The following is a 57,671-nucleotide window of genomic DNA, read 5'->3' on the forward strand; positions in this document are numbered from 1 at the left end:
TCAATTCTTTCTGATTTTTCAAGCGGCTTCATAATAGCATATACGCCAGTAAGACGATTTTGAACAAAAATAGGAACTAGTTTTGTCACAACATCTAATAAGAATCCATTTTTATGATAAATAGATAAGATATACTCTTGTTGATTATCCGCTTCAGTATTCTTTATATTTTGTAATACTTGCTCAGAAATATGGGCTTCTAAAATAGAGGTAATATTTTTCTGTTCTAATTCTAAAGAAGTGTAACCTAATATTCTTTCGGCAGAAGGATTTATATGTAGAATAACTCCTTCTAAATTTAATGAAATAATACTATCAGGATTGTGTTCGAACAGAGATGCGTACATTTCTGTTAATGAACGATCTTGTATATGGTTTCGCAAACGTCTAGAAATGTTCGGATGACGTTTTTTTTGAGTTGGTGAATATTTTTTACGACTCATAATAGTTCCTCCGTACAAATAGCATCTAAAAAGATTTGTCTATTCATAACTATAATATAGATGTAATGTGTATTTCTATAAAAAATGGAAGTTATAGAATAAATTTTGTTTTTTTTATTTTTTGCAAGGTGAATGCAGGATGGTAATAAGGGGAGCTTATATTGTTTTATAAACCTTTTGTAAGTTACAGACGGTTGTTTTCCGTATAACATTAGGGTAGAGGAGGGGGAGAGAAAATGAAAAATTATATTCAAGGGATTGATCACGTGCAAGTAGCTGCACCTGTAGGGTGTGAAGAAGAGGCGCGTGATTTTTATGGGAATACGATTGGTATGGAAGAAATTCCAAAGCCAGAAGAGTTGAAAAAACGAGGTGGATGTTGGTTTAAATGCGGAAATCAAGAAATCCATATTGGTGTCGAGCGGAACTTTACACCAGCTAAAAAGGCTCATCCAGCTTTTTATGTGAATGAAATTAATGAATTTAAGCAAACACTTATAGAGCAAGGTGTTAAAGTGATTGATGATTATGCAAGGCCAGATGTAATTCGATTTTACGTGTCAGATCCATTTGGAAACCGAATTGAATTTATGCAAAATAAAGACTAGGTGGATTCCCACCTAGTCTTTAACTTCTTCTGAAAAGTCCTAACACTTCTACAGTTTCTGTAATATTAACGAATGCATTCGGGTCGATTTCAGAAATTGTTAGTTTCATACTTGCTAATTCTTCACGAGAAACGACGGTCATAAGTACACGCTTTTTCTCGCTTGAATAAGCACCTTCGCCATCAAGTAACGTTATTCCACGTACAACAGTTGAAAGAAGTTGTTTTTTCATTTTTTCTGCTTCATTTGTTACAATCATAAGTGTAACTTTACGATGTTTTGTATGAACAGCATCAATTACTTTACCAGTTACATAAATTGAAAGTAAGCTTGTAAGTGCAACATCCCAGGTGAAGAAGAATCCTGCGATTATTACAACGACTGCATTTAAAATAATAAGGAATCCGCCAAGTTTAATGTCTCGCTTGCGGGATAAAAGCATACCGATAATATCAAATCCACCAGTGGATCCATTACAGTTAAAAACAAGACCAATACCAGCTCCGGCGATTACACCTCCGAAGATAGAAGATAACAATGGATCTGTTGCTACGACTTTTACTGGAACGTAGTATAATGCAACAGATAATACAACTACAGAGACAACTGTGTTAAAAATTACTTTTTTTCCAAGACCTATGTACCCTAAAATAAGGATAGGTAAGTTTAATACAAAGTTAATAATGCCTGTGTTTACAGGGGTTACAATCCCTAAAATAATAGCAATTCCGCCAATTCCACTACTTAAAATTTTGTGGGGGATAAGGAAAAGATTAAAGGCAACCGCAATAATAATAGAACCGATAATAACACCAAGGAATCTGACCATTTCTTTCCCGTCCTTCACTGAAAAATTCATATTATTTCAAGATTATATATGATATTGAAAGTTTTGGGTAAAAACAGTTTATTTAGGTAAATTAGATTAATCAAAAGAATTTGAGTATTTTATCATTTGAAAGGGGATACAGTTGTGAAGATAAAAACATATCAACAGAAAAGCCCGTTGAAGCAAGAATGTGAGGATTCTTATTTTTGTAATAAAGAAAAAAAGATTTATGGTGTATGTGACGGTGCAACACCACTTGTCCCGTTTCGTGATGAAAAGGGACATAATGGAGCATACATCGCTTCGCATTTATTTGCAAGTTATTTTACTGCATTACGAGAGAATCATAGTTTACAATTTGCAGTTGCCAAAGCAAATGAAGTATTGCAAAGCAAAATGTTAGAATATGAAGTAGACACGAGAAAAAAAGAGCATTTGTGGTGCACATGTATCGCGGCAGTCCAAATAGTTGGTGAGAAAATTGAATATGCGCAGCTTGGGGACTGTATGATTGTCGCAACTTTTCAAAATGGAACGATGCAAGTATTAACGAAAGACACAGTTGAAGGAATTAGTAAAAGAGCAAAAAAGAAGAGGGAAGAAGATCGTAAAAAAGGGTTATCTGTACCAGAAGAATATGTTTTTCAAGATGTTCGAGAACAGTTAAAATACAATCGTTATCTTGCAAATATGCCAAATGGTTATTCAGTTGCAAATGGAATGAAAGAAGCGATACATTATTTACAACATGGTGAATTACATACAGATGAAGTGAGTGGGATTTTTATTTGTTCAGACGGGTTATTTCACCCAGATTGGTCATTAGAACAAACTGTTGCATATATAAGAAAGAATAGTATAAACGAATATATAGCAATTATTGAAGAGCTAGAAGCGGAAAAGAGAATAAGGCCAGATGATAAAACGATTATTATGATTGATTTTTAAGAGGAGGCAGTTCAAATGGAAATTAAACGTGTCAATCTAACATTTCAAGATGAATTAGTTCCTTTAGAAAAAGTAAACAAACTGATTATTCACCATACAGCTGAAGATGGATGGGACGTGTATAAAACGCATGAATTTCATCAAACTGTAAGGGGGTGGAGCGGAATTGGTTACAACTATTTTATCGAAAAGGATGGAACTGTAGTGGAAGGGCGAGGTTTACATATTGGAGCGCACGCGAAAGACCATAACTGTCATACAATTGGAATATGTATGACGGGAAATTTCGATAAATACGATCCCACTCCCCCGCAAGTGAATGCATTATATTCTTTATGCAAAATGTTTATGAAGCAATTTGCTATAAAGAAAGAAAATATACTAGGTCATAGGGAGTTAGAAGGAGTTACAAAAAGCTGTCCTGGTAATCGTTTTTCTATGGTAGAGTTAAGGAAGATATTATCTTAAATATAGAGGAGTAACAACGATGATGAATATAAAAATACCAAATGATAAAAAAGAAGAGCTTGTAGCGCAAATTCAGCAATTTTTCATGGAAGAAGATCTAGATGAAATTGGGCGTTTCCAAGCAGAGCGTTTAATAGAAGAAATGATTAAATTAGTTGGACCATTTGCATACAATCAAGCAATTGGAGATGCAAGAAAGCTTGTAAGTGAGAAATTAACGAATATGGAAGAAGATTTATACGTGTTAGAGAAAAATGAAGGGAAATAAAAAAAGAGCCGATGGGCTCTTTTTTATTTTTCTTTCTTATGTTCCTTATATTCATGTACTTTTTCTTTCACATTACCAACTGTATCTTTAGCAGTGCCTTTCACCTTATCCCATTTTCCTTCAGCTTGTAATTTTTTATTGTCAGTTACTTTCCCAACAACTTCTTTTACTTCACCTTTTACCTTATCAATGGCACCTTCTACTTTTTCTTTTAAACCATGATCATGTTTAGTCATACATTTCTCCTCCTTGTAGTTTGATTAGAATTCTCTTTTCATATTGCAAGTTGAATGATGTATCTAGTAATAGCGTAACAAATCTAGTTTGAATATTCAAATGATTAATAGGATAGAAAAGGAATTGTCATAAAATGTTTAAAAATGTAACGGAAGGAGAAATAAAGTAAATTATAATATGTCTTTTGCGGTCCATATTGATTTTGTATAAGCGATTTTCATGTGAGCACGTTCCATGTTATTTTGACTGCCGCTACCGAACCTTGCTTGTCCAACTATTAAAGTACAATTGGATTCAATAGCTTTCTTAATTCGTTTTTGAATTAATGCAGTATGACAGCCTTTACGCTGAAATTCTGGCAAAGTAGCAGAAGCAGCTAATGATGCGACACCCTTATTTATATACAGGACACCAATACCAGCAGGGATATTTTGAACTTCAGCTATGAAAAAATGCCACCCTGGTTCATTGTAAAGAATTTCATTATTTTGGCGCACACTATCTTTTGTAAAGGATGGCATATTAAATCCACGTACATAAATGTCTGCAAAAATATCAAACTCATTTTCTTTTAGTTTTCGTATTGTAATATTAGAAGGAAGAAGTGATGAACCCTCTCTCGGTATACTATACAAAGCAGTATGGAAGCTAGATTGATAAAACCCTTTTTGAGATAAGTATTGAAATAATTCAGTTGTACCTTGTGCTGGGGTAATTTCAAAACGACAAGGGATTTGTAGTGATTCATAATAAGAAATGATTGCATCAATCGCATCTGCATTTGTAATACCTTTTACCGTATTAAAAGCTGGACCAGCAATTATTTTTGATGAAAAGGCAGTGGCGCTACCGAATTTTTTCATTTGCACTTGCATTGGGTTTCCGTTTATTGTTTGTAGTCTCTCTAATCTAGAAGAGAGCATATCAATTTCTGCATTTTCAATTTCTGTTGCTATATCGAGTGTCATAACAGTAGTCATAAAATTCCTCCGTTAATAAATATATTTCATAGTACATATACGATTTTTGTTTTGAGATTCCTGTTGAAATGTGAGAGAATAAGAGGTTTTTTGGAAGGGAAATGGAAGTGAGCTGTCGAAGGGAGTGGAAACAGATTAAAGGTGGTGCTCTCATGAAACAAAAAACCGTGCAGACATGCTCTAATTGTGGTTCTCAAAACATAGGAGAAGGTGAGTTTGTCGGATATGCACAAATACGGAAAAAGGAAACGATGTTCACATCTTCACCGGTGGATGCTTATATTTGTACAGATTGCGGGAATATCCTTCTATTAAAAGTACGACATTATGAAAAGTTTAAGCAGAAGCCGTTATGATCATTGAGAAATGGTCATATCCAACGTTGTATACGAAACGACTTATGTTAAGGAAAATGAATATGAGTGATAGTTTACATATATATGAGTATGCTACAGATAAAGAGATGACAACTTTTACTGTATGGGATGCTCATCGATCGTTATGTGACACATATAACTATGTAGAAGAGATTGTGGGGCAATATAATGAAGGGCAAGTAGCACCTCTTGGAATTGTATTAAAAGAGGAGAAAAAACTTATAGGTACGTGTGGATTTATAAAATATGATTTGGTCACACATACAGCAGAAATTGCATACGCCTTATCTCGAAAATATTGGGGAAGAGGATTAGCCACGGAGGCTGCATTAGCTTTTTTCTACTATGGTTTTCATGAGTTGCATCTTAATAGTATTGAAGCGGGATGTGATTCAGAAAATGAAGCATCTGAAAAATTAATGAAACGTTTGAATATGGAGTACAAATATACAATTCAGAAGGATATGTTTATTAAAGGTAAGAATCGCGATACAAAAAGATATTGTATATCTAGAGAAGGATATATGAATCAATGAAATATCTTACATTGAAAAACTCCTTTAAATGAATCAAGGAGTTTTTTTATTTTGATAACAACAAATCGGAGTTTATCTTTTTGTTCGTGTGTTAGGAGTATGGGAGATATATCGAATTTTAGTAGAAAATAAGGAATACAGTAATCGTTTTATTTTTAAACTGAAAAAGAAAGTAAGAAAAAAGGTAGATAGTTTATCGTTCTGAATTATTTCCAAAGAAATAATTCAGAAAATACAGAAAAATGTCGTAATCATTTGCGGAAGTCTGTTATAATAAACGAAAAAATGAAAACGCTTTAAAGGGGGATGTAACCAATATGATGATGAATGTACCGCTAACAATTAGTTCTATGATGGAAAGAGCAGAAAAGTTATTCTCAAAGAAAGAAATTGTTTCTCGTACACATGATACCATTACGACATTAACGTATAAGCAGCTAGGAGAAAGGACGAGAAGACTTTCTAGTGCGTTAAAAAAGCTTGGGATTAAGGAAGGCGAACGTGTAGGAACGTTAGCGTGGAATCATCATCGACATGTGGAGGCGTATTTTGCTATTCCTGGTATTGCTTCCGTTTTACACACAATTAATATTCGTTTATCTCCTCAACATATTTCATACATTATTCAGCACGCAGAAGACCGAATTCTACTTATAGATGAAGATCTCGTACCGCTTGTTGAAAATATTCAATCACAATTATCAACTGTACAAGCTTACATTATTATGACTGATAAAGATGAACTCCCAAACACTACGCTGAAGCCTGTATATCATTATGAAAAGCTATTAGAAGAAGGCGATCCCAATTTCCAATTTGTAAAAGATATTGATGAAAATACACCAGCTGGTATGTGTTATACGTCAGCGACTACAGGAAATCCGAAAGGTGTTGTATATACGCATCGTAGTACTGTACTGCATTGCATGGCACTCGGTTTAGCGGATACAGCTGCTTTATCGGAAAGTGACGCGGCGATGGCAATTGTACCGATGTTCCATGTGAATGCTTGGGGACTTCCTTTCGCTGCTACTTGGTTTGGATCAAAACAAGTTCTTCCAGGACCGATGTTTACGCCGAAAATTTTATTAGAAATGATCCAATCTGAAAAAGTGACGTTAGCTGCCGGTGTGCCGACAATTTGGCTTGGTGTATTACAAGAGTTAGAAAATAATAGTTATGATTTATCTAGTATGACGAGAATACTATGTGGTGGTGCAGCCGCACCGAAAAGTGTTATTAAAGCATTTGAACAGAAACACAATGTTCCTTTCATCCATGCATATGGTATGACCGAAACAAGCCCACTCGTAACACTTGCACGTTTAAAAAGTTATGAAACAGAATTATCGTATGAAGAGCAATTAGAAATTAGATCAAAGCAAGGGTATCTTGTCCCTGGTGTAGAGATGAAAGTAGTCGGTACAAATGGTGAAGTGAAGTGGGACGGTACGGAGATGGGAGAACTATGTTTACGAGCACCTTGGATCGCTGAAAGCTATTATAACGATGATCGTACTGTCGAAGGTTTTCGCGATGGATGGTTATATACTGGTGATGTTGTCACAGTGGATGAGGAAGGTTGCGTGAAAATTGTTGACCGTACGAAGGATGTTATTAAAAGCGGGGGAGAATGGATTTCTTCGGTCGATCTTGAAAATGCTTTAATGGCACATGATGCTATATTTGAAGCGGCTGTCGTTGCAGTTCCTCACCCTCAGTGGCAAGAGCGACCAATTGCCTGCGTTGTTCAAAAGAAAAATAGTACGGTTACAAAAGAAGAAATATATGAGTTTTTAAAACCACAGTTTGCGAAGTGGTGGTTGCCAGACGATATTGTCTTTATGGAAGAAATACCGAAAACATCTGTTGGGAAGTTTTTAAAACAGGCGCTTCGGAAAGAACTGGAGCATTTGCATAGAGAGAAATAAGTGAACTTCTATTTGTAAACTCTAATACATTAATGGTTGACAAAAGAAGAATGGAAAGATAATATGATTTTTGTGATATGTTACCTAAAATAAATTTTAAGTTTACAAATAGGAGAAGCAAATATGAATACAAAAAACTTAGTTTTTGTCGCTTTATTTAGTTCTATTATGGGAGTGTTAGGGTTAATACCTCCGATTGCTCTTTCTATTACACCAGTTCCAATTACATTGCAATCACTCGGTGTTATGCTTGCGGGTGGGTTGTTAGGATCACGTCTAGGTGCGTTAAGTCAGCTTATTTTCTTACTTATTGTAGGAGTTGGAGCACCATTGCTTGCTGGTGGACGCGGTGGCCCTGGTGTATTTGTTGGACCAAGTGCAGGATATTTACTTGGTTACATCATTGGGGCGTTTGTTATTGGTTATTTAATTGAGCGTTTACGTGAAGTTTCTATTATAAAAGTATTATGTATTAATATAATTGGTGGTATTTTCGTAGTTTATGTATTTGGTATTACTGTACAAGCGTTCTTAATGGATGTTTCTGTATGGGAGACAATGAAAGTGAGTGCTGTGTTTTTACCAGGGGATTGTATAAAAGCAATTATTGCGGCAGTTCTCGTAACAAAATTACATCGTTCATTGAAACATATTATTACGCCCGCTTTAAAGAATGGAAAATATACAAATGCGGGATGATAAAGGGAAGAAACACGTTAATTGCGTGTTTCTTTTTATTATTATTGTAAAGAAAGGACGTCTCATATGGGGATTACAAAAGAATATAAAAAGCATGCCTCTTTACAACCAAATAAAATAGCGATAAAGGAAAATGATAGAGTTTTAACATATAAAGAGTGGTTTGAATCAGTTTGTAAAGTAGCAAGCTGGTTAAATGAAAAAAAATCGAAGAATAAAACGATAGCAATCCTATTAGAAAATCATATAGAGTTTTTACAACTATTTTCTGGTGCCGCTATGGCCGGGTGGGTTTGTGTTCCGTTAGATATAAAGTGGAAACAAGATGAGCTCAGAGAAAGAATTGAAATTAGTAATCCGGATATGATTGTGACAGAACGATATAAGGTGAATGATCTATTGGATGAAGAAGGAAGAGTAATTGAAATTGATGAGTGGAAAAGAATGATAGAGAAATATCTTCCTACATATTCCACTGTAGAAAGTGTACAACATGCTCCTTTTTATATGGGATTTACATCAGGATCAACAGGAACAGCAAAAGCATTTTTACGTGCACAGCAATCGTGGGTTCATAGTTTTGATTGTAATGTACATGACTTTCATATGAAAAGGGAGGATTCAATTTTAATAGCTGGGACGCTCGTTCATTCTCTTTTCTTATACGGGGCAATAAGTGCATTATATGTAGGACAAACAGTGCACATTATGAGAAAGTTCTTTCCAAATCAAGTATTAGATAAGTTAGAAACTGAAAATATATCAGTTATGTATACAGTTCCGACAATGCTTGAATCTTTATATAAAGAAAGTAGATTAATAGAAAATAAAGTGAAAATTATTTCGTCAGGAGCGAAATGGGAAGCTGAAGCGAAAGAAAAAATAAAGAATATATTTCCTTATGCGAAAAGATATGAATTTTATGGTGCATCAGAGTTAAGTTTTGTAACAGCACTAGTCGATGCAGAAAGCGAAAGAAGGCCAAATTCAGTAGGAAAACCTTGTCATAATGTGCAAGTTCGAATATGTAATGAAGCAGGCGAAGAAGTACAAAAAGGTGAAATAGGAACTGTTTATGTGAAAAGTGATCAGTTTTTTATGGGATACATAATAGATGGGGTTTTAACACGGGAGTTGAATGCAGAAGGTTGGATGACAGTGCGAGATGTAGGCTATGAAGATGAAGAAGGCTTTATATATATTGTTGGTAGAGAGAAGAATATGATTTTATTTGGAGGAATCAATATTTATCCAGAAGAAATAGAAAGTGTATTACATGAACACCCAGCTGTTGATGAAATAGTTGTAATTGGTGTGAAAGATAGTTACTGGGGTGAAAAGCCCGTCGCGATCGTAAAAGGAAGTGCTACGAAACAACAATTAAAGAGTTTTTGCTTACAGAGATTATCCTCTTTTAAAATACCGAAAGAATGGCATTTTGTAGATGGAATACCTTATACAAATAGTGGGAAAATCGCTCGTATGGAAGCAAAAAGTATGATTGAAAACCGGGAGAAAATATATGAATAGAGCAGTCATTGTAGAGGCGAAAAGAACACCTATTGGTAAGAAGAATGGGATGTTAAAAGAGTATGAAGTTCAGCAATTAACAACGCCGCTTCTTACGTTTTTAAGTAAAGGGATTGAGAGGGAAATAGATGATGTCATATTAGGTAATGTTGTTGGGCCAGGAGGGAATGTTGCGAGACTATCTGCTTTAGAGGCGGGACTTGGCTATCATATTCCTGGTGTAACGATTGATCGGCAATGTGGTGCTGGTTTAGAAGCAATTCGAACTGCGTGTCATCTCATTCAAGGCGGGGCAGGTAAGTGTTATATCGCCGGGGGAGTAGAGAGTACAAGTACGTCACCTTTTCAAAAAAGAGCACGATTTTCACCTGAAACAATTGGTGATCCTGACATGGGAGTAGCGGCTGAATATGTTGCAGAACGTTATAACATCACGAGAGAAATGCAAGACGAGTATGCTTGCCTCAGTTACAGACGAACACTGCAAGCATTAGAAAAAGGATTTATATATGATGAAATATTGTCTTTTAATGGAGTATTAGATGAATCTATAAAGCTAGAAATGAATTATGAACGAATGATTAAAAGAACAAAACCTGCATTTTTACAAAATGGTACAGTAACGGCGGGGAATTCATGTGGTGTAAATGATGGAGCATGTGCCGTTCTTGTAATGGAAGAGGGGCAAGCCCGAAAATTAGGATACAAGCCTGTACTTCGTTTCGTTCGTAGTGCTGTAGTGGGAGTGGATCCCAAGCTTCCAGGGACTGGTCCGATATTTGCGGTGAACAAATTATTAAACGAAATGAATGTAAAAGTAGAGGACATCGATTATTTTGAAATAAATGAAGCATTCGCCTCAAAAGTTATTGCTTGCGCAAAAGAGTTACAAATTCCGTACGAAAAAGTAAATGTAAATGGTGGAGCAATTGCGCTCGGTCATCCGTACGGTGCATCTGGTGCTATGCTGGTAACACGTTTGTTTTATCAGGCTCAAAGAGAGTCTATGAAATATGGAATTGCTACATTAGGAATTGGAGGCGGGATAGGGATGGCGCTATTATTTGAGAAAATAGAAGACTAGCGAGGTAACTAGTTTTCTACTTTTTGAGGAACATAAACATTACTACCAGGCTTCGCTTTCATTTCGTTCCAAGCAGCAATCGCATCAGCTTTTGCTTTCCCTTTATTATTTGGATCTTCGAAAAAGTCACGAGTAAAGCGATTGTATTCAAATTGTGCACCGATAGTTGTTTTGTATGTAGGGTCTTTTTTTCGTTCGTTTTCTTCATGCCAAAAAGCTATCGCGTCTTCATATGTTTTTCCAACATTCTCTTTGAAAAGTTTTTGAAGAGCTACTGTAAAGCTGAAGTTTGTTCCGATTTTTTCTTTGAAAAAAGCACGAACATCTTCGCTACAGCGGTGATTGTTAGTAATAATCGTTTGAAGAGAAAGGTCTTTATAGGATAGGGAAGCTTTACTCACCTTTTGAACAGAGCTGTTTTTTAATATTTTACCAGTAGTTAAATAATGTGAGATACAATCGGTTATTTCGATCTTAGAGCCACTAGCTGGCAACCCATTCTCACGACAAAATGTTTGGAGTTCTGCTTTTAGCCAATAATAGTTTTGGAAATCTTCAATTGATATAGACTTTGTTAAAGGTGGACGCATGAATGTAACAACTACTTTCTTCCATAATTTTCTTCAATTATAAAACATATGTTCTTTTTATGGAAGGGTTAATTTGTAAATATAATGGGAAGAGGAGATTGCATATGGAAAATGTAATGCAAGTTCGTGTTACAGGAATTTTAATTGAAGATGAAAAGGTATTGCTAGTAAAGCAAAAAGTGGCTAATCAAAATTGGTCTTTACCTGGAGGAAGAGCAGAGAATGGCGAAACGTTAGAGGAAGCAATGATTCGAGAAATGAGAGAAGAGACAGGGTTAGAAGTTAACATTCAGAAGCTACTCTATGTTTGTGATAAACCAGATGCTCGCCCGTCTTTATTACATATAACGTTTTTGCTTAAAAGGATTGAAGGTGAAATTATGCTACCTTCTAACGAGTTTGATCATAATCCAATTCATGATGTGCAAATGGTGCCGATTAAAGATTTAAGTCATTATGGTTTTTCGGAAACTTTTATCAATCTTATAAGTGAAGGTTTTGTAAATGCAGGGAGTTATCAAGGTTTGAAACAAAATATAGGTCTGTAAATATAGGGGAAGGATAGCCGTTCGCTATCCTTCATAACATGTTTTAAACTGCTGACTGTAAAGAAGAAACAAGCTGATTTAAAAATTCATCTCCGCTCATAATTGCTTTCCCGCCACCGCGAGCACTCTTCTTATTTCCGCCACCTTTTCCTTCGATTGTAGGAAGAGCGTCTTTTAAAAGAGCATTCATATCGAGTGATACTGATTTTCCGCAAGCGAGAATACATTGTAGTTTGTCATCATTTTCGATGACGAAATACGTAATTGCATGCTCTTGTTGTTCTGTAATAATAGCGGAAAGCTTTGCGATTTCTTGCATAGAACGATTTGTAAATACTTTAGAAATAAGTATGCCGGCATGTATTTCCGTAGGGTGTTGAAGTAGTTCATTTGCCTCTGCAAATAATAATTTTTCATTCATTGTTTGTATTGCTTTTTCGTTTTCTTTTTGAGAAGTAAGCAGTTGCGCCACTTTTGTTGGAATATCAGTTTCGCTACTGTTTAATTGTTTGGAAACATTCTTCATAATTTGTTGTTGCTGCCCTATTAATTTAAGTGTGCGCCAGCCAGCGATAAACGTTAGTCGTATGCCACCTTTATTGCGTTCCCAGCTAAGAACTTGAATAGGACCTACTTCACCAGTACGTTTCGGGTGTGTTCCGCCACAGCCGTTATAATCAAAGTTTTCGATCATAACAACGCGTATATTTTCTGTCATAGTCGGTTCTTTACGAAGGGGCAACGTTTTCGCTTCTTCTAAGTTCATCCACTGGATGCGGATTGGATGGTTTTGAAAAACAATTTTGTTTGCAATTTGTATTGCTTTTTCAACCGTTTCTGCATGAAGATTTTCTGTTTCTAAATCAATTGTTACTGTTTCTTTACCAAGATGGAATCCAATTGTAGGCATGTTAAAATGGTCCCAAAAGGCAGCAGATAAAATGTGCTGAGCCGCATGTTGCTGCATATGATCAAAACGGCGCTCCCAATTGATTTTACCTTCTATGTCTTCTGTATGTAATTGTTCTGCAATGTAATGACGAATTTCTCCGTTTATCTCTTCTACATTGATTACATTGATATCATTTAATGTACCAGTATCATATGGTTGTCCGCCACCTGTCGGATAAAATGCTGTTTCATTCAAAACAACGTATAAGTTACCGTCTTTATCATAATCTTGCTTTATAATTTTAGTAGTAAAGTCTTGCTTATAAGCGTCAGTGTAATATAATTTGTGCTCCAATTTTCTTTCTCCTCTCGCATTAACTAGTTTCATTGTAAAGCAATTGAAATTAGTTTCCTAATATTTCAGAAGAAAGAAACTATTTTTAGAATTTTCTTGCTATAATAAGAAAAAGAAAATGCGGGGGTGGAATGAATATGTTATATGAAAACGGCGTAGATAAACTGCTTAGTTTAAGTAGAAATATTTCCGAATTATATCGAGAATTAAACGAAATGACCCGGATTTTAACGGATTGTAATCGAGAAAGTGTGAAGTTTGATCGATTATATGTAAAAGAGTTACTTTGGAAGAAAGAAGATGTAATAGAGAAATATGACCAGCTACTTGTACAACTTTGTATTAACGAATGCTTTGATCTAAAAAGTGTCATTACAGGGGAATATAAGTATACATATGAAGAAGTAGAAAACATAGTTTTACAATTTAATGAAAAGTATAATGTCGCAATCTTAATTAAAGATGTGTGTAAAGAATTACAGTTCACATATGGAATTGATATGGACATAACGAGAACAACTCGGGTATCAACAGCTCAAGTATAGAAAAAGGAAAAGAAAGCAGATCCTTTGCTTTCTTTTTTTGTGAAAATAGAGAGAGTAGGTTTAACGATGAAGGGGAAGTTACAGCATATTCATCCGCTTGGAATGAGTATTATTTTAGGGACATTGTTTGCTAGGTTTGCAACTTCAATGAGTATCCCTTTTTTAGCGATTTATTTAACGACTGTTAAAGGTGTATCAGCTGGAATGACTGGTGCTATTATCGGAACGAGTGCACTTGTTGGTGTTTTTGCTAGTTTTATCGGAGGGAATTTATCAGATCGATTTGGCCGGAAAACGATTATGCTCTGGTCCATGATCGTTTGGATTTTTGTGTTTATAGGTTTTTCACTTGCGGATCATGTTTTAAGTTTCTTTTTATTAAACGCTTTAAATGGATTATGTAGGTCGTTTTTTGAGCCAACATCAAGAGCATTATTATCAGATTTAACAAAGCCTGAGTATCGGTTACTTGTCTATAACTTACGATACGGTGCAATAAATGTTGGAGTTGCTATTGGACCAATTGTTGGATTACAGATTGGAAGTGCAAAATCAACAATTCCTTTTTTAGTAGCAGCTGGGGTATATATTCTATATACAGCTATATTAGCGTTCCAATTTAAGAAGTATCCAATGGAAAAAAAGAAAGTGAGTACAGAAAAACCTGTTACAATGTTAAATGCAATGCGTATATTGCGAAAAGATATAGTATTTTTAGTTGCTTTAGTCGGTATTATTTTGAGTAATTGCGGTTTTTCACATTTAACGACGACAGTATCTCAATATTTTGCAAATGCACATATATTTGAGGATGGAGTGAAGCTATTCTCATATATGCTCGCTTTAAATGCAATTGTTGTAGTGATTATCCAATACCCTGTTATTCAAATGTGCAAAAAATACACACCATTAGCATCCATTATGGTTGGAACTTTATTTGTGAGCGGAGGATTGTTTGGATTTGGAGTAGTAGAATCTATGCTAGGTGCTGCCGTCTGTACAATTATTTTTACAATTGGAGAAGTCTTAATGTTTTCAATGACGGATGTATTTATTGATGATATTGCTGTTGCGCATCTAAAAGGAACATACTTCGGTGCGATGGGTTTCTCGGGAATTGGAGCAGTAATAGGTCCGTGGTTTGGAGGAGTACTTCTCGATTACTACGGGTACCAAAATGGGTTTGCAATATTTTCAGCACTAGCTATATTTTCAACTGTGGCATTTCCTGTGCTTTTAGTTACAAAAGGTTTATCGAAAAAAAGATATGATAGAAATTCTAATATAGAAATGCATGCGAAATAACATAAGCCCCAGTAACCAACTGGGGCTTAGTGTGTATTATATTAACTCTTAATTTGAAAAAAGAACTTTCTTTTCATGCTTATCAGCAACTTCATTTTTGGAAATATGAATGGCTAAATATCCATTTTCTAAGCAGGCTAGCATCTTCTTATAAATAATATTATCGGGTAAAGGAATGATCCGCTGTAAAGAAATATTATTATGAAGTATGCAAATGGTTAGGCCTGTCTTCATCTTTTTAATGACTACATTTTGTTCAGTTACATTTGGTACATCTGTTTCCAAAATGTATTCTTGTTCCGTTTCGCAAAGGTCAATATGAATTTGATTTGGGAAACTAAAGTTACTACAAGAGTCAGAACAAAATTGATCCATCCATTCTTCGAAACCATCAACATGAAAAAGACAATCCTTCTTTTTCTTGCCCATGTAAGACACCCTCCGTAAAATCTCAATTCATACTATGTTATGCATGAATGAAGTAGGGGTGAAGAATAAATGGAAAAATATAAACATTGTATGTGGAAAAGATAGCTAGTGTGCACTTTTTGTTTTACATATCATGATGCGCATGATGTTTTTGGCGTGAATGGTTACGGTTTTTTACTTTATGAGATCCGCTTAATGGTTCAGGTTGTCCTTTTTTTTCTTTCGCTTCACGATTGTTTTTTTCCATTGTATGTGACACCTCCTCTTCCTCTTTAGAATGAGAGAAGTTTGCAAATTTATACGAGAATGTTTTTAGAAAAAAAGGTAAAGATAAATGGGACTAACTATTATGGAAAGGGGATTATATAATGCCATATCATAAAGATAAACAACAAGCGTTCCAAGCAGCTCAGCAAGGTGTTACACAAGCAGAAAATGCATTTAACAACATTGTAAAAAATGATCCAAACTACGGTCATGATTTAAAAGAATTACGCCAAGAGGTTCAGGAAGCGTATGAACAAATTCAAAATGCACTAGAAGTAGCTTCAGAAACACAACGCCCACAACTTGAGCAATACGAAAATAACCTTCAAAATATTATGCAGCATGTAGATCAATTAGAAAAGTAAATGAGGTTGTTGTGTATTCGACAACCTCATTACTTTAACGAATATTATGCTAAAACAGAAAATTTTTCTACTCGTTTTTTCTTTATTATGCGCAGTACATATATTTCAAGTTGAAAAAGTGGAAGCGAAAATGTTGCTCAGAAAAGAGCTAGAACCAACTGGCTATGTAACATGGGAAGTACCTAATAATGAAAAGATTATTGCTATTACATTTGATGATGGACCGGATCCAACTTATACACCACAAATTTTAAATTTATTACGTCAATATAAAGCAGAAGCGACATTTTTTATGATTGGATTTCGGGTTCAGCGTAATCCATATTTAGTGAAACAAGTGTTAAAAGAGGGACATGAAATTGGAAATCATACGATGAATCATTTGTATGCGAGTAATTCATCAGATGAAAAATTAGAAAATGATATTTTAGATGGAAAGAAATTTTTCGAAAAATGGGTGAAAGAACCTTTGCTATTCCGTCCACCGGGTGGATATATTAACGATGCTGTATTTAAAACAGCGAAAGAAGCTGGTTATCAAACTGTTCTATGGTCGTGGCATCAAGATCCACGTGATTGGGCAAATCCAGGGGTTGAATCCATTGTAAATCATGTAGTGAAAAATGCAAAAAGTGGTGATATTGTATTGTTACATGATGGGGGAAATAATCGTAGTCAAACAGTAGCAGCGCTAGCAAAAATTTTACCTGAACTGAAAAAGCAGGGCTATCGATTTGTAACGGTTTCGGAATTACTACGTTATAAACATTAGAAAAAATCCCAAAAGGTGAATGCTCCTTTTGGGATTTTTCGTTACTGGTTCTTTTTGCGTTTCTTATTATTTTGTCGTTCTGCAGCAGTTAAGTTTTCATTTGCAAACTCTTCGTTATAACCAGCACCTTGTCCTTGTGCAGATGCCGCATTCATTCCTGAAATAGTATGATTTGCTTTTCTTTTACCCATTTTATTTCACCTCTATAACTTTTTTTGTAAGTTGCATGATGAGCAGTTCATAGTATGTATGAACTGTAAAGAAAGCGCTAATAGAGCACTTTACTTTATGGTAATAGTATTCATAAGGAACATGAACACTATTCAAATTTAGAAACATAAAGAAAACTTATGATAATCTATAAGTTTCTTATTATTTACTTATTTAGAAAGTTGTAATAAGATATTATCGTAAGGTATTGAAAAGTTTGTCTACATTTTATATTCAGACAACTTAGTCACGTTTAACAGGGGGGAAACATAATGGTCAAACATAATCCATTTCAATCACGCGCAACTTTTGACGTAGATGGAAAAACGTATCATTATTATGATTTGAAAGCGCTTGAAAACGCAGGGGTTGGCAACGTATCTCAATTACCATATTCCGTGAAAGTTTTACTTGAATCAGTACTTCGTCAAGTAGACGGACGTGTAATCACAGAAGAGCATGTTACAAATTTAGCGAAATGGGGAACGAAAGATGTGCAAGATATCGATGTTCCATTTAAACCATCTCGTGTAATTTTACAAGATTTCACTGGTGTTCCAGCTGTTGTTGATTTGGCTTCGCTTCGTAAAGCAATGGCAGACATGGGTGGGGATCCTGATAAAATTAATCCGGAAATTACTGTAGACCTTGTAATCGATCACTCTGTACAGGTTGATAGAGCGGGTACGGCAGACGCGCTTGCATTCAACATGGACTTAGAGTTTAAACGTAATGAAGAACGTTATAAATTTTTAAGCTGGGCACAAAAATCATTTGATAACTACCGCGCAGTTCCACCAGCTACAGGTATTGTACACCAAGTAAACCTTGAATATTTAGCACCAGTTGTTCACGCGGTGAAAAATGCTGAAGGTGACTTAGTTGCATACCCAGATTCATTAGTTGGAACAGACTCACATACAACAATGATTAACGGTATCGGCGTTCTTGGTTGGGGCGTTGGTGGTATTGAAGCAGAAGCAGGAATGCTTGGACAGCCTTCATACTTCCCAGTACCTGAAGTAATCGGTGTAAAATTAACTGGTACACTTCCAAGTGGTACTACAGCAACTGACGTTGCATTAAAAGTAACACAAGTATTACGTCAAAAAGGTGTAGTTGGTAAATTCGTTGAGTTCTTCGGTAATGGACTAAAGAGCATGCCTTTAGCTGACCGTGCAACAATTTCAAATATGGCACCAGAATACGGCGCAACTTGTGGATTCTTCCCAATCGATGATATTTCATTAGAATACTTACGTTTAACAGGTAGAGATGAAGAACAAATTCGCGTTGTTGAAGAATACTGTAAAGCGAACGGTTTATTCTATACAGCAGACAGTAAAGATCCAATCTATACTGATCTTGTTGAAATTGATTTAAATACAATTGAATCTAACCTTTCTGGACCGAAACGCCCACAAGATTTAATTCCACTTTCAGATATGAAAGATGCGTTCCACAAAGCTGTTGTAGCACCAGTTGGAACACAAGGACTTGGATTTAATGAGCAAGAGTTCGATAAAGAAGTGAAGGTTACATTAGAAGATAAAGAAGTAACGATGAAAACAGGTGCAATTGCAATCGCAGCAATTACAAGCTGTACAAATACATCAAACCCATACGTATTAATTGGAGCAGGTCTAGTTGCGAAGAAAGCAATTGAAAAAGGACTTGTAGTACCTGAGTATGTAAAAACATCATTAGCACCAGGATCTAAAGTTGTTACAGAGTACTTAGATAAGTCTGGTTTAACAACATATTTAGATCAATTAGGTTTCCAAACAGTTGGTTACGGCTGTACGACTTGTATCGGTAACTCTGGTCCATTAGCGCCAGAATTAGAAGAAGCAATCGCAGCAAACGACTTACTAGTAACATCTGTTTTATCTGGTAACCGTAACTTTGAAGGTCGTATTCATCCACTTGTAAAAGCAAACTACTTAGCATCACCACCACTTGTTGTGGCATATGCACTTGCAGGTACTGTTGATATTGACCTGAAAAATGATGAAATCGGTAAAGATGCAAATGGCAATGCTGTTTACTTCAACGATATTTGGCCATCAGCTAAAGAAATTGAAGATGTAGTTCAAAGCGTTGTTACATCTGAACTGTTCAAGAAAGAATATGCACAAGTATTTAACAGCAATGAGCGCTGGAATGAAATCCAAACTTCAAACGAAGCTTTATATACTTGGGATAATGATTCAACATATATTCAAAACCCACCATTCTTTGAAGGTTTATCTAAAGAGCCAGGTGAAGTTGAAACATTATCAGGCCTACGCGTAGTTGGTAAATTTGGTGACTCTGTAACGACAGACCACATTTCACCAGCAGGTTCAATCGGTAAGCATACACCAGCTGGACGCTACTTATTAGAAAACGGCGTACAACCAGTTGACTTTAACTCTTACGGTTCTCGTCGTGGTAACCATGAAGTTATGATGCGTGGTACATTCGCGAACATCCGTATTAAAAACCAAATCGCACCAGGAACAGAAGGCGGATATACAACATATTGGCCAACTGGTGAAGTAACATCTATCTATAATGCTGCTATGAAATATAAGGAAGATGGAACAGGTCTTCTAGTTGTTGCTGGTAAAGATTACGGTATGGGAAGTTCTCGTGACTGGGCTGCGAAAGGTACTAACTTATTAGGTATTAAAGCAGTAATCGCAGAAAGCTTCGAACGTATTCACCGCAGTAACTTAGTGTTAATGGGTGTACTACCACTTCAATTTAAAGATGGCGAAAGTGCTGAAACGTTAGGTCTTGTTGGTAACGAGTCATTTGAAATTCAAATCGACAAAACAGTTAGACCGCGCGATCTTGTAAAAGTAGTTGCAACTGATGCAGATGGCAACGAAAAACAATTTGAAGTAGTAGCTCGTTTCGATAGTGAAGTTGAAATTGATTACTACCGTCACGGTGGTATTCTGCAAATGGTTCTTCGTGAGAAAATTGAAGAATCAAAAGTGTCGAACTAAATAATTGAAATGAACAATAAGGAAGCTAACAATAGTTAGCTTCCTTATTTTATGGAAAGGGATGAAACCATTTGGTTTCATCCCTTTCTTTTTACTATAAAAATGGAGGAAACGTCATGACAGAGTATAAAAGAATATTGTTGCCGTTACGACAAGAGAAAATATTAGTAATAGCAGCTGTATGTAGTGGGATAATTGCTGCCATTTTAAATTTATCACGCCCAATTTTCATGGGATTAATTGTAGACAATCTTATTCAAAGAGAGCTAAAAGGTGCGTATTTATATATAGCTTTGTTTGCGGGTAGTCGCTTTTTAATGTGGGCGAACAATCTTTTATTTGATTATATAAGTTCAAAAGCGAGTCAACGTATATTACAAACGAAACGTATAGAATTATTGCGTCACTATTTCTCATTACCGTTTGAAGAGAGTGAGAAGATTAAGCAAGGAGAGTTAGAAACTTTGGTCGTGTCTGATATTCCGAACTGGGTCAGGTTATATGGCTCTATATTAATAGAATATATACATGCCATTGCGCAATTTATAGGTGCGTTCATAGCACTACAACATATAGATGTACAGTTCATATTGTGGATAACTCCGTTTTTATTTTTAAGTGCAACGGTTCCGATGTTGTTTGGGGAAAAGGTAAGAAATATCGCAAGCGTTGCTCAAAAAAATCACTCAAGTGTTGTAGAGATGGTGTCACAGTTTGTAAAGGGAATACAAGATTTGCGGAGTTTACAAAAAGAAAAATGGGCAATTCGCTTATTTAAAAGAGTAACGGCACAATCGTATAAATCGGAAGTAAAGAAGACGATGATGCAACATTGTATTGGAGTAGTTGGAACGGTGATTGAAACAGGAGCATATATCCTTGTTCTCATTATAGGTGCACAAAAAATAATGAGGGGAGAAATAGAAGTTGGTTCACTCATTGCAGTGTTAGCGACAATTGAGATGCTCTTTTTCCCTGTCCGTTATGTAGGCGATTTATTAATAATGACACAAGTTGCAGTCGCTTCGGCAAATAGAAATTTTTGCTTTTTAAATAAACGAGCAGCAGATAACAATGTAGAAAGAGCGATGGGTATCAGGATAACAAATGTTTCATTTCAGGAGAATGACGAAGAGAAATGCAGAATTCATAATATTGATTTGCAAATTCGTCCTGGTGAACTCGTTATTATTGTGGGAGAAAGCGGTGCAGGAAAAACAACGCTTTTAAAGTTAATAACGGGCTTGTATAAACCATCTAACGGTAGTGTTGTTTATTATGGTCAAAAGGCTCGAATGACTACAGTGTGGCAAGAACCACGTTTTTTCCGAACGACGGTAACAGAGAATATGTATTTCGGGGAAGAGTGTTTAGAAAATCAGTTAGAAAAAAATAGTGAACTTATAAATGTAACGCCGATTATTAGAGGGTTACCTGAAGGGAGTCAAACTGTGCTACATAAAAGCGGTGAAGAGCTTTCAGGAGGCGAAAGAAAACGTCTCGCATTATTGCGAGCGATTGTATCAAATCCAACTCTTATTATTTTAGATGAACCGACGGCTGGGTTAGATCCAGGCAATCAAGAACTGGTTTGGAATATGATTGAAGGGATAGGAAGAGATGTAACGAGAATTGTGGCAACACATGATGTAGAGAGAGCGATGATAGCAGATTGTGTTGTTGTCATAAAGAATGGGACTATTGTGGAATGTGGGAATCCTAGAGAATTATTAAATTGCAACTCATTGTACAAAGAGTTGCAAACAAAAAGATAAGAGATATGTAATGCCCTTATCTTTATTCCGCTATTTGCCGGGCAGCCCGATTGGTGAGGGCTGATTAAAGTTTCACTTTATTCGTTCTCATTAAGTTGATAAGTATAAGAATTCGGATCACTAGAATTAACTTCTTTGACGAGAGTAAGTTGATTTGTATCTGGATTATATTTGAAAATCTTAATTGTATGTTCGCTACTTAGTAATGGATTATATTCTTGAATAGCGAATGTATTTTCCGCAATTTGTGTCATATTACTGGTGGGAACATTTTCTATGGAATCATGATTTGTAGAAATTTCAACGACTTTTTCACTGTTGAAAAATAAAAGAACGATTACTAAAATAACTAAGCATATTCGTATATAGCGTAGCTCTTTGGTGATAGGGTGTTCTCCCAAAATAATCATCCTTTCTATAACTATTCTATAGTAGTAATGGTAGTCATCGTGAAAAAAGTAATAATGCCGAGGCCTGCCCAAAGGATAAATGAGATTAATGCGATATAGAGACAAATACGTCCAACTTGTTTTTTTTCAGGATCTTTACTAAATAGTGAGATAATCCATGTGATAATTCCGATTGGGGAAAATATAAAACTAAGAATATATAGAAGTATTTTTTCAAATAAATTCATGAGAGCTCCTTTCATTGTAAAATATTATATTTATTTCTAATTATATGATGGAAAGGTAAATATTTCATCATAGTTATAAAAATTCTGATTATTTAGAATGTGAATATTTCCAAGCTTGTCCGTATAAGCTAAAATAAGGTATATAGTATTTTGATGAATGTGTTAAAAGAAGATAATACGTTAGGGTGATATAAAATGTGGCGGAAGCTTACGATTATTGTAGTGTTACTTTGTTTAGCGGGATATGCAGCTTATGAACAGTTTGGTAATAAAGAGCAGGCGGTAAAAGTGAAGCAAGAAAAAAGTGAAGCTGCGATGAAAGAGATTATCGCAAGGAATGGTATTGAAATAGGGAAGAGTGCGCCAGACTTCGAATTAACGAAGTTAGATGGAACGAATGTAAAGCTATCAGATTTAAAAGGAAAGAAAGTGATTTTAAACTTTTGGGCAACGTGGTGTGGACCTTGCCAACAAGAAATGCCTGATATGGAGGCTTTCTATAAAGAACATAAAGAGAACGTAGAAATTTTAGCGGTCAATTATACGCCTTCAGAAAAAGGTGGGGGGGAAGAGAAGGTAAGCAATTTTATTAAAGAAAAAGGAATTACTTTTCCTGTTTTATTGGACAAGAACATTGATGTGACAACAGCGTATAAAGTAATTACGATTCCAACTTCGTATTTTATAGATACAAAAGGTGTCATTCAAGATAAGTTTATTGGGCCGATGACACAAAAAGAGATGGAGAAAAGAGTTGCTAAATTAAAATAATGGTGAAAAGGTAGAGGTGGAGAGTTCCCATTTCTGCCTTTTCTTTTTCAAGTAGTAATCACTTCATGATATGATGTAAGAAATATAACCGTTTAGAGATAAAGGAGTGTATGGAGTGGGGAATGTATCCTTACCGTTAGATTATGTTGTAATTGATTTTGAAACAACAGGATTTAACCCTTATAATGATAAAATTATTCAAGTTGCAGCAGTGAAATATCGTAATCATGAATTAGTAGATCAATTTGTTTCATACGTGAATCCAGAGCGGCCAATTCCGGACCGAATAACGAGTTTAACAGGTATTACTAATTATCGCGTTTCAGATGCTCTGACGATTGAAGAAGTGTTACCTTTATTTTTAGCATTTTTACATACAAATGTTATTGTGGCCCATAATGCTTCTTTTGATATGCGCTTTTTGAAAAGTAATGTAAATATGCTTGGGTTGCCTGAACCTAAAAATAAAGTAATTGATACTGTATTTTTAGCGAAGAAATACATGAAGCATGCGCCTAATCATAAACTTGAAACGTTAAAACGAATGCTTGGAATTCGTTTAAGCTCTCATAATGCATTTGACGATTGCATTACGTGTGCTGCTGTTTATCAAAAGTGTGCAGCTATTGAAGAAGAAGGGAAACGAAAAGTAAATAAGGCTATGCTTGATGAAACTGCGGTATATGAAGCGGTGAAAGAAATACTTGCATGTAATAAACGGAATGTAGAATGGCTACGTTGTATGAACGTAGGAAGTTATTTAGATATAAAAGCTTTTTATCCAGTTATGAGAGTAAAGGTAAAAGGGCGAAAGAAATATGTATTAACAGAGATATTAGAAGAAGATGTGAAAGAAATATGTACAAGCTTAAAATGTGAACCAGCGTTAAAAAGTGAAGTTGGTAATACGAGAATTATGCTTAATAGCTTAGAGGATGTTATGAGATTAGAAAGTTATATTTTAGAACAGTATGATTTTGTATTACAGGCGCTTCATGATTATAAAGAAAATGAAATGAATGCAGATGAAAAGTTGAAAGAGTATTTAAATATTATGGTATGAAAAACTCCGTGTGCAATATATTGTACACGGAGTTTTTTTAGGAGTACTAAAACATAAAATTTTCTTGCAAATCTGATTAAAGAGTTTTTTGTTTGCTCATACTATGTAATAAGAAAGCGAAGGAGAGAGGGTGAACAACATGAGAAGAAGTCGCCGTAAATCGTTTGAAGAACTTGTAAATGAAAATAAACAACAATTATTAAGCGATCGTGAGGCAATTGATCGCATTGAAGAGCGCATTGAAAAACGTTATGAAATGAAACTTTTTAAGCAAGCTGAATAATTCTTAACACTAGTACGATACTAGTGTTAAGGAGGCGATAGTAATGGGTAATCCGAAAAAAAATTCAAAAGACTTTGCACCGAATCATATTGGAACACAATCAAAAAAAGCTGGTGGAAATAAAGGAAAGCAAATGCAAGATCAAACAGGTAAACAACCGATTGTTGATAATGGTTAAAGAAAAGGAGAATATTACATTCTCCTTTTTTATGTATAAATTTGAGGAAAGATAGGTAATTTAAGATGGTGTGTATATACAATATTAGGAGGGAAGTACATGCCAAATCCAGATAATCGAAGTGACAACGCTGAAAAGTTACAAGAAATGGTGCAAAATACAGTTGATAACTTTAATGAAGCAAAAGAAACAGCGGAACTTTCTAATGAAAAAGATCGTGCTGCTATTGAAGCAAAAAATCAAAGACGTTTAGAAAGTATTGACTCATTAAAAAGTGAAATCAAAGATGAATCTTAACAAAATATACAAAAAGGGCTGACTTTTGTCAGCCCTTTTTCGTAATCGTAAAGTTTTCAACAAGTAAACGCCAATTTTGTGGGAATGGTAAACCGATTTTCCAGTAACTAATACCACCTATACCTTGTTCTTTCATTAAATTGAATTTACTTTGAACAGACCGTGAATCTTCAAACCAAACTTCGTGTTGCACGCCGTTTTCATCAAAATAATTAAAATGAGGAGCTTGGGCTGTGAAATCATAACGAATAGGGACATTATATTTACGAGCTAGTGTAACAGCTGCGACAGAGCTAATTGCTTTTGCGGGTGGATTTCCTTGTTTAAATGGAAGCTTCCAATCAAACCCGTATAAATTTTGCCCCATCATAATTTTTTGGGGAGGCATTTGAGATTTTGCATATTGAAGTACTTCTTTCACCGGACCGATAGGAGAAATCGCCATCGGTGGCCCGCCCTGCCATCCCCAGTCATATGTCATAATGACGACGAAATCAACAATTTGCCCTTGCGCTTTATAATCGTGAGCTTCGAAAAATTTTCCCTTTTGATTTGAACTTGTTTTCGGTACGAGAGTTGTGCTCAATGTGTACCCGCTAGGTAAGCGTGTTTTTACATTTCGTAAAAAGCGATTATACGCCTCGCGGTCTTCAGGTGCTACACTCTCGAAATCGAAATGAATGTCTCGCATGCCATATTTTTGAGCTGTTTGCAAAATGTTAGTAATAAATTTGTTTTGAATCGTTGCGTCGCGTAAAATAACCGATGTTAGATCGGCACTGAAATTACCATTTTCAATATTTGTAATAACGAGCATAGGGATTGTTTTACCCTGCGTTGCAATATTAGCGATTTTAGCTGTTTCAGTAGGTTCTTTTAATGTGCCATCTCTTTTTGCCTCAAAACTAAAATAAGCTAAGTATGTTAAAAATGGATTGATGGCACGTGTAGCATTAACTAAACTCTCTTTAATCGGTATAGTGGAAGGCTGTAAATAAGCGATGGATTCTACAGCTCGTTTTGTCCCTTTTGGTACGTATAATTGTTGTCCGACATGGAGAATAGATTTTAAAGATAAATTATTAACTTTAGCTAAACTAGCGAGGGGGACATTATATGTTTGAGAGATTCGATATAGGCTGTCACCAGGCTGTACATAATAATTATTCCCTTTCGTATTAACGATAAGTGCCTGACCAACAACGAGCGTTTCAGCTGGATTTAATCCATTGTCTTTTACTATTTCGTCAGGTGTTGATCCATATTTTGATGCCAAGCTATATACGCTATCACCACTACGAACCGTTACAATTTGAATCATATGCTTGCTCCTTTCGGGAAAAGATTCACTATTTTTATTTTATTTTTGATGTCACTGTATTATGATTAAATGTATGCAAGGTAGCAGAAGTGAAAGAAGGCGAATACATATGTTTGTAGCAGAACATGAAGTTGAAATCCGTTATGCGGAAACAGATCAAATGGGTGTTGTTTACCATTCAAACTACTTAGTGTGGCTTGAGTTAGGTCGCACGAAACTTATACAAGATTTAGGTTTTTCATATGTTGAAATGGAGAAAGAAGGAATTATTTCTCCTGTGTTAGATTTACAAATTTCATACCGTAAAGCGATGCGTTACGGAGAAAAAGCAAGCGTAAAAACATGGGTAGATACTGTGAGCCCACTTCGCGTTGTATATGGATATGAAATATATAATGGTGATGGTGAACTGTGTATTACTGCAAGCACAACGAATATTTGTGCGAAAAAAGAAGGGTTCCGCCCTGTATCATTTAAAAAGTTATATCCTGAGTGGTATGCGAAATATGAGGAAATTAAGAAAAAATAAAAAAGCGTGGCAGAAGCCACGTTTTTTTATTTTTCATAATTAAATTGTGGGAAGTCGTCACCTTCGTTAAGTGTAACAGATAAATTATGTCCATCGAAGAACCATTCATCATCGCCTTCAATAAAGAAATTAATACCTTCTTCTTGAATTTGAACAGCAGGATGTGCAGGATCATCTTTACGAATACCTAAAGAAAGTCCTTTTTGCACAGTACTGCAACCACCGTATTGTACGAAAAAGCGTAGTGTTTCATTTGATTGTAAGTTTAATTCAGTTTTATACCATTGTGCTGCTTCTTTTGTTACGGAAAGATTCATGTATAGTTCCTCCAAATTATGTTGCTTTTTCTTTAGTATAAAAAATAACGCAAAAAGACGCTATTAATATGCTTCACGTTTTCTTTTTGCGTTATGTGGGTTACGATCTTATTTTTGCTTTTTTGAAAAGTTTGCTTTTGGTTCAGTTTTATTTATAATTCGTCCGATATTTGCACGGTGTTTATAAATAACCATACCTGCTAATAAACACATCGCAATAATGAAGATTTTATCCCCGCTAACAATGGATGCAATAACAGCAACAACTGCTGTTACCATAGAAGAAAGTGATACGTATCTTGTTGTAAATAAAAGGGTGAAAAATACAACAGCCAATATTGCAAAAACAACTGGTGAATAGCATAATAGCACCCCAGCAGAAGTTGCAACTGCTTTACCACCGCGGAATTTCGCGAAGATTGGATAGACATGTCCAAGAACAGCCGCTAACCCGAACCATAGTGGATGAATATCTAATCCGAAAATCATTGGTAGACTTGTTGCTAATGTCCCTTTTAAAATGTCAGCAATTGTAACGGTAAAACCTGCTTTTTTCCCTAATGTGCGGAATGTGTTTGTTCCGCCTAGATTACCGCTCCCGTGCTCACGAATATCGATTCCGTAGCCGATTTTTCCAACAACTAGTGCAAATGGAATCGAGCCAAGTAAGTAGGCAACGATAAATAAAAGATATGTAGTAACCATAAGTTCAGTCTCCTTTATTCAAATGTGTTGATAAAGGGTAAAAAGAGTTTTTCCCGTATATTGTACCATACATTTGTAAAGAGCACATTTCTTTTTTGTAAATGAAAAATTCATTATTTCGTGAAAAAAATTTCACAGTAATGTTACATTTCTCACAGAAACAGTAAGACTATATGTAGTAACATTTTAATCAAAAGATAACAACATATTGGTGGAGGGTTATAAATGTTACAAAATAATACACGTGGAGAAGAAGAATTAATGAAAGTGTTTGAGACAATAGTCCACGGCAATGAACAAGATTTGATGCAAGAAAATGCAAATGTAGATGGCCGCTCTCCAATGGGCGTAATGGGAACGTTCGCATCTGAGAGTGCAAAATATTATGCTGTTGAGAATTTATTGTCAGATCAAGTGAAAAAAGCGATAAATGAAAATATATTATATCCACATGATTTAGATTTTTATGCAACAGGAACGACGACTTGTTCACAAATTCCGTTAGCGCAAATGCTTGCTAATGGTTTTCATACTGGACATGGACATATGAGACAACCGCAAGACATTAAAAGTGCATTGGCTCTTTCGTCTATTATTTTTCAAGCGAATCAAAATATGCAGCATGGTGGTCAATCGTTTGCACTCTTTGATATTGATTTAGCACCTTATGTACGAAAAACAATTGAGAGACATAAAAAACGATTACAATCATATCCGCTTACGAAAGAACAAATAGAAGAATTTTCATGGAAAGAAACGGAAAATGATACGTATCAAGCGTGTGAGGCTTTCGTTCATAATTCGAATAGTATGCATAGTAGGGGCGGAGGACAAGTACCGTTTATTTCTATTAATTATGGAACAGATACATCGAAAGAAGGAAGAATGTTAATTAAACAACTTTTAAAAGCGACACAAGCTGGACTTGGTAAAGGAGAGACACCGATTTTTCCGATTCAAATTTTCAAGATGAAAAAAGGTGTGAATTTTGAAGAAAGTGATCCGAACTACGATTTATTTGAATTAGCATTAGAGACAACCGCAGAGCGATTATTCCCTAACTTTTCATTTTTAGATGCTCCGTTTAATGCAGTGCATTATGATGGAAGACCAGAAAGTGAAGTATGTTACATGGGATGTCGTACCCGTGTTATGTCTAATATACATGGAGAAGAAACAGCGATTGGTAGAGGGAATTTATCATTTACGTCTATTAATTTAGTGAAATTAGCGTTAATTAGTGGTTCAAAAGAAGCGTTTTTTGAAGCGCTAAACTATTATTTAGATTTAGGAATTAAGCAGTTATTAGAAAGATTTGCGTATCAATGTACGAAGCGAGCAAGAGATTTTCAGTTTTTATATTCACAAGGTGTATGGCGTGGTGGAGAAACGTTGCATCCTGAAGACTCCGTAGCCTCAATTTTAAAACAAGGGACGTTAAGTATTGGTTTTATCGGTCTTGCGGAATGTTTAGTAGCTTTAACAGGAAAGCATCATGGGGAAGATGAAGAATCATGGAAACTTGGGTATGAAATTATTTCCTTTATGAGAGATAGAATGGATAAAGCGACAAAAGAACATCAACTGAATTTCTCAGTAATTGCAACTCCAGCAGAAGGATTATCAGGGAAGTTTGTGAAAAAAGATAGAAAAGAATTTGGCGTGATTAGCGGTATAACGAACCATAATTACTATACGAATTCATTCCATATTCCAGTTTATTATAACATTCAAGCGATAAATAAAATTCGTTTAGAAGGTCCGTTCCATGCTCTATGTAACGGGGGACATATTACTTATATTGAACTAGACGGAGCAGCAATGCATAACAAAAAGGCATTAAAACAAATTGTACAAGCCATGGCAGAACATGGCGTTGGATACGGTTCAATTAATCATCCTGTTGACCGTTGTAAGTGCTGTAGTTATCACGGGGTTATTGGGAATGAATGTCCAAGTTGCGGGAATGAAGATGAGGCTAATATAGAAAGAATTCGCCGTATAACAGGCTATCTTGTAGGAGATATGTCAAAGTGGAATAGTGCGAAACGTAGTGAAGAGATAGATCGGGTGAAACATAAATGAAAGTGATGAATATTATTCATGATAGTGTAGTAGATGGAGAAGGATTGCGGACAGTCGTGTTTTTTGCGGGCTGTCCGCATCGTTGCGTTGGTTGCCACAATCCGAAATCGTGGAATATTTGCAACGGAACGGAAATGACAGTAGAAGAAATTGTGAAAGAGATTGCAAGTAATCCATTAACTGATGTAACATTTTCAGGTGGAGATCCATTTTTTCAAGCTGCTGAAGTGAAAAAGGTAGCAAAAATCGTGAAAGATTTGAAAAAAAACCTATGGATGTATACAGGTTATACGTTAGAAGAGATACAGAGTTCTCAAAATAATGATATGATAGAGTTGTTACATTATGGGGATGTTTTAGTCGATGGAAGGTTTGAAATTGAGGAAAAAGATTTAACACTTCCATTTCGCGGAAGCTCCAATCAACGTATTATTCGATTGAAAGAGTAAAAAGGCGGGATAGATTATATGAACAAAACGGTATTGCTTGTTGAAGATGAAAGAAGATTACGTGAAATTGTTAGTGATTATTTTCGTAATGAAGGCTTTGAAGTAATCGAAGCAGAAGATGGAAAAAAAGCGCTAGAGTTATTTGCAGAGCATGAAATTGATTTAATTATGTTAGATATTATGTTACCGGAAATAGATGGATGGTCTGTTTGTAGAAGAATTAGAAAAGAATCAGCAGTACCAATTATTATGTTGACAGCACGTTCGGATGAGGATGATACATTGCTAGGTTTCGAATTAGGTGCAGACGAGTATGTAACGAAACCATTTAGCCCGAAAGTATTAGTAGCTCGTGCAAAGACGTTATTGAAACGTGCGGATGGTGCGGTAGGAGTAGCGGAAGAAAATGCTATGTCTTTAGCTGGAATAGAAGTGAATCGTCTATCTAGAACTGTTTTAGTAGATGGAGAAGAAATTATATTGACACATAAAGAATTTGAACTTCTTGTGTATTTAATGGAGAACAAAGGAATTGTGTTATCACGTCAACATTTATTAGACCAGTTATGGGGATATGACTATTACGGTGATGACCGAACGGTTGATACCCATATTAAAAAACTTCGAAATAAGCTAGGAGATAAAGCGAAGCATATCGGTACTGTTATTCGAGTTGGTTATAAATTTGAAGAATAATCTAGAACGATTTGTGTAATTTAGCCTAGGGAAATGGTAATTTTATACTCTCTTTTGAAGGTAAAATGTACAAAAAATACTTTTTTTGTCTACAATGTTAGATAAATGTATTTTTTTAATTGGATTTCACGATGAGTTCACAAGAAGGACACAAAACGTGACTATACTGAAAATACGAATTCACCAGAGAGGGGAAATAAAACATGGGATATTACGACGGACCAAATTTAAATGAAGAGCATAGTGAAACGAGAGAAGTGAGAAAATCAGGTAGTAAAAAAGGCTATTTCTTCACAGGTTTAGTGGGAGCTGTAGTCGGAGCGGTTTCGATTAGTTTTGCAGCACCATATATGCCATGGGCTCAAAATAATGGAGCGCCAGTATCATCATTTAGTTCGGATTCAAAAGTAGAAGGTACTGTAGTTCCTGTTGTAAATAAAGCGAAAAATGAAACTGATTTACCTGGTATGATTGAAGGGGCGAAAGATGTTGTTGTAGGTGTTATTAATATGCAACAAAGTGTTGATCCATTTGCAATGCAACCGACAGGTCAAGAACAACAAGCCGGTTCAGGATCAGGTGTTATTTATAAAAAAGCAGGAAATAAAGCATATATTGTAACAAACAACCACGTAGTAGATGGAGCAAATAAACTTGCTGTGAAGCTGAGCGACGGAAAGCAAGTTGATGCGAAATTAGTTGGTAAGGACCCTTGGTTAGACTTAGCGGTTGTTGAAATTGATGGATCTAATGTAAATAAAGTTGCCACTTTAGGTGATTCAAGTAAACTTCGTGCGGGTGAAAAAGCCATTGCAATCGGTAATCCACTTGGATTTGATGGAAGTGTAACGGAAGGTATAATCAGTAGTAAAGAACGCGAAATTCCGGTTGATATTGATGGGGATAAACGACCAGATTGGCAAGCACAAGTTATTCAAACGGATGCAGCGATTAATCCAGGTAATAGTGGTGGTGCATTATTTAACCAAAATGGTGAAATAATTGGGATTAATTCAAGTAAAATTGCACAACAAGAAGTTGAAGGAATTGGATTTGCTATTCCAATTAACATCGCAAAACCAGTTATTGAATCTCTTGAAAAAGATGGAGTAGTAAAACGTCCAGCTCTTGGAGTAGGTGTTGTTTCACTAGAAGATGTGCAAGCTTATGCAGTCAATCAATTGAAAGTACCGAAAGAAGTAACAAACGGCGTTGTATTAGGTAAAATTTACCCAATATCACCAGCTGAAAAAGCTGGTTTAGAGCAATATGATATTGTAGTAGCATTAGATAATCAAAAAGTAGAGAATGCTCTTCAATTCCGTAAATATTTATATGAAAAGAAAAAAGTAGGCGAGAAAGTAGAAGTTACATTCTACCGTAACGGTCAAAAAATGACGAAATCGGCTACTTTAGCAGATAATTCAGCTACAAAGAATCAATAATCGAAATAAAAGAAAGTCTCTTTCATATTGAAAGAGACTTTCTTTATCGGCTATACTAAAGGAATAGGAGGGATTAATTATGACAATTGAAAACCCAACTCGTACGGAAATTGGTGAAGTGTTAAAGAAAAGCAAAACAATTGCGGTTGTTGGATTATCAGATAAGCCAGAACGTACATCGTATATGGTTTCAAAAGCAATGCAAGATGCTGGATACCGCATTATTCCAGTTAATCCAACAGTAGATGAGGTGCTCGGAGAAAAGGCAGTTTCTTCACTAAAGGATATTAAGGAACACGTTGACATTGTAAATGTATTTCGTCGCTCAGAGTTTTTAATGGATGTTGCAAAAGAATTTGTAGAGATTGATGCAGATGTTTTTTGGGCACAATTAGGAGTACAAGATGAGGATACATATAAACTTTTAAAAGAAAAAGACTATACTGTAATAATGGATCGTTGTATTAAAGTAGAACATGCGATGACAAAATAGTATAGATTTAAAGGTAGAAAGATTGATTCAGCCCTCATTATAGATAAGTAGGGCCGATGAACGAGGTGTTCATCATGAGATTTTTTAAAGGCTGTTTTTGGGGATTGTTATTTGTAATCCCATTTTGGATCTTGATCATTTGGATCATAATAAAGGTTTGGAATGTGTAATCTTGGAATACATATCCATTTCTCGTTGACAAACGATTATTTTTCTGAAATAGTAGCCTAGAGGAATCCTTGTGAGAAAACAAGGATTTTTCTATTGAAAATGGTATATAAAAGAGATAAGATAACTTGCCAAAACGATAGTCGAGGCGTTATTCTATAATAGAAACATATGTTCTGATTTTGGATTAGGAAAGGGGCAAGGAGTTTGGCGAAGCATCAGTTCCAATATAATGAAGATGCGATTCAAGTGTTAGAAGGACTTGAAGCCGTTCGAAAACGCCCGGGTATGTATATCGGGAGCACGGACAGCCGTGGATTGCATCATTTAGTATATGAAATAGTAGATAACTCCGTTGACGAAGCGTTAGCGGGATTTGGCGACGAAATTTCAGTCGTAATACATAAAGATAATAGTATTAGCGTTATAGATAAAGGGCGAGGAATGCCTACGGGAATGCATAAACTTGGGAAACCTACACCTGAAGTTATTTTAACTGTACTTCATGCCGGTGGTAAGTTTGGTCAAGGTGGTTACAAAACGAGTGGTGGTTTACACGGTGTTGGGGCATCGGTTGTAAACGCCTTATCAGAATGGTTAGTCGTAACGATTAAGCGTGACGGAAATATTTACGAACAACGCTTTGAAAATGGCGGTGTTCCTGTAACGACGCTTGAGAAAATCGGGAAGACGAAAGAGTCTGGTACTACGATGCATTTCAAACCAGATACAACGATTTTCAGCACAACAAATTATAATTATGAAACATTATGTGAGAGATTACGTGAATCTGCATTCTTATTAAAAGGAATGAAAATCTCGATAAAAGATGAACGAAATGATTTAGAGGATGTATTTCATTATGAAACGGGAATTGAAGCTTTTGTTTCCTATTTAAACGAAGAAAAAGATTCCATTCATCCAGTTGTATATTTCACTGGTGAACAAAATGGAATTGAAGCAGAACTAGCATTTCAATTTAACGATGGCTACTCAGAAAACATTTTATCGTTTGTAAATAACGTACGTACAAAAGATGGTGGAACACACGAAGCTGGATTTAAAACAGCGATGACGCGTGTGTTTAACGAGTATGCTCGTAAAGTAGCACTATTAAAAGAAAAAGATAAAAACTTAGAAGGTACAGATATTCGTGAAGGTGTAGCGGCTATCGTTTCGGTACGTGTACCAGAAGAAGTGCTTCAGTTTGAAGGGCAAACGAAGGGGAAACTAGGTACAAGTGAAGCGCGTTCTTCAATTGATGCCATTGTATCTGAGCATTTAGCATACTTTTTAGAAGAAAATCCTGATGTAGCTACACTTCTTGTGAGAAAAGCAATTAAAGCAGCACAAGCACGTGAAGCAGCCCGTAAAGCAAGAGAAGAAGCGCGTAGTGGTAAGAAGAAGAAAAAATCAGAAGGTACGTTAAGCGGGAAATTAACACCTGCACAATCACGTAACCCGCAAAAAAATGAACTATACCTAGTAGAGGGTGACTCTGCCGGTGGTTCTGCAAAACAAGGACGAGACCGACGTTTCCAGGCCGTATTACCGTTACGTGGTAAAGTAATTAATACAGAAAAAGCAAAGCTTGCTGATATCTTTAAGAATGAAGAGATTAATACAATCATTTATGCGATTGGCGGCGGTGTAGGAAATGAATTTGATGTTGAAGATATTAACTACGATAAAGTTGTAATTATGACCGATGCCGATACGGATGGGGCTCATATTCAAGTATTGTTATTAACGTTCTTCTACAGATATATGAAGCCACTTATCGAAGCTGGTAAAGTATTTATCGCACTTCCTCCTTTATACAAAGTAAGTAAAGGAAAAGGTAAGAGTGAGGTAATTGAATACGCTTGGTCAGATGAGGAATTAGACGGTGTAACGAAAAAAGTTGGAAAAGGCTATATGTTACAACGTTATAAAGGACTTGGTGAAATGAATGCGGATCAATTATGGGAAACAACAATGAATCCTGAAACGCGTACATTAATTCGCGTGAAAATTGATGATGCAGCTAGGGCAGAGCGCCGCGTTACAACGTTAATGGGCGATAAAGTAGAACCGCGCCGTAAATGGATTGAACGTAATGTACAGTTTGGTATGCAAGAAGAAGGAAATATTTTAGAAAATGAAATGATTATGGAGACGGAGGTGGAATAACATGCAAGCAGAGAAGTTTCATGACCTCCCGCTTGAAGACGTGTTAGGTGATCGCTTTGCACGTTATAGTAAATATATTATTCAAGATCGTGCACTTCCAGATGCGCGTGACGGCTTAAAGCCAGTACAAAGACGTATTTTATATTCTATGTATGTAGAAGGTAATGTACATGATAAAGCGTTCCGTAAGTCAGCTAAAACAGTCGGTAACGTTATTGGTAATTATCATCCACATGGTGATTCCTCTGTATATGAGGCGATGGTACGTTTAAGCCAAACTTGGAAAGTACGTAATGTTTTAGTTGAAATGCATGGTAATAACGGTAGTGTTGACGGGGATCCAGCAGCAGCAATGCGTTATACGGAAGCTCGTTTATCACCAATTGCATCTGAGTTATTACGTGATCTTGATAAAGAAACAGTAGAATTCGTATCAAACTTTGATGATACGAGTGAAGAACCAGTTGTATTACCAGCAGCGTTCCCGAATTTATTAGTGAACGGATCTACAGGGATTTCCGCTGGTTATGCAACAGAAATTCCTCCGCATCATCTTGGAGAAGTTATTGATGCTACAATGATGCGTATTGATAAGCCAAATAGTACTGTTGATGATTTATTAACAGTTATGAAAGGACCAGATTTCCCAACAGGCGGTATTATTCAGGGGATTGATGGTATTAAAAAGGCGTATGAAACAGGTAAAGGTAAAATTATTATTCGCGGAAAAGCAGAAGTTGAAACAGTGCGTGGTGGGAAACAACAAATTGTAATCACTGAAATTCCTTACGAAGTGAATAAGGCAAACCTTGTAAAGAAAATGGATGAATTACGTCTAGATAAAAAGTTAGATGGTATTGCTGAAGTGCGTGATGAGACAGATCGTACTGGTTTACGAATTGTTGTTGAATTAAAGAAAGAAGCAAACGCCGAAGGTATTTTAAATTATTTATATAAAAATACAGATTTGCAAATTCCATATAACTTTAATATGGTAGCGATCAATAATCGTCGTCCAACACTTATGACATTACCGAAAATTTTAGATGCTTATATTGGACATCAAAAAGAGGTTATTACGAGACGTTCGCAATATGAATTAAGAAAAGCAGAAAATCGTCAACATATTGTAGAAGGTTTAAAGAAAGCATTATCGATTTTAGACCAAGTAATTGAGACAATTCGAGCTTCAAAAGATAAACGTAACGCGAAAGATAATTTAAGTGCAAAATTTGGCTTTACAGAAGCACAGGCAGAAGCAATTGTTTCCTTGCAATTATATCGCTTAACGAATACAGACATTACGGCGTTACAAGAAGAAGCAGATGAGCTTAATAAGAAAATTATTGAGCTACAGGCAATTTTACAAAGTGAAAAAAGATTACTTCAAGTAATTAAAACTGATTTAAAGAGAGTTAAGAAAACGTATAGTGATGATCGACGCGCGATTATTGAAGATCAAATCGAGGAAATTAAAATCGATGTAGAAGTGATGATCCCACAAGAAGATGTCATCGTTACTGTAACGAAAGAAGGATATGTGAAACGTACTGGATGGCGCTCACATAATGCCTCAAACGGCAAAGACTTCGGTATGAAAGAGGGTGACATCTTACTTGAACGATTCGATACGAATACGACAGAGACAGTCCTCTTATTTACGAATAAAGGAAACTATATATATCTGCCAGTATACGAAATGCCAGATATTCGTTGGAAAGATTTAGGTCAGCACGTTGCTAATATCGTTTCACTCGACCGGGATGAAACAATCATTTGGGCAACGGTTGTACCGAACTTTGAGGAAGAAAAACGATTTATCGTATTTGTAACAAGAAATGGTATGATAAAGAAAACAGAATTAAATCAATATAAAGTTCAGCGTTATTCAAGAGCATTCGTTGCTGTAAACTTGAAAAAAGATGATGAAGTTGTCGATATATTTGCGACAGATGGAACGAGTGATATCGTTCTTGCTACACACGGTGCATATGCACTTATTTTCCATGAAGAGGAAGTAAGTCCAGTCGGTGTAAGAGCTGCTGGAGTGAAAGCAATTAATTTAAAAGAAGATGACTATGTCGCTTCTGGTAAACCGTTAAATGGTGACAAAGATCAACTTATTCTCGTAACACAGCGCGGTGCTGTAAAACGCCTAAAAGCATCAGAAATTGAGAAATCAACGAGGGCGAAGCGAGGTCTTGTTATTTTCAAAGAATTAAAACGTAATCCGTACCGCATTGTCGGTATTGAAATCGTTCGGGACGATGAATTAGTTTACATGAAGACAGAGAAAAACATTGTAGAAGAAATTGATCCGAAAGCGTATCGAAATAAAGACCGGTATAGTAATGGTAGCCTTGTGCTAGATGTTAATGATACTGGTGAAGTAGTAGAAACGTGGACGAAGAAAAGACCAGAATAAAGAGGGCATCTTGCTATGAATAGTAGCAAGATGCTTTTTTCTAGGCAATTTATTATGTAAATAATAATAATCTTGTTATAATAACTGAATGAAATCGTTCTCATAAAGTTCAACTAATCGGGCTTTAACAAGCAGTTGATTCCTCACCTAATGCCTTAGCTTTCACTGAATTTTGGGTTAGGAATCTTACTGCTCGTTAAAGCGGCACAAATGGAGGGGCAACATGAAAAAAATAGGTGTAGGGATTGTAGGATTTGGTTTTTCTAGTACGACATTTCATATCCCACTATTACAAACAATAGAAGAATATGATATTCGTGCTGTATTATCCTCAAAAGAAGAGGTAGTAAAAGACACATTACCAAACGCTAATGTTGTTAGTACAATTGATGAATTGGTGAAGCGAGCTGATGTTGACTTAGTTGTTATTACATCACCTAATACAACTCATTTTCCATATGTAAAAGAAGCAATTTTAAAAGGTAAGCATGTTGTTGTAGAAAAACCATTTGTTGTCTCAATTGAAGAAGGGGAAGAGCTTATTTCATTAGCAGAGCAGCATAATGTAATGTTAAGCGTATATCATAATCGTCGTTTTGATAATGATTTCTTAACAATTAAGAAATTGTTAGGAGAAAACAGAGTAGGGAATGTATACGCATATGAATCGAATTTTGATCGTTTCCGTCCACATGTACGTGATCGATGGAGAGAAAAAAATCTACCAGGCTCCGGTATATTATACGATTTAGGATCGCATTTAATTGACCAAGCGTTATCAATATTCGGGAAACCAGATGCGATAAGTGCAGATGTAATAAAACAACGACCAGGTGCAGAGGTGGATGATTATTTCCACATAGTACTTCATTACGGAGTTAAACGTGTCATTTTACGTAGTAGCAGTTATGTGAAAAAAGCTGGACCACATTTTATAGTGCATGGAGAGAAAGGTTCTATCGTGAAGTACGGTATGGATTCGCAGGAAGAGCAATTAAAAAATGGAATGAAGCCAGGTGATAACGGTTATGGAGTAGACGATGAAGAGAATTTTGCTACTTTAGAAACAGAAGAAAGCTTAGAGCGTATTCCAACAGAAGTCGGTTGTTATGACAATTATTATAAAGGTGTACGAGATAGTATATTAAATGGTGAGGAACTACCTGTAACAGCAAAAGAAGGTTTAGATGTTATTAAACTGATTCAATTAGCGATTGAAAGCAGTGAAAAGGGTAGAGTCATTTCTATAAAATAAAAAGACACGAAATTCGTGTCTTTTTATTTTTGTGGAACAGAAAGACCATAGAAGAACATCGTAACGATATCTTTTATATGTTTTTCCCGATCTCCTTCAAGAAGTTGTGCTCCAAATTCATCACCTAATTTTGTAAACATTTGAATGTAAAGTAACATCATTTCTTTAGTAAGGTGTGGATTAATTTCGTTTTTGCGCTGAGCTCGTTCTAATATTTCTAAATACCAGGGTAGGATTTTTTCATTTTGATAACTATAAATAAACTTACGGAGTTCTTCGTCCCTTTGCATCATTTGTAGTAACATATCAGGTTGAAATAATCCGCCAGTATTCATTTTTCTTACAATCATTTTTTGCATCATATCATGAAAAGGTAATTTTTCTTCTGCAAGCTCTTTATAATATTGAAATTCAGATATGATAAATTCTTGTATAAGCTCCCTAAATAACGCATCTTTACTTCCGAAATGATTATAAATTGTAACTTGAGAAACGTTTGCTTCTTTTGCGATATGTTCTATTTTCACTTCATTAAATCCACGTTCTGAAAATAATACGAATGCTGCTTCTTTAATGGCACGCTTTTTCTTTTCTTTTACTCTTTCAAAGCCGTTCAATGCAATCACCTCACTTAAAATATACAAGAAAAAATAATGTAAAACAATAATTTTGAAATATGGACTAATAAATATTTCAAAAAATTGTTGCGAATATGGAAGATGAGGAGTACAATAATTTTGAAATATCACATATTAAATATTTCAAAAAATGAGGTGGAATTATGATTTCAGTTCAAGATGTCACAAAACAGTTTTCGAATGGAAAAGGTTTGTTTCATATTACATTTGATGTAAAAGAGGGAGAAGTATTTGGTTATTTAGGACCGAATGGTGCCGGAAAATCAACGACGATTCGTAATTTAATGGGATTTATAAAACCGACAGCTGGTAAAGCGACAATTTTTGGATTAGATTGTTGGAATGAAGCAGCGAAAATTCAAAGGGAAGTTGGTTACTTGCCAGGTGAAATTTCTTTTATTGAAGGAATGAATGGATTAGAGTTTTTAAAATTAATGCAGGGAATGCGTGGATTAAAGGATACGAAAAGACGAGATGAACTGATAGAGCGTCTGCAATTTGATGTGAAAACACCGATTCGCAAAATGTCTAAAGGAATGAAGCAAAAAGTAGGGATAGTCGCTGCATTTATGCATGATCCAGAGGTGTTAATTTTAGATGAACCAACATCTGGACTTGATCCACTTATGCAACAAGTGTTTATAGATTTAATATTAGAGGAAAAGCAAAGAGGAAAAACAATCCTAATGTCATCACATATTTTTACTGAAATTGAGAGAACTTGTGATAGAGTAGCTATTATTAAAGATGGTCGACTCGTAACGGTTGAAAATATTCACGATTTACAAAGTATGAGAAGACAGGTGATAGATGTAACAGTATCATCACAAGAAGAGATTGAGTCCCTTACAAAGTGTAATTTGCAATTTGAAGCGGTAAAAGGTAGAGAGGCATCTATCATTGTACAAGGAAACTATCAAACTGTTTTACAAACACTTTCAAACTATAATGTAACGGCACTTCAAACGAGAGCGATGGATTTAGAACATTTATTTATGCATTATTACGATAAGAAAGAAGGGGTAACGCATGAATAAGCAATTATTTTTAGCTAGTTTGAAAGAAACACAAAAAAGTATTTTGAGTTATGCGTCTGGTGCAGCTTTATATCTGTGGTTATTAATTTGGATATTCCCGTCAATGGTATCAGCGAAAGGGCTAAATGAATTAATAGCTGCCATGCCTGATAGTGTGAAAAAAATCGTTGGTATGGAAAGTCCGATTCAAAACGTAATGGATTTTCTAGCGGGCGAATACTATAGTCTATTGTTTATTATCATTTTAACAATTTTTTGCGTAACAGTTGCGACACATTTAATTGCTCGTCATGTAGATAAAGGAGCAATGGCATACTTGCTAGCAACACCTGTATCTAGAGTGCAAATTGCGATTACACAAGCTGCTGTTCTCATATTGGGACTTCTAATTATTGTATCTGTTACGTATGTAGCTGGGTTAGTAGGTGCAGAATGGTTTTTACAAGATAACAACTTAAATAAAGAATTATTTTTGAAGATAAATGTAGTCGGAGGGCTCATATTTTTAGTCGTTAGTGCGTATTCATTTTTCTTTTCTTGTATATGTAATGACGAAAGAAAAGCACTAAGTTATTCAGCGAGTTTAACTATCTTATTTTTCGTATTGGATATGGTGGGGAAGTTAAGTGATAAGTTAGAATGGATGAAAAACCTATCATTATTTACGCTGTTTCGTCCGAAAGAAATTGCTGAAGGATCATATAATATATGGCCGATAAGTATAGGTTTAACTACTGTAGCGCTTTGTATTTTTATCGTAGCGATTGTAGTATTTAGGAAGAGGGATTTACCGTTATAGAGTAGAAAGTCCACTGAGAAAGTGGGCTTTTTTTATTTGTAAATTTAAACTAGTATGTTTATCACATAACACTTATAAAGGATATTTATCTTTTTAATTACAGAAATATTCAAAAAAGTGAACCTTTTTCTAGGTTCATACGTCTAATACATGTAAAGTTAAATTGGAAGTGATGAAGTGAGGATGAAACAGGAGGAGCAATTGTGAAAGTAATCCCTTTATATAAAATGATTGTAAAAGAAGAAACGGATGTTTCTTTAGCGAAAAAAGGTGATCATGAAGCCTTTATAGCGCTTATACATACAGAAAAAGCGAAGATGTATCGAATAGCAAAGGCGATGTTACGTGATGAGACAAATATAGAGGATGCGATACAGACAACAATTTTAAAAGCCTATGAAAATATAAAAAAATTAAAAAAAGAAGAATTTTTTCAAACTTGGTTAATTCGAATACTAATAAATGAGTGTAACAATATTATTAGAGCGTATAAAAATGTAATTGTGACAGAAGAGAATGATTACAATATGAGTGCTTGTGATCAGTATGAAGATATAGATTTGTGTAATGCGATTCAATCGTTACATGAAGAATTAAGAGCTGTTACGGTGCTTTATTACTATGAAGACATGCATCAAGAGAGTATAGCAAAGCTGTTAGAAATACCGAAAGGAACAGTGAAATCAAGATTATCACGTGCGAGGGAACAACTACAAAAACGATTAAAGATGGAATAGGGGGTGTAAAGGATGGATAATGAAAAATTATTTGATGAGAAATTAAAAAAGAGAATAAAAGATGAAAATGTTATAGTACCTCCAGAGTTAAATGAAAAGATTAATAGCACGCTACATAATCTTAAGGTAAAAAAGAAGAGTTACAAAATTCATATGATGATAATTAGTGCAGCGGTTTGTATACTTTCAGTGGTATCTATGTCTGAGTTTTCTATACAAAGTTTTGCGCAAAATGGTGGAGTATTTGAATATGTAAAGAAAAAAGCGTTTTCTGATTATGAAAATGAAGAAGAAATAAAATCGAATGTACATTATCCAGATAAAGAAAAGATTCATCAAAAAATGCTAGATTCTATTGATTATTTTAAAAATATTTCAGGACAATTTGAGGAATATTCTAGCTCATCAAGAATTGCTACAACATATAAGTATGCGATTGATACGGAGAAACAAAGAGGTATCTCTTCGAAAGAAGATAAACTAGCCAAAAAACGAACAATTATATATAACGAGGAGAAGAAAAAAGAGTTTGATGATGAGAAGTATACCTATAAAGAGACAAAATGGAACCCGAAAGAAAGAAACAATGAACTATTAAAATTAAATCCTACGGAAAGGTTAGTGAGAAAATCAGATGAGAAAAAGAGATATGATGATGAATATGTAGGGCTAGCTAAATATAGTATTCAATCAGAATTCGCAGATTTATTAATTCGATATAAAGATTGGAATTATAAAGAAACGAAATATCTTGGATTAGATTGTTACAAAATTGAAGGAGTTATAAACATAGAGATGCCTGTTAGCACCTCTGAAGATTTAAGAGGGAAATTCGAAATGGTTGTGGAGAAAAATACAGGGATTATGTTGAAATTTCTTAGTTTTCAAGAAGGCTTGATTCAATATTCAGTTACGACTGAATGGATACAAATAGATAAGGGATTGAAAGAAAGTATGTTTCAAAAGGATAGCGCTAAATATGAAAAAATGAAAAACATATTGGATGAATAGAAACAGGAGGAGAGTAAATGGGGAATCATTCATCTTTAAGAGAAGAGAAAAATAAGCAAAAATATAAAAAGAAAAAGATAATAAGTTTACTACTGGCGGTATTACTATTTGGTGGAATTGGCTATGGGGCCTATGTATATATGAAAACTTCTAGTCTTGTACAAAAATCTAATTTGAATTTAGCACGAGGTGAAAAATCCAATTTACGTGAGAAATCTGTAAAGCCAATTGCAAATCATGTTTCACTTTTAATTATGGGAATTGATGAAAATCAAGAACGACAAAAGGAATATAATGGTGCATTTCATACAGATGCATTATTGTTAGTGACTTTTAATAAAGACGATAAAACAGTGAAATTAACGAGCATACCGCGTGATACATATACATATGTTCCAGTTGAAAAGAAAAAAGATAAAATAACCCATGCATATGGAAGTGGTTTCGTTAAAAATGGTAAAGATGGAGGACCGCAAGCTTCTGTGGAAGCGGTAGAAAAATTGTTACAGGTGCCTGTTGATTATTTTGTGAAATTTAATTTTGGTTCCTTTACTAAAATTATTGATGGGTTAGATGGTATTGAAGTGGATGTCCCAGTTGAATTTACGGAGCAAAATAGTAAAGATGAACCTGATGCGATTCATTTGAAAAAAGGATTACAAAAATTAAATGGGGAAGAAGCACTTGCACTAGCAAGAACGCGCCATATTGATAGTGATGCAATGAGAGGACAGCGCCAACAACTTGTTATTGAAGCGATTTTAAGTAAATTAAAAAGTGTAGGATCGATTACGAAGCTAGAAAAAATAGTTGAGGCGGTTGATGGTGATTTTAAAACAAATTTAGTAATGGATGATATTTTATCTTTTTATAAATACGGTTTAAACGGTTCAGTTGAAAAAATACAATTAGCTGGTGATGATTTATACTTACCTAATGGCCCAAACGGGCAACGTGTATATTATTATAATCCTAATAAAAAAGATCTACAGAGTTTGAGTAATACTCTTAGAACACATCTAGGATTAAGTGAAAAACAGATTGAGGAGAATTAAAGCAGATGTAATGTCTGCTTTTTTATTACGTTAAATAGTATGTCTTTTATTCGTAAATATTATATACTATTTTCAAGTTTAAGATAATAGTGTAACATAAAGTTATAGTTTAAGTTAAATAACAGGGGGGCTATTACATAGAATATATCATTAGCAATTATTGAAATAGTATGGGAGAAATGAAAATACAGGGGAGTATCAAAAATGAGAATCGTAAAGAATTTAACATTCCAAGTTATTGTGGCCATTATTTGTGGTATTGCAGTAGGGGCAATTTGGCCGAGTGTTGGACAACAAATGAAGCCAATTGGTGAAACATTCATCAATATGATTAAAATGGTTATTGCACCGATTATCTTTTTAACAATTGTGCTCGGTATTGCAAGTATGGGAAGTATGAAAAAGGTAGGCCGTGTTGGTGGGAAGGCACTATTATATTTTGAAATTGTTACAACAGCGGCTTTAATTATTGGTATCATCGTAGCGAATGTTGTACGTCCAGGAGATGGATTAGATCCCTCAAAACTAAAAGGCGGAGATGTTTCACAATATGTACAAAGTGGGCAAGAAATGAAATGGATGGATTTCTTTTTACATATCGTGCCGTCTAACATGTTTGAAGCATTTGCCAAAGGTGATATTTTACAAGTTCTGTTCTTCTCCATTTTATTCGGAGCAGGGTTAACGATGTTAGGAAAAAATGGACAACCGGTTATTGACTTTTTTGAAAGATTATCGAAAGTATTTTTTAACATTTTATCAATTGTAATGAAATTAGCACCAGTTGGAGCATTCGGTGGGATGGCATTTACAATTGGGAAGTATGGTTTAAGCACGCTCATACCACTTGGTAAATTAATGATTTGTGTATATGCGACAATGGCATTATTTGTTTTTATTGTTTTAAATTTTATTTGTAAATTGTATAAATTTAGTTTGTGGAAATATTTAGCGTATATTAAAGAAGAATTACTTATTGTTCTCGGGACATCATCGTCAGAATCAGTACTGCCGCGGATGATGACAAAGATGGAAGACTTCGGGTGTTCGAAGCCGGTAGTAGGTTTAGTCATTCCAACAGGTTACTCTTTTAACTTAGATGGAACAACGATTTATTTATCAATGGCAACTATATTTTTAGCGCAAGTTTTTCACGTCGATCTTTCACTAGGTCAACAATTAACTATAATAGCTATTTTGTTAGTTACATCTAAAGGAGCAGCAGCAGTAACCGGCGGGGGATTCATTGTACTAGCATCTACCCTATCGGCAATGAATGTTATCCCATTAGAAGGTTTAGCGTTATTACTTGGTGTAGATCGTTTCATGTCAGAAGCACGTGCTATCGTCAATTTAATTGGTAACGGTATTGCAACTGTAGTTGTTGCGAAAAGTGAAAATGAATTTGATGATGAGAAGTATACGAGAGTAGTAGAGGAAATGAAAAGAGAAAAAATGGTCGGGTAAAAAGTCAGCTTTGCTGACTTTTTTATTTTTGTAGAAAAGATGTTTTTAGATATATGCATTATTTATTAGCAATAATTAACAAGTATTCAAGTGGTAAATGAGATGAAAGTGATTAAAACAACGAATGTGTATGAATGCGAAATAAGGTTTGAACAAAATATGGAATTTTTATGAATATTACTGTAAAAAAATAATTTTTTAAAAATTTTCAATAATAATACTTTACAAAAATTAAAAAATTAGTAGAATAAGAATTAGTAAGAATCGTCTGATAAATATATAGAGAAAAACAGAATTATCAGAAAATTATTTAATAGCTATCGTTAAGAATTAGGGAGGGTACAAAATGAAAAAGAAACAAATGAAAAAACTAACAGCAGTTGTAGCACCGGTTTTAGCAATGAGCATGGCGTTAACAGCATGTTCTACATCAGGTGGAGATAAGAAGACAAGCACAAATTCTAGCTCTAGTGGAGATAGTAAATCAGGGGAAAAATTAGCAGCAAAACAAGTGTTAAATCGTACAGAAACAAATGAGATCCCAACAATGGATACTTCAAAAAATACAGATACATTAGGTTCTCAAATTTTAGGGAACACAATGGAAGGGTTATATCGATTAGATAAAGATAATAAACCAATCCCAGCTGCAGCAGAATCTAGTACGAAAAGTGAAGATGGTAAAAAATATACATTTAAACTACGTAAAGATGCAAAATGGTCAAATGGTGATCCTGTAACAGCAAAAGACTTTGCTTATGCATGGCAACGATTATTAGATCCAAAAACAACTGCAGAATATGCGTTTATCGCATTCCCAATTAAAAATGCAGAGGCGATTAATAAAGGTGAAAAACCAGTAACTGAACTAGGAGTTAAGGCGGTAGATGACTATACATTAGAAGTTGAATTAGAACAAGCGGTACCATACTTCTTAAACTTAGTAGCGTTCCCATCGTACTATCCATTAAATGAGAAGTTCGTAAAAGAAAAAGGTGATAAATACGGTTTAGAGTCTGATACAACAGTATATAACGGACCATTCGTTCTTACTGATTGGAAGCATGAGCAAGGCTGGAAACTAAAGAAAAATGATCAATATTGGGATAAAAAAACTGTAAAATTAGATGAAATCAACTATAGTGTAGTAAAAGAAATAAATACAAGGGTTAACTTATTTGATACAGGTGCAATTGATTTCGCACTTCTATCAGGTGAATTCGTTGACAAATATAGAAATAACAAAGAGGAGTTTGGCACATACTCACAAGTAAGTACATTCTTCTTACGTATGAATCAAAAACGTGGTGGACAAGATACACCATTAAAGAGTCAGAAATTACGTGAAGCAATCGCGCTTTCTATCGATAAGAAAAACTTAGCAAACGTTATTTTAAATGACGGATCTAAACCAGCAGACTTCTTAGTACCGAAAGGGTTAGCGACTGGACCAGACGGAAAAGACTTCCAAGAAACATTTAAAAATGGTATCAAACCAGATGCGAAAAAAGCTGCTGCAGCCTGGGAAGAAGCGAAAAAAGAACTTGGTAAAGACCAAGTTACAATTGAGTTATTAAACTATGATACTGGTAATGCGAAAAAAGTAGGGGAATATGTAAAAGACCAAATTGAGAAAAATTTAAAAGGTGTAACAGTTAATATTAAACTTCAGCCATTCAAACAAAAACTAAAACTAGAAACAGAGCAAGATTATGATTTATCATATGCTGGTTGGGGACCTGACTATGCTGACCCAATGACATTCTTAGATATGTTCCAGTCTAATCATTCTCATAACCAAATGAGCTTCGCTGATTCTAAGTATGATGATATGATTAAAAAAGCTGGCACTGAATTAATGGGTGACGCGAAGAAACGTTGGGAAGAGCTAGGAAAAGCTGAGAAATTACTTCTTGAGAAAGATGTAGCACTTGTACCTTTATATCAACGTGGTGATGCATATGTTCTAAAACAAAATATTAAAGGTATTGTAAAACATAATATCAGTCCGGAATATAGCTTTAAATGGGCATATGTAACTGAAAAATAATAGAGTTAAAAAAGCATTTCAAAGTAGACTTTGAAATGCTTTTTTGTGAGCTTAAAATACTAATTTTTAGTATGGTTAAATAGAGGAGAATAAGGTGTATAGTAGTCCGGAATATAGCTTTAAATGGGCATATGTAACTGAAAAATAATAGAGTTAAAAAAGCATTTCAAAGTAGCTAAGCTACTTTGAAATGCTTTTTTGTGAGCTTAAAATACTAATTTTTAGTATGGTTAAATAGAGGAGAATAAGGTGTATAGTATGTACATATAGTAGATGGGGGATAAATCCTACTAAAATAAAAAAGTAAGAATATTTAAAGTTAAACTATTTACAAATGTGAAAAAAAGAGTAGAATAACATTAGTTGTAATTTTCAGAAAAATGAATCTTTAGTAAGGGGTCTCTCAAGGGTTGGTAATGTACATATAATTAGGGAGGGTACAAAAATGAAGAGAAAAAAGATGAAAAAGTTAACGGCAGTTGTGGTACCAGTTTTAGCGATGAGTGTTGCATTGACAGCATGTTCTGGGTCAGGTGGGGAAAAGAAAACGACTACTACATCAAATAATGGGGAAGAAAAAAAATCTGATATTAAATATGCAGCGAAACAAGTATTAAATCGTACGGAAAACCAAGAAATTCCGACGATGGATACTTCTAAATCTACTGATACATTAGGTGCGCAAATTTTAGGGAACACGATGGAAGGCCTATATCGCCTTGATAAAGATAATAAGCCAATTCCTGCTGCGGCAGAGTCTAGTACGAAAAGTGAAGATGGTAAAAAGTATACGTTTAAACTGCGAAAAGATGCAAAATGGTCAAATGGAGACCCTGTAACAGCGAAAGATTTCGTTTTCGCATGGCAGCGCTTACTTGATAAGAATACTGCGGCAGAATATGCATTTATTGCTTACTATATTAAAAATGCAGAAGCGATTAATAAAGGGGAAAAACCTGTAACTGAATTAGGAGCGAAGGCGGTAGATGATTACACGCTAGAAGTAGAATTAGAAAAACCGGTACCGTATTTCTTAAATTTATTAGCATTCCCATCATACTATCCATTAAATGAAAAATTCGTAAAAGAAAAAGGTGATAAGTACGGTTTAGAAGCAGATACAACTGTGTATAACGGTCCATTCGTTATGTCTTCATGGAAACATGAACAAGGTTGGCAGCTGAAGAAAAATGATAAGTACTGGGATAAAAAGACTGTGAAATTAGAAGAAATTAACTATAGTGTAGTAAAAGAGGTTGCAACGAAAGTAAACTTATATGATACAGGATCAATTGATTTTACATTACTATCAGGAGAGTTTGTAGATAAATATAAATCGAACAAAGAAGAATATGGTGAGTATGCGGAATCAAGTACATTCTTCTTACGTTTAAATCAAAAACGTAACGGACAAGATACACCTTTAAAGAGCAAAAAACTACGTGAAGCAATTGCATTATCAGTTGATAAAAAAGGATTGGCAAATGTAATTTTAAATAATGGATCAAAAGCAACAGATCAATTGGTTCCAAAAGGACTTGCGACAGGGCCAGATGGTAAAGATTATCAAGATACATTTAAAAATGGTCTGAAATATAATCCGAAAAAAGGAGCAGCAGCTTGGGAAGCGGCGAAAAAAGAACTTGGAAAAGATCAAGTGACAATTGAATTACTAAGTTATGATGATGGAACTGCGAAAAAGATTGCTGACTATGTAAAAGATCAAATTGAGAAAAATTTAAAAGGTGTAACGATTAATACGAAAATTCAGCCATTCAAACAAAAATTAAAATTAGAAACTGCGCAAGATTATGAAATTTCTTATGCAGGTTGGAGTCCAGACTATGCGGATCCAATGACATTTATTGATATGTTTGAATCGAAGAGCCCGTACAACCAAATGAGTTATTCAAATCCAAAATACGATGAAATGGTAGGAAAAGCAGGTAATGAATTAATGAGTGATGCGAAAAAACGTTGGGAAACGTTAGGGAAAGCTGAAAAATTATTCCTTGAAGAAGATGCAGGGTTAGTTCCTTTATATCAAACAGGAAGATCGTACGTAATGAAACCGAATGTAAAAGGAATTGTGAAACATAACATCAGTCCAGAATATAGCTTTAAGTGGGCGTATGTAACTGAGGATGGCGGAAAAAAATAAAGTGAAAGCATTTCAAAAGTGGCTGAGCTGCTTTTGAGATGCTTTTTAGTATGTATAAGGGAATAAATCTCTTTAGCCTATTGAGAATCGGATAGGTAATTAGGAAGGTTCTATCTGAGGAAATTAGAGAGGTCAGTAAGTGGTAAGAAAGATGAATGATAGTAAGAGACCTCATGCTAATAAGAAAAATATAGAATGTAGTAATAGAGTGGAATAAGAGAAGGGATGTTTACATATAGTAGACGGGGGATAATTCATATAGTAGTTAAAACAACAAGATACTATAATAAAAAAATAAATATTTAGAAAATTTACAAAAATACTTTACAAAATTTAAAAAAACAGTAGAATATTAATTAATAAGAATTTTCTGATAACGAAAGTTAGTAGAGAATTTCTAAATGTTAATATCGTACATATAATTGGGGAGGGTACAAAAAAATGAAGAGAAAAAAGATGAAAAAATTGACAGCGGTCGTAGCACCAGTTTTAGTAATGAGTATGGCATTAACAGCTTGCTCTGGATCAGGAGATAAAGAGAAGGCAAGCACAACACCAAAAAGCGGTGAAAAAGAAGGCGGAAAGCTAGCGGCGAAGCAAGTGCTTAATTTAACAGAGTCTCAAGAGATTCCATCTATGGACTCTGCTAAAGCGACAGACCAAGTATCGTTTCTAGCTTTAAACAACGTAATGGAAGGTTTATATCGACTTGATAAAGATAATAAAGCAACACCAGGAGTTGCTGAATCATATAAAAAGAGTGATGATGGTAAAAAATACACATTTACATTAAATAAAAATGCAAAATGGTCAAATGGAGAGCCTGTAACAGCGAAGGATTTCGTGTTTGCTTGGAAACGTGCGGTAGATAAAAATACAGCAGCAGAATATGCATACATTATGTTTGATTTGAAAAATGCACAAGCGATTAATGAAGGAAAAGCTGAACTAGATACGTTAGGAGTAAAAGCTGTAGATGACTATACGTTAGAAGTAGAATTAGAAAATCCAGTTCCTTACTTTGTAGAATTAACTTCATTTGGAACATTTTATCCATTAAACGAGAAATTTGTAAAAGAAAAAGGAGAAAAGTACGGTTTAGAATCAGATACGACGTTATACAACGGACCGTTTACATTAACAGACTGGAAACATGAAGAAGGTTGGAAGTTAAAGAAAAATGCACAATATTGGGATAATAAAACAGTTAAGTTAGATGAAATCAACTTTGACGTAGTAAAAGATAGCGGTACACGTGTTAACTTATATGAAAGTGGACAAATCGATCGTTCAGGACTTACATCTGAATTTGTTGACAAATATAAATCAAACCCCGACTTCTTTACACAAAAAACACCGTCAACATATTTCTTACGCTTAAACCAAAAACGTGGTGGGCAAGATACAGTGTTAAAGAGCAAAGATCTACGTTTAGCGATTGCAAAAGCGTACGATAAAAAAGGCTTAACGAATGTAATTTTAAATGATGGTTCTACACCTGCAGATTATTTAGTGCCAAAAGAATTTGCTAAGAGCCCAGATGGAAAAGACTTCCGTAAAGAAAATGGAGATATTTTAAAAACAGATGTGAAAAAAGCAAAAGAGCATTGGGAAAAAGCGAAAAAAGAGCTTGGAAAAGATGCAATTACAGTAGAACTATTAAACTATGATGGTGATGGTGCGAAAAAAGTAGGAGAATTCTTAAAAGGAGAACTTGAGAAAAACCTACCAGGTTTAACGGTGAATTTGAAAAACCAGCCATTTAAACAAAAGTTAAAATTAGAATCAGATCTAGATTATGATTTATCTTACGCTGGTTGGGGGCCTGACTACTTAGATCCAATGACATTCATTGATATGTTTGTTACAAATGGCCCTCATAACCAAACAGGATATTCAAATCCTAAATATGATGAGATTGTACAAAAAGGTAAAGGTGAGCTATTAACGAAAACGAAAGAGCGTTGGGATAGCTTACTGAAAGCGGAGAAAATGTTATTGGAAGATGCAGCAATTGCACCATTATATCAACGTGGTGATGCTATCGTTCAAAGACCTAAAGTAAAAGGTATTGTTCACCATCCAGTTGGTGGAGACTACAGCTATAAATGGGCATATATTACAGAGGATAAGTAAGATGAGGGGCGTACAATACGCCCTTTTTTCTATGCACTTTTCTTCCTTGCTCGAATATATAAAATAAAAAAGGGAGAATCCCATGAAGCGAAACACATACATCGATTTCCTAGCTTATTACGGAATAGGAAGCGCTCATCCTGGTGGCTTTACGTTAACAAAACAATTGTTAGCACAACTGCCTTTTAAATATGGAGCGAATGTCCTTGAGATAGGTTGCGGTACGGGGAAAACAGCGGCATATATGACAAGGGAATTTGGTTATAAAGTAACAACGGTTGAAAAGAATGAAATTATGATTCAAAAGGCAAAAGATAGATGGTTGTTTGAAGGGTTAGCTATACAATTAATTGAAGGAAATGTGGAGCATTTACCGTGTTTGAATAACTCATTTGAGTTCGTACTTGGAGAATCAATCATCGCTTTTACAGACAAAGAAAGGGTTATCTCGGAGTGTTATCGTGTATTACAGCAGGACGGTAAGCTTGTTGTCATTGAAATGATTATTGATAGGCACATTGATAAGGGTGAGGAAGAAAAAATCGCCCAATTATATGGTATGAAAGAATTATTAACGGAGAATGAGTGGGTACAATTATTTCAGAAAGCAAATTTTAAAAGAATTACAATTGCTGGCGGTGGCACGATTGCAGAAACGATCTCTGGCTATGTAGAAGAGCCAGAATGGAATGTATCCTCACATATTCCGAATGAGTTATATGAGGCGTGGGTACAGCATGAAAATATACGGCTTATGTACCAACACATTTTAGGGCATCGTATTTTTATATGTGAAAAATAAAGAAAAAGAGTTGGCTAAAGGTAGCCAACTCTTTACTATGTTAAATGAAAAATAATGCAGCTAATGTAATTCCGAAGATGAAACCAAATCCGAGTTCAACACCCCAGCCACAACCGCCGCCTCCCCAGCCGCCGCAACCACAACTACTACAACCACGACCACCACATCCGCAGCTGCTGAATCCACCACCGCATCCGAATCCACAACTATCACACCTGCTAAGGCCTCCACAAAGGTCACAACCACCGTTTGCATAAGCGTCATAGTAGCCGAATCCTGAATCAAAAGATGAGCGCTGTTGCACCGGTTCAATCCATACAGAGCTTTGTGTCACATCGATTATTTTCCCTAAATGTATACGGCCATCACGGTCTTCAATCCGAACAACTTTTCCGAAGTAACGTCGGCATGTATCATAACATTTTTGTCTATGCATGTTCTTTCCTCCTTCCGCATTACAGTAATACGATATGTAAGGGGGACAAGTGCGGCTTGTACGAATGCCCTATCTATCATAATTGTTATAGGAAAGGGGAAATATAAGAAGAGGATATATAAGGAGGAAAAGGCATGAAATCTACAGATCAGTTTCAGACATACGAAGTACCGTGGGAAGAATTTATTGAAGCGTTGCGAGAGGAAATGAAGAAGCAAGTAGGGGCAGATATTATTGATACAGTAGTTTGCAATTTAGAAGATGGTTTTGAAGTGTATACATATGTGCAGGGGGATTTAGATTTTGAATACAAGGAAGCGCTTGAGAGAAAATACGGAAGTGATGCGAAGACACCTAATGTGTTAACGATAATGTTATTAGCTAGTATTTATAATACAAGTGAAGAGAATATACGCTTGCATGCGGATCATAAAGAGAATCCGATTGTTGAAGTGTATGTAAAGCAAGGAAACACGCTGTGAAAGGCGTGTTTTTTAATTGTATGATAAAATGTTAGAAAATTAAGAAAGAAGGTGATGAATTGGGAATTAAACATCTTAATTTAACAGTTGCAGATGTAGTAGCTGCAAGAGAGTTTTTAGAAAAGTATTTTGGCTTAACTTGTAGTGGAACAAGGGGGAATGCCTTTGCAGTTATGCGTGATAATGATGGATTTATACTAACGTTAATGAAAGGAAAAGAAGTTCAGTATCCAAAAACATTTCATGTAGGATTTCCACAAGAAAGTGAAGAACAAGTAGATAAGATAAATCAAAGATTGAAGGAAGATGGATTTTTGGTCGAGCCTCCTAAGCATGCCCATGCGTATACGTTTTACGTTGAAGCACCTGGTGGATTTACAATAGAAGTGATGTGTTAAGTTAAAAATCAAACTTTTTGTCATGTGTTTTTAAAATAAAAAGTAGGAAAAGTCTGTTTTAAGCGTGGAGCTTAAACAGGCTTTTTTACTTATATAATTGGATAGAGAATGCTAGAAGGAATATTACCAAGTGTATGATCTGTTTACATAATAAAGTTATGGTGGGTTAGTTGTCCTAAAATACAAGTCATATATCTTGTTTCCTCTCATAAATTTAAACATAGGAATTTGTCTACAAAGGTGGCGAAGCCTCATCATGAAAATCCGAATTTGTGCCACGTTCATGTTGTTTCTATTTATATGTTTACCTTTATCAGCTTTTGCAAAAGGAGAGGAGGCAAAGGAAAGGGTCGTTTCACTTGTATATGACGATTCGGGCAGCATGAGAAATAACGATCGCTGGAAATATGCCAATTATGCTTTGCAAAGTTTAGTTGCGCTATTGGATGAAAAAGATAAATTTTCTTACGTTCCAATGAGTAAACCGAATGATCCATTAAACATTTCGTTAACGAAGGATAAAAGGCAAACAGAAATTGAGGGAATTGGAGCGTGGAAAACGTATTTAAATACTCCATTTAGCGCGGTAGAAACGGCGATGCAATCTATAAAAAAGGAAGCAGATATAGATGGAAAACGTGAATTTTGGCTTATTGTATTAACTGACGGGGCATTTAATGATTTAGAGAAAGATAAGGTTGGCGGAAAAGAACAAATTTTGCAGAAATTAGCCCAGTTTAAGAAAGAAATGGATGCAAAAAAGATATCGTTACATCCAGTCTTAATTACGATGGAAGAAGATTTAGGACAACAAGAAAAAGAACAACTAAATACGTTCAAGGAAATATGGAAGAAAGAGATAAATGGTGTTACGATGCCGTCAAGCGGAGAAGATGGCATTGTAAAAAGTGTAAATCAAGTGGCAGCATTAGTTGCAAATCGTGATCCATTCTCCTCTGTTGAATCGATTGTAAAAACGAAAGTAGTGGGGAAAAGAGTAGAGATTACAACACCATTTCCGTTAAAGCGTATGACGCTTGTACGACAATCGCCTTCTCTGCCCGATTATCAGGTCACACAAATTTCTAAACCATTACAATTACAATCTTCTTTTTCCATACATGCACCAGGAGAAGCAAAATTGTTCGGAAATATAGTTCATATAAGTACGGAAAATGAGGAAGTTATTAAACCAGGAACTTATACGATAGAAGTGGATCAGGACATTGAGAAAGAAGGACTACAAGTATTAGTTGAACCAGCGCTTAATTATACGGTTTCTACTTATGACAAAGATGATAGTAGTCAAAAAAATGTAGAGAAAATGTACGAAGGTGTTACTGCTGTTATTGAAGCAAAGCCTACGGAGTTGCCAGTTCAGTCTTCTTACTTTCAGGCAGAAGTAGAAATAGATGGAAAACAATATGCAATGAAGTGGAACGATAAAAGGCATGTGTTTTATTACGAAACGAAGCTTGGTAAAGGGTTAGTACGCGGGAAAGTTCATATGAATATAAAGGGGTTTTATAGACAGACGAAAGAATTTAAAATTGAAACAGCTGAGAAACCGAAATTATCACTTCAAACTGTTACAAAAGATTATGAAGAAAAAGTGACAAATTTAGAGAATAGTAAACCATTTGTTTTACAACCACAGTTAGATGGTAAGTTAATGACAGAAGAAGCTGTAAAAAAACTATTAAAATCTACTGGTGTCACATCTAAACAATCAATCAATTATGAAATAAAGCAACATGGAAATCAAATCTATGTTTATCCTCGTCCCTATTACTCCGACACATTTAATTTTACAGATACCGGCACCGTAGAAGCTACCATCGTAATGCAGGATTCAAAGTTACAAGAAGTAAAGAAAAACATAACATTCCATATTCAAGATGCTCCGTTTTATGAAAAATATGCGCTTATTTTTAAGTTTGTCATTCCTATCACTTTATTACTGCTAGTAGTAGGAATCATTGTTTTAGGATGGATTATTCGGCCAAGATTTCACCGGAAAGCACTACTGTATTATGAATGGGATCAAGAGGTAGCGAAAGATTGGCTATATCAATCTGAACCAGAATTACTTCGGAATAAATGGTGGAACCATTATTTTGGTATCCCATTTAGAGCAGAAAGAAAAACCATGCAATCCGTTACGTTTATAGCGAAGAAAGGTTCGAAATCTGTCTTTGTAGCGAAAGAATCACAAGTAGTTGGAATGATTATTGATGGAATGTTTATAGCAGAGGATGAAGTAGGAATGGAACATAAGACACTATATCCAAATGAACTTTTACTAATTGATAGGGGATATGGTAAAGAGATTTACAAGTACGAATGTGAATAGTAGGTAGGGATAAGAAGGGGATGGAGTATTGATCCTCTTTCCCTTTTTTCCAACAAGCAAGAATAGGAAGGTGGTTCACATGACATTACAAGTTCCAACAATATTAATTGGTTTAGGTGGAATCGGTAGTACTGTGACGCATCAAATATATGAAAAACTGCCTGAAGAGCGCCGGAAAAAGGTAGCAATGCACGTATTTGATACAGATGTGAATACATTAAGTAAATTCGATCATATTCGAAAGTTTAAGACACAAACAAGTTCTAGTAAAACGCCTAGGGAGTATATTGCGGGAGATCCAACGATCCCAGAGTGGTTTCCGATGGATCCGACTATACTTGATAAACCATTAACAGAAGGAGCAGGACAGTTACGCGTCATTTCACGTTTAGCGTTACGTGCTGCGATGAAAGAAGATAAATTGACGTCTTTTTGGCAAGAAATCGAGAAAATCTTTCCGGTTACAAGTGATCAAACGGAATATGGTGTGCGTGTCATTATAGTAACATCACTAGCAGGCGGAACAGGTTCAGGGATGTTTCTGCAAATTGCTTTATATTTACGTGAAATGCTTCGGAAGAAATTGCAGCATCATAACATTTTAATACGCGGTGCGTTTTTAATGCCGGATGTTTTAGTAAAGACGAGAACGGTTAGCGCGAAAGAATTTGAAACGGTGCAAGCAAATGGCTATGCATCGTTAAAAGAATTACATGCTATTACGCTCGGGTCTACTGGAGAATTATCAAAACGCGGCGGTGTAACAATTGAATTAGAGTATCGCCCTGATCAAGTAGATGAAGACGGAAGAACGAATCATACAATTAAACAACA

The 57,671-nt window shown here is 35.2% G+C and carries 61 protein-coding genes and 1 pseudogene (2 of these 62 cut by a window edge); 46 read left to right on the forward strand and 16 right to left on the reverse strand.

Annotation, left to right across the window (positions count from 1 at the left end):
• A protein-coding gene (locus DN401_RS21960) for a BA3702 family sensor histidine kinase (RefSeq protein WP_000087648.1) crosses the window boundary here: on the reverse strand, window positions 1–443 show its 5' end (the start). The gene continues 1,090 nt to the left of window position 1, outside the view; the window shows 443 of its 1,533 coding nt (coding positions 1–443); it begins with the start codon at window positions 441–443; its stop codon lies off the left edge, out of view.
• Window positions 444–679: 236 nt separating this feature from the next.
• Here DN401_RS21960 and DN401_RS21970 point away from each other — a divergent pair, with 236 nt between their 5' ends.
• The gene (locus DN401_RS21970) at window positions 680–1,051 is read left to right on the forward strand and encodes a VOC family protein (protein WP_000800772.1); all 372 of its coding nucleotides are present in this window, start codon (window positions 680–682) and stop codon (window positions 1,049–1,051) included.
• A gap of 19 nt (window positions 1,052–1,070) precedes the next feature.
• Here the strand turns inward: DN401_RS21970 and DN401_RS21975 are convergent, their stop codons facing one another.
• Entirely contained in the window at window positions 1,071–1,880 is an 810-nt protein-coding gene (locus tag DN401_RS21975) for a YitT family protein (RefSeq protein ID WP_000251344.1), read from the reverse strand.
• A gap of 126 nt (window positions 1,881–2,006) precedes the next feature.
• Between DN401_RS21975 and DN401_RS21980 the strand changes: the two genes are divergently transcribed.
• The 3 genes from DN401_RS21980 to DN401_RS21990 are packed head-to-tail and all read left to right on the forward strand — an operon-like array spanning window position 2,007 to window position 3,564.
• On the forward strand, window positions 2,007–2,828 hold the full coding sequence (locus DN401_RS21980; protein ID WP_002026192.1) for a protein phosphatase 2C domain-containing protein: 822 nt from the start codon (window positions 2,007–2,009) through the stop codon (window positions 2,826–2,828).
• A 15-nt stretch (window positions 2,829–2,843) separates the two neighbouring features.
• A complete protein-coding gene (locus tag DN401_RS21985; RefSeq protein WP_149287930.1) occupies window positions 2,844–3,296 on the forward strand; it encodes a peptidoglycan recognition protein family protein in 453 nt (150 codons plus the stop codon).
• A 19-nt stretch (window positions 3,297–3,315) separates the two neighbouring features.
• Window positions 3,316–3,564: a DUF2164 domain-containing protein gene (locus DN401_RS21990; RefSeq protein WP_000981066.1), complete on the forward strand. Its 249-nt coding sequence runs from the start codon at window positions 3,316–3,318 to the stop codon at window positions 3,562–3,564.
• A 23-nt stretch (window positions 3,565–3,587) separates the two neighbouring features.
• Here the strand turns inward: DN401_RS21990 and DN401_RS21995 are convergent, their stop codons facing one another.
• Window positions 3,588–3,800: a CsbD family protein gene (locus tag DN401_RS21995; protein WP_000160410.1), complete on the reverse strand. Its 213-nt coding sequence runs from the start codon at window positions 3,798–3,800 to the stop codon at window positions 3,588–3,590.
• Window positions 3,801–3,971: 171 nt separating this feature from the next.
• On the reverse strand, window positions 3,972–4,781 hold the full coding sequence (locus DN401_RS22000) for a GNAT family N-acetyltransferase (protein WP_100655023.1): 810 nt from the start codon (window positions 4,779–4,781) through the stop codon (window positions 3,972–3,974).
• Between the two features lie 152 nt (window positions 4,782–4,933).
• On the opposite strand from DN401_RS22000, the gene DN401_RS22005 reads away from it, so the two are divergent.
• From DN401_RS22005 to DN401_RS22035, 7 genes and pseudogenes are all read left to right on the forward strand, one after another.
• Complete coding sequence (locus tag DN401_RS22005; protein ID WP_000810948.1) at window positions 4,934–5,137, forward strand: hypothetical protein; 204 nt, start codon at window positions 4,934–4,936, stop codon at window positions 5,135–5,137.
• On the forward strand, window positions 5,134–5,694 hold the full coding sequence (locus tag DN401_RS22010) for a GNAT family N-acetyltransferase (RefSeq protein WP_000582845.1): 561 nt from the start codon (window positions 5,134–5,136) through the stop codon (window positions 5,692–5,694). Before DN401_RS22005 ends, DN401_RS22010 begins: the two co-directional genes overlap by 4 nt.
• A gap of 64 nt (window positions 5,695–5,758) precedes the next feature.
• Window positions 5,759–5,899: pseudogene (locus DN401_RS22015) on the forward strand (helix-turn-helix domain-containing protein); the annotation flags it as partial.
• A gap of 112 nt (window positions 5,900–6,011) precedes the next feature.
• A complete protein-coding gene (locus DN401_RS22020; RefSeq protein WP_000980172.1) occupies window positions 6,012–7,625 on the forward strand; it encodes a long-chain fatty acid--CoA ligase in 1,614 nt (537 codons plus the stop codon).
• A gap of 123 nt (window positions 7,626–7,748) precedes the next feature.
• Window positions 7,749–8,324: a biotin transporter BioY gene (locus DN401_RS22025; RefSeq protein ID WP_100655024.1), complete on the forward strand. Its 576-nt coding sequence runs from the start codon at window positions 7,749–7,751 to the stop codon at window positions 8,322–8,324.
• A 66-nt stretch (window positions 8,325–8,390) separates the two neighbouring features.
• Window positions 8,391–9,854, forward strand: coding sequence for an acyl-CoA synthetase (locus DN401_RS22030; protein ID WP_000513152.1), 1,464 nt, complete (start codon window positions 8,391–8,393; stop codon window positions 9,852–9,854).
• Window positions 9,847–10,938, forward strand: coding sequence for an acetyl-CoA C-acyltransferase (locus DN401_RS22035; protein WP_149287931.1), 1,092 nt, complete (start codon window positions 9,847–9,849; stop codon window positions 10,936–10,938). Before DN401_RS22030 ends, DN401_RS22035 begins: the two co-directional genes overlap by 8 nt.
• An 8-nt stretch (window positions 10,939–10,946) precedes the next feature.
• Here the strand turns inward: DN401_RS22035 and DN401_RS22040 are convergent, their stop codons facing one another.
• Window positions 10,947–11,528, reverse strand: a complete 582-nt coding sequence (locus DN401_RS22040) for a DUF6434 domain-containing protein (RefSeq protein WP_149287932.1) — start codon at window positions 11,526–11,528, stop codon at window positions 10,947–10,949.
• A 104-nt stretch (window positions 11,529–11,632) separates the two neighbouring features.
• On the opposite strand from DN401_RS22040, the gene DN401_RS22045 reads away from it, so the two are divergent.
• Window positions 11,633–12,076, forward strand: a complete 444-nt coding sequence (locus DN401_RS22045) for an NUDIX hydrolase (RefSeq protein ID WP_100655026.1) — start codon at window positions 11,633–11,635, stop codon at window positions 12,074–12,076.
• Window positions 12,077–12,119: 43 nt separating this feature from the next.
• On the opposite strand, the gene DN401_RS22050 is transcribed toward DN401_RS22045, so the two are convergent.
• Window positions 12,120–13,322 (reverse strand): alanyl-tRNA editing protein, encoded by a 1,203-nt coding sequence (locus tag DN401_RS22050; protein ID WP_149287933.1) that lies wholly within the window; start codon window positions 13,320–13,322, stop codon window positions 12,120–12,122.
• Window positions 13,323–13,459: 137 nt separating this feature from the next.
• Between DN401_RS22050 and DN401_RS22055 the strand changes: the two genes are divergently transcribed.
• Together DN401_RS22055 and DN401_RS22060 are read left to right on the forward strand one after the other, a co-directional pair.
• Window positions 13,460–13,867 carry a hypothetical protein gene (locus DN401_RS22055; RefSeq protein ID WP_000965149.1) on the forward strand — a complete coding sequence of 136 codons (408 nt, stop codon included), beginning with the start codon at window positions 13,460–13,462 and terminating at the stop codon, window positions 13,865–13,867.
• A 66-nt stretch (window positions 13,868–13,933) separates the two neighbouring features.
• Complete coding sequence (locus DN401_RS22060) at window positions 13,934–15,172, forward strand: MDR family MFS transporter (RefSeq protein WP_000676811.1); 1,239 nt, start codon at window positions 13,934–13,936, stop codon at window positions 15,170–15,172.
• A 48-nt stretch (window positions 15,173–15,220) separates the two neighbouring features.
• Here the strand turns inward: DN401_RS22060 and DN401_RS22065 are convergent, their stop codons facing one another.
• Together DN401_RS22065 and DN401_RS22070 are read right to left on the reverse strand one after the other, a co-directional pair.
• Window positions 15,221–15,601, reverse strand: a complete 381-nt coding sequence (locus DN401_RS22065) for an Hsp20/alpha crystallin family protein (RefSeq protein ID WP_000516748.1) — start codon at window positions 15,599–15,601, stop codon at window positions 15,221–15,223.
• 124 nt (window positions 15,602–15,725) lie between these two features.
• Entirely contained in the window at window positions 15,726–15,848 is a 123-nt protein-coding gene (locus DN401_RS22070) for a small acid-soluble spore protein P (RefSeq protein WP_000414448.1), read from the reverse strand.
• Between the two features lie 121 nt (window positions 15,849–15,969).
• On the opposite strand from DN401_RS22070, the gene DN401_RS22075 reads away from it, so the two are divergent.
• Both DN401_RS22075 and pdaB read left to right on the forward strand, forming a co-directional pair.
• On the forward strand, window positions 15,970–16,233 hold the full coding sequence (locus tag DN401_RS22075) for a hypothetical protein (RefSeq protein ID WP_001146294.1): 264 nt from the start codon (window positions 15,970–15,972) through the stop codon (window positions 16,231–16,233).
• A gap of 46 nt (window positions 16,234–16,279) precedes the next feature.
• Window positions 16,280–17,005: a polysaccharide deacetylase family sporulation protein PdaB gene (gene pdaB / locus DN401_RS22080; protein ID WP_002041622.1), complete on the forward strand. Its 726-nt coding sequence runs from the start codon at window positions 16,280–16,282 to the stop codon at window positions 17,003–17,005.
• Window positions 17,006–17,046: 41 nt separating this feature from the next.
• Here pdaB and sspO read toward each other — a convergent pair whose 3' ends face one another.
• Complete coding sequence (gene sspO, locus DN401_RS22085) at window positions 17,047–17,196, reverse strand: acid-soluble spore protein SspO (RefSeq protein ID WP_000518051.1); 150 nt, start codon at window positions 17,194–17,196, stop codon at window positions 17,047–17,049.
• Between the two features lie 291 nt (window positions 17,197–17,487).
• Here sspO and acnA point away from each other — a divergent pair, with 291 nt between their 5' ends.
• Window positions 17,488–20,211, forward strand: coding sequence for an aconitate hydratase AcnA (acnA, locus tag DN401_RS22090; RefSeq protein WP_149287934.1), 2,724 nt, complete (start codon window positions 17,488–17,490; stop codon window positions 20,209–20,211).
• A 116-nt stretch (window positions 20,212–20,327) separates the two neighbouring features.
• Complete coding sequence (locus tag DN401_RS22095; RefSeq protein WP_144572823.1) at window positions 20,328–21,986, forward strand: ABC transporter ATP-binding protein; 1,659 nt, start codon at window positions 20,328–20,330, stop codon at window positions 21,984–21,986.
• Window positions 21,987–22,063: 77 nt separating this feature from the next.
• On the opposite strand, the gene DN401_RS22100 is transcribed toward DN401_RS22095, so the two are convergent.
• Complete coding sequence (locus DN401_RS22100) at window positions 22,064–22,396, reverse strand: YmzC family protein (RefSeq protein ID WP_074555548.1); 333 nt, start codon at window positions 22,394–22,396, stop codon at window positions 22,064–22,066.
• A gap of 11 nt (window positions 22,397–22,407) precedes the next feature.
• The gene (locus DN401_RS22105; protein WP_001047912.1) at window positions 22,408–22,623 is read right to left on the reverse strand and encodes a hypothetical protein; all 216 of its coding nucleotides are present in this window, start codon (window positions 22,621–22,623) and stop codon (window positions 22,408–22,410) included.
• A gap of 195 nt (window positions 22,624–22,818) precedes the next feature.
• Between DN401_RS22105 and DN401_RS22110 the strand changes: the two genes are divergently transcribed.
• From DN401_RS22110 to tlp, 5 genes are all read left to right on the forward strand, one after another.
• The gene (locus DN401_RS22110; protein WP_000269085.1) at window positions 22,819–23,394 is read left to right on the forward strand and encodes a redoxin domain-containing protein; all 576 of its coding nucleotides are present in this window, start codon (window positions 22,819–22,821) and stop codon (window positions 23,392–23,394) included.
• A gap of 115 nt (window positions 23,395–23,509) precedes the next feature.
• Window positions 23,510–24,457, forward strand: a complete 948-nt coding sequence (locus DN401_RS22115; protein WP_149287935.1) for a 3'-5' exonuclease — start codon at window positions 23,510–23,512, stop codon at window positions 24,455–24,457.
• 139 nt (window positions 24,458–24,596) lie between these two features.
• Window positions 24,597–24,740 (forward strand): FbpB family small basic protein, encoded by a 144-nt coding sequence (locus DN401_RS22120; RefSeq protein ID WP_001254703.1) that lies wholly within the window; start codon window positions 24,597–24,599, stop codon window positions 24,738–24,740.
• A 43-nt stretch (window positions 24,741–24,783) separates the two neighbouring features.
• Window positions 24,784–24,918, forward strand: coding sequence for an acid-soluble spore protein SspN (sspN, locus tag DN401_RS22125; RefSeq protein ID WP_000527987.1), 135 nt, complete (start codon window positions 24,784–24,786; stop codon window positions 24,916–24,918).
• Window positions 24,919–25,017: 99 nt separating this feature from the next.
• The gene (gene tlp, locus DN401_RS22130) at window positions 25,018–25,215 is read left to right on the forward strand and encodes a small acid-soluble spore protein Tlp (protein ID WP_001133511.1); all 198 of its coding nucleotides are present in this window, start codon (window positions 25,018–25,020) and stop codon (window positions 25,213–25,215) included.
• A 28-nt stretch (window positions 25,216–25,243) separates the two neighbouring features.
• Here tlp and DN401_RS22135 read toward each other — a convergent pair whose 3' ends face one another.
• Window positions 25,244–26,536: a glycoside hydrolase family 18 protein gene (locus DN401_RS22135; protein WP_000614859.1), complete on the reverse strand. Its 1,293-nt coding sequence runs from the start codon at window positions 26,534–26,536 to the stop codon at window positions 25,244–25,246.
• A gap of 109 nt (window positions 26,537–26,645) precedes the next feature.
• Between DN401_RS22135 and DN401_RS22140 the strand changes: the two genes are divergently transcribed.
• Window positions 26,646–27,065 (forward strand): acyl-CoA thioesterase, encoded by a 420-nt coding sequence (locus DN401_RS22140; RefSeq protein WP_000495817.1) that lies wholly within the window; start codon window positions 26,646–26,648, stop codon window positions 27,063–27,065.
• A gap of 26 nt (window positions 27,066–27,091) precedes the next feature.
• On the opposite strand, the gene DN401_RS22145 is transcribed toward DN401_RS22140, so the two are convergent.
• Together DN401_RS22145 and plsY are read right to left on the reverse strand one after the other, a co-directional pair.
• Window positions 27,092–27,382: a HesB/YadR/YfhF family protein gene (locus tag DN401_RS22145; RefSeq protein WP_001054455.1), complete on the reverse strand. Its 291-nt coding sequence runs from the start codon at window positions 27,380–27,382 to the stop codon at window positions 27,092–27,094.
• A gap of 108 nt (window positions 27,383–27,490) precedes the next feature.
• Window positions 27,491–28,087, reverse strand: coding sequence for a glycerol-3-phosphate 1-O-acyltransferase PlsY (gene plsY, locus DN401_RS22150; protein WP_000258974.1), 597 nt, complete (start codon window positions 28,085–28,087; stop codon window positions 27,491–27,493).
• Between the two features lie 225 nt (window positions 28,088–28,312).
• Here plsY and DN401_RS22155 point away from each other — a divergent pair, with 225 nt between their 5' ends.
• From DN401_RS22155 to DN401_RS22190, 8 genes are all read left to right on the forward strand, one after another.
• A complete protein-coding gene (locus DN401_RS22155) occupies window positions 28,313–30,172 on the forward strand; it encodes an anaerobic ribonucleoside triphosphate reductase (protein WP_149287936.1) in 1,860 nt (619 codons plus the stop codon).
• Entirely contained in the window at window positions 30,169–30,621 is a 453-nt protein-coding gene (gene nrdG, locus DN401_RS22160; RefSeq protein ID WP_000867076.1) for an anaerobic ribonucleoside-triphosphate reductase activating protein, read from the forward strand. Before DN401_RS22155 ends, nrdG begins: the two co-directional genes overlap by 4 nt.
• Window positions 30,622–30,639: 18 nt before the next feature.
• Window positions 30,640–31,317 (forward strand): response regulator transcription factor, encoded by a 678-nt coding sequence (locus DN401_RS22165; protein WP_001044679.1) that lies wholly within the window; start codon window positions 30,640–30,642, stop codon window positions 31,315–31,317.
• Window positions 31,318–31,520: 203 nt separating this feature from the next.
• Window positions 31,521–32,762 (forward strand): S1C family serine protease, encoded by a 1,242-nt coding sequence (locus DN401_RS22170; protein ID WP_000542646.1) that lies wholly within the window; start codon window positions 31,521–31,523, stop codon window positions 32,760–32,762.
• Between the two features lie 79 nt (window positions 32,763–32,841).
• Window positions 32,842–33,255 (forward strand): CoA-binding protein, encoded by a 414-nt coding sequence (locus tag DN401_RS22175; protein ID WP_000151390.1) that lies wholly within the window; start codon window positions 32,842–32,844, stop codon window positions 33,253–33,255.
• A 375-nt stretch (window positions 33,256–33,630) separates the two neighbouring features.
• Complete coding sequence (gene parE / locus DN401_RS22180; RefSeq protein ID WP_001062202.1) at window positions 33,631–35,595, forward strand: DNA topoisomerase IV subunit B; 1,965 nt, start codon at window positions 33,631–33,633, stop codon at window positions 35,593–35,595.
• 1 nt (window position 35,596) lies between these two features.
• On the forward strand, window positions 35,597–38,020 hold the full coding sequence (gene parC, locus DN401_RS22185; RefSeq protein ID WP_001147464.1) for a DNA topoisomerase IV subunit A: 2,424 nt from the start codon (window positions 35,597–35,599) through the stop codon (window positions 38,018–38,020).
• A gap of 223 nt (window positions 38,021–38,243) precedes the next feature.
• Window positions 38,244–39,275, forward strand: a complete 1,032-nt coding sequence (locus DN401_RS22190) for an oxidoreductase (RefSeq protein WP_000719746.1) — start codon at window positions 38,244–38,246, stop codon at window positions 39,273–39,275.
• 23 nt (window positions 39,276–39,298) lie between these two features.
• Here the strand turns inward: DN401_RS22190 and DN401_RS22195 are convergent, their stop codons facing one another.
• Window positions 39,299–39,901 carry a TetR/AcrR family transcriptional regulator gene (locus tag DN401_RS22195; protein ID WP_002024578.1) on the reverse strand — a complete coding sequence of 201 codons (603 nt, stop codon included), beginning with the start codon at window positions 39,899–39,901 and terminating at the stop codon, window positions 39,299–39,301.
• 155 nt (window positions 39,902–40,056) lie between these two features.
• Here DN401_RS22195 and DN401_RS22200 point away from each other — a divergent pair, with 155 nt between their 5' ends.
• From DN401_RS22200 to DN401_RS22245, 10 genes are all read left to right on the forward strand, one after another.
• Window positions 40,057–40,950: an ABC transporter ATP-binding protein gene (locus DN401_RS22200; RefSeq protein ID WP_000626569.1), complete on the forward strand. Its 894-nt coding sequence runs from the start codon at window positions 40,057–40,059 to the stop codon at window positions 40,948–40,950.
• Window positions 40,943–41,749: an ABC transporter permease subunit gene (locus tag DN401_RS22205; RefSeq protein ID WP_001041430.1), complete on the forward strand. Its 807-nt coding sequence runs from the start codon at window positions 40,943–40,945 to the stop codon at window positions 41,747–41,749. The genes DN401_RS22200 and DN401_RS22205 overlap by 8 nt, the downstream gene beginning before the upstream one ends.
• Window positions 41,750–41,952: 203 nt before the next feature.
• Window positions 41,953–42,486, forward strand: coding sequence for a sigma-70 family RNA polymerase sigma factor (locus DN401_RS22210; RefSeq protein WP_000864731.1), 534 nt, complete (start codon window positions 41,953–41,955; stop codon window positions 42,484–42,486).
• A 12-nt stretch (window positions 42,487–42,498) separates the two neighbouring features.
• Window positions 42,499–43,497, forward strand: coding sequence for an anti-sigma factor (locus DN401_RS22215; RefSeq protein WP_086401152.1), 999 nt, complete (start codon window positions 42,499–42,501; stop codon window positions 43,495–43,497).
• A 17-nt stretch (window positions 43,498–43,514) separates the two neighbouring features.
• A complete protein-coding gene (locus tag DN401_RS22220; RefSeq protein WP_086401153.1) occupies window positions 43,515–44,552 on the forward strand; it encodes an LCP family protein in 1,038 nt (345 codons plus the stop codon).
• 204 nt (window positions 44,553–44,756) lie between these two features.
• Window positions 44,757–46,019, forward strand: a complete 1,263-nt coding sequence (locus tag DN401_RS22225; protein WP_001223629.1) for a dicarboxylate/amino acid:cation symporter — start codon at window positions 44,757–44,759, stop codon at window positions 46,017–46,019.
• Between the two features lie 346 nt (window positions 46,020–46,365).
• Window positions 46,366–48,069: a peptide ABC transporter substrate-binding protein gene (locus tag DN401_RS22230; protein ID WP_000730163.1), complete on the forward strand. Its 1,704-nt coding sequence runs from the start codon at window positions 46,366–46,368 to the stop codon at window positions 48,067–48,069.
• A gap of 445 nt (window positions 48,070–48,514) precedes the next feature.
• Window positions 48,515–50,230, forward strand: coding sequence for a peptide ABC transporter substrate-binding protein (locus DN401_RS22235; protein WP_000823465.1), 1,716 nt, complete (start codon window positions 48,515–48,517; stop codon window positions 50,228–50,230).
• Window positions 50,231–50,671: 441 nt separating this feature from the next.
• Window positions 50,672–52,366, forward strand: a complete 1,695-nt coding sequence (locus DN401_RS22240) for a peptide ABC transporter substrate-binding protein (protein WP_000823445.1) — start codon at window positions 50,672–50,674, stop codon at window positions 52,364–52,366.
• Window positions 52,367–52,448: 82 nt separating this feature from the next.
• On the forward strand, window positions 52,449–53,168 hold the full coding sequence (locus tag DN401_RS22245; protein WP_000828243.1) for a class I SAM-dependent methyltransferase: 720 nt from the start codon (window positions 52,449–52,451) through the stop codon (window positions 53,166–53,168).
• Between the two features lie 40 nt (window positions 53,169–53,208).
• On the opposite strand, the gene DN401_RS22250 is transcribed toward DN401_RS22245, so the two are convergent.
• Window positions 53,209–53,604 carry a hypothetical protein gene (locus tag DN401_RS22250; RefSeq protein WP_000555000.1) on the reverse strand — a complete coding sequence of 132 codons (396 nt, stop codon included), beginning with the start codon at window positions 53,602–53,604 and terminating at the stop codon, window positions 53,209–53,211.
• A gap of 134 nt (window positions 53,605–53,738) precedes the next feature.
• Here DN401_RS22250 and DN401_RS22255 point away from each other — a divergent pair, with 134 nt between their 5' ends.
• The 4 genes from DN401_RS22255 to DN401_RS22270 form a co-directional block, all read left to right on the forward strand.
• Complete coding sequence (locus DN401_RS22255) at window positions 53,739–54,086, forward strand: hypothetical protein (RefSeq protein ID WP_000842902.1); 348 nt, start codon at window positions 53,739–53,741, stop codon at window positions 54,084–54,086.
• Between the two features lie 59 nt (window positions 54,087–54,145).
• Window positions 54,146–54,484, forward strand: a complete 339-nt coding sequence (locus DN401_RS22260; RefSeq protein WP_000511515.1) for a VOC family protein — start codon at window positions 54,146–54,148, stop codon at window positions 54,482–54,484.
• Window positions 54,485–54,740: 256 nt separating this feature from the next.
• Entirely contained in the window at window positions 54,741–56,837 is a 2,097-nt protein-coding gene (locus DN401_RS22265; protein WP_000702060.1) for a vWA domain-containing protein, read from the forward strand.
• Window positions 56,838–56,916: 79 nt separating this feature from the next.
• A protein-coding gene (locus DN401_RS22270; RefSeq protein ID WP_000175121.1) for a tubulin-like doman-containing protein crosses the window boundary here: on the forward strand, window positions 56,917–57,671 show its start. 2,608 nt of this gene lie beyond the right edge of the window; the window shows 755 of its 3,363 coding nt (coding positions 1–755); it begins with the start codon at window positions 56,917–56,919; its stop codon lies off the right edge, out of view.

It is taken from the genome of Bacillus sp. BF2-3, assembly GCF_008368795.1.
GTDB classification, from domain to species: Bacteria; Bacillota; Bacilli; order Bacillales; family Bacillaceae_G; genus Bacillus_A; species Bacillus_A cereus.

What these genes read in the sequence shown, in the direction of transcription:
- DN401_RS21970 (WP_000800772.1), top strand. Translation starts at nt 680, where the DNA reads ATGAAAAATTATATTCAAGGGATTGATCACGTGCAAGTAGCTGCACCT.
- DN401_RS21975 (WP_000251344.1), bottom strand. Translation starts at nt 1,880, where the DNA reads ATGGTCAGATTCCTTGGTGTTATTATCGGTTCTATTATTATTGCGGTT.
- DN401_RS21985 (WP_149287930.1), top strand. Translation starts at nt 2,844, where the DNA reads ATGGAAATTAAACGTGTCAATCTAACATTTCAAGATGAATTAGTTCCT.
- DN401_RS21990 (WP_000981066.1), top strand. Translation starts at nt 3,316, where the DNA reads ATGATGAATATAAAAATACCAAATGATAAAAAAGAAGAGCTTGTAGCG.
- DN401_RS21995 (WP_000160410.1), bottom strand. Translation starts at nt 3,800, where the DNA reads ATGACTAAACATGATCATGGTTTAAAAGAAAAAGTAGAAGGTGCCATT.
- DN401_RS22000 (WP_100655023.1), bottom strand. Translation starts at nt 4,781, where the DNA reads ATGACTACTGTTATGACACTCGATATAGCAACAGAAATTGAAAATGCA.
- DN401_RS22005 (WP_000810948.1), top strand. Translation starts at nt 4,934, where the DNA reads ATGAAACAAAAAACCGTGCAGACATGCTCTAATTGTGGTTCTCAAAAC.
- DN401_RS22010 (WP_000582845.1), top strand. Translation starts at nt 5,134, where the DNA reads ATGATCATTGAGAAATGGTCATATCCAACGTTGTATACGAAACGACTT.
- DN401_RS22020 (WP_000980172.1), top strand. Translation starts at nt 6,012, where the DNA reads ATGATGATGAATGTACCGCTAACAATTAGTTCTATGATGGAAAGAGCA.
- DN401_RS22025 (WP_100655024.1), top strand. Translation starts at nt 7,749, where the DNA reads ATGAATACAAAAAACTTAGTTTTTGTCGCTTTATTTAGTTCTATTATG.
- DN401_RS22030 (WP_000513152.1), top strand. Translation starts at nt 8,391, where the DNA reads ATGGGGATTACAAAAGAATATAAAAAGCATGCCTCTTTACAACCAAAT.
- DN401_RS22035 (WP_149287931.1), top strand. Translation starts at nt 9,847, where the DNA reads ATGAATAGAGCAGTCATTGTAGAGGCGAAAAGAACACCTATTGGTAAG.
- DN401_RS22040 (WP_149287932.1), bottom strand. Translation starts at nt 11,528, where the DNA reads ATGCGTCCACCTTTAACAAAGTCTATATCAATTGAAGATTTCCAAAAC.
- DN401_RS22045 (WP_100655026.1), top strand. Translation starts at nt 11,633, where the DNA reads ATGGAAAATGTAATGCAAGTTCGTGTTACAGGAATTTTAATTGAAGAT.
- DN401_RS22055 (WP_000965149.1), top strand. Translation starts at nt 13,460, where the DNA reads ATGTTATATGAAAACGGCGTAGATAAACTGCTTAGTTTAAGTAGAAAT.
- DN401_RS22060 (WP_000676811.1), top strand. Translation starts at nt 13,934, where the DNA reads ATGAAGGGGAAGTTACAGCATATTCATCCGCTTGGAATGAGTATTATT.
- DN401_RS22065 (WP_000516748.1), bottom strand. Translation starts at nt 15,601, where the DNA reads ATGGGCAAGAAAAAGAAGGATTGTCTTTTTCATGTTGATGGTTTCGAA.
- DN401_RS22070 (WP_000414448.1), bottom strand. Translation starts at nt 15,848, where the DNA reads ATGGAAAAAAACAATCGTGAAGCGAAAGAAAAAAAAGGACAACCTGAA.
- DN401_RS22075 (WP_001146294.1), top strand. Translation starts at nt 15,970, where the DNA reads ATGCCATATCATAAAGATAAACAACAAGCGTTCCAAGCAGCTCAGCAA.
- pdaB (WP_002041622.1), top strand. Translation starts at nt 16,280, where the DNA reads ATGCTAAAACAGAAAATTTTTCTACTCGTTTTTTCTTTATTATGCGCA.
- sspO (WP_000518051.1), bottom strand. Translation starts at nt 17,196, where the DNA reads ATGGGTAAAAGAAAAGCAAATCATACTATTTCAGGAATGAATGCGGCA.
- acnA (WP_149287934.1), top strand. Translation starts at nt 17,488, where the DNA reads ATGGTCAAACATAATCCATTTCAATCACGCGCAACTTTTGACGTAGAT.
- DN401_RS22095 (WP_144572823.1), top strand. Translation starts at nt 20,328, where the DNA reads ATGACAGAGTATAAAAGAATATTGTTGCCGTTACGACAAGAGAAAATA.
- DN401_RS22100 (WP_074555548.1), bottom strand. Translation starts at nt 22,396, where the DNA reads ATGATTATTTTGGGAGAACACCCTATCACCAAAGAGCTACGCTATATA.
- DN401_RS22105 (WP_001047912.1), bottom strand. Translation starts at nt 22,623, where the DNA reads ATGAATTTATTTGAAAAAATACTTCTATATATTCTTAGTTTTATATTT.
- DN401_RS22110 (WP_000269085.1), top strand. Translation starts at nt 22,819, where the DNA reads ATGTGGCGGAAGCTTACGATTATTGTAGTGTTACTTTGTTTAGCGGGA.
- DN401_RS22120 (WP_001254703.1), top strand. Translation starts at nt 24,597, where the DNA reads ATGAGAAGAAGTCGCCGTAAATCGTTTGAAGAACTTGTAAATGAAAAT.
- sspN (WP_000527987.1), top strand. Translation starts at nt 24,784, where the DNA reads ATGGGTAATCCGAAAAAAAATTCAAAAGACTTTGCACCGAATCATATT.
- tlp (WP_001133511.1), top strand. Translation starts at nt 25,018, where the DNA reads ATGCCAAATCCAGATAATCGAAGTGACAACGCTGAAAAGTTACAAGAA.
- DN401_RS22135 (WP_000614859.1), bottom strand. Translation starts at nt 26,536, where the DNA reads ATGATTCAAATTGTAACGGTTCGTAGTGGTGATAGCGTATATAGCTTG.
- DN401_RS22140 (WP_000495817.1), top strand. Translation starts at nt 26,646, where the DNA reads ATGTTTGTAGCAGAACATGAAGTTGAAATCCGTTATGCGGAAACAGAT.
- DN401_RS22145 (WP_001054455.1), bottom strand. Translation starts at nt 27,382, where the DNA reads ATGAATCTTTCCGTAACAAAAGAAGCAGCACAATGGTATAAAACTGAA.
- plsY (WP_000258974.1), bottom strand. Translation starts at nt 28,087, where the DNA reads ATGGTTACTACATATCTTTTATTTATCGTTGCCTACTTACTTGGCTCG.
- DN401_RS22155 (WP_149287936.1), top strand. Translation starts at nt 28,313, where the DNA reads ATGTTACAAAATAATACACGTGGAGAAGAAGAATTAATGAAAGTGTTT.
- nrdG (WP_000867076.1), top strand. Translation starts at nt 30,169, where the DNA reads ATGAAAGTGATGAATATTATTCATGATAGTGTAGTAGATGGAGAAGGA.
- DN401_RS22165 (WP_001044679.1), top strand. Translation starts at nt 30,640, where the DNA reads ATGAACAAAACGGTATTGCTTGTTGAAGATGAAAGAAGATTACGTGAA.
- DN401_RS22170 (WP_000542646.1), top strand. Translation starts at nt 31,521, where the DNA reads ATGGGATATTACGACGGACCAAATTTAAATGAAGAGCATAGTGAAACG.
- DN401_RS22175 (WP_000151390.1), top strand. Translation starts at nt 32,842, where the DNA reads ATGACAATTGAAAACCCAACTCGTACGGAAATTGGTGAAGTGTTAAAG.
- parC (WP_001147464.1), top strand. Translation starts at nt 35,597, where the DNA reads ATGCAAGCAGAGAAGTTTCATGACCTCCCGCTTGAAGACGTGTTAGGT.
- DN401_RS22190 (WP_000719746.1), top strand. Translation starts at nt 38,244, where the DNA reads ATGAAAAAAATAGGTGTAGGGATTGTAGGATTTGGTTTTTCTAGTACG.
- DN401_RS22200 (WP_000626569.1), top strand. Translation starts at nt 40,057, where the DNA reads ATGATTTCAGTTCAAGATGTCACAAAACAGTTTTCGAATGGAAAAGGT.
- DN401_RS22205 (WP_001041430.1), top strand. Translation starts at nt 40,943, where the DNA reads ATGAATAAGCAATTATTTTTAGCTAGTTTGAAAGAAACACAAAAAAGT.
- DN401_RS22215 (WP_086401152.1), top strand. Translation starts at nt 42,499, where the DNA reads ATGGATAATGAAAAATTATTTGATGAGAAATTAAAAAAGAGAATAAAA.
- DN401_RS22220 (WP_086401153.1), top strand. Translation starts at nt 43,515, where the DNA reads ATGGGGAATCATTCATCTTTAAGAGAAGAGAAAAATAAGCAAAAATAT.
- DN401_RS22225 (WP_001223629.1), top strand. Translation starts at nt 44,757, where the DNA reads ATGAGAATCGTAAAGAATTTAACATTCCAAGTTATTGTGGCCATTATT.
- DN401_RS22230 (WP_000730163.1), top strand. Translation starts at nt 46,366, where the DNA reads ATGAAAAAGAAACAAATGAAAAAACTAACAGCAGTTGTAGCACCGGTT.
- DN401_RS22235 (WP_000823465.1), top strand. Translation starts at nt 48,515, where the DNA reads ATGAAGAGAAAAAAGATGAAAAAGTTAACGGCAGTTGTGGTACCAGTT.
- DN401_RS22240 (WP_000823445.1), top strand. Translation starts at nt 50,672, where the DNA reads ATGAAGAGAAAAAAGATGAAAAAATTGACAGCGGTCGTAGCACCAGTT.
- DN401_RS22245 (WP_000828243.1), top strand. Translation starts at nt 52,449, where the DNA reads ATGAAGCGAAACACATACATCGATTTCCTAGCTTATTACGGAATAGGA.
- DN401_RS22250 (WP_000555000.1), bottom strand. Translation starts at nt 53,604, where the DNA reads ATGCATAGACAAAAATGTTATGATACATGCCGACGTTACTTCGGAAAA.
- DN401_RS22255 (WP_000842902.1), top strand. Translation starts at nt 53,739, where the DNA reads ATGAAATCTACAGATCAGTTTCAGACATACGAAGTACCGTGGGAAGAA.
- DN401_RS22265 (WP_000702060.1), top strand. Translation starts at nt 54,741, where the DNA reads ATGAAAATCCGAATTTGTGCCACGTTCATGTTGTTTCTATTTATATGT.